Source organism: Methylobacterium sp. JK268, assembly GCF_054052225.1.
The window spans coordinates 55,746-112,877 of the sequence record NZ_JBSVZN010000016.1; the positions used below are offsets into that span (position 1 = coordinate 55,746).

General features: G+C 70.0%; 49 protein-coding genes and 1 tRNA gene (2 of these 50 running past the window's edge). 22 read left to right on the top strand and 28 right to left on the bottom strand.

All coding sequences use genetic code 11. The features are described 5' to 3' along the window. Positions 1–326, bottom strand: partial view of an AraC family transcriptional regulator gene (locus ACW9J6_RS18705; RefSeq protein WP_457118010.1) — the 5' end (the start) only. The gene continues 442 nt to the left of window position 1, outside the view; only the first 326 of its 768 coding nucleotides appear in the window; the start codon lies at positions 324–326; the stop codon falls past the left edge of the window. An 82-nt stretch (positions 327–408) separates the two neighbouring features. Between ACW9J6_RS18705 and ACW9J6_RS18710 the strand changes: the two genes are divergently transcribed. After that, positions 409–1,605: an MFS transporter gene (locus tag ACW9J6_RS18710; protein WP_457118011.1), complete on the top strand. Its 1,197-nt coding sequence runs from the start codon at positions 409–411 to the stop codon at positions 1,603–1,605. Positions 1,606–1,639: 34 nt separating this feature from the next. Here the strand turns inward: ACW9J6_RS18710 and trmFO are convergent, their stop codons facing one another. The 5 genes from trmFO to uvrA all read right to left on the bottom strand — a co-directional run bounded on the left by trmFO (position 1,640) and on the right by uvrA (position 9,116). Beyond that, complete coding sequence (gene trmFO, locus ACW9J6_RS18715; RefSeq protein WP_457118012.1) at positions 1,640–3,061, bottom strand: methylenetetrahydrofolate--tRNA-(uracil(54)-C(5))-methyltransferase (FADH(2)-oxidizing) TrmFO; 1,422 nt, start codon at positions 3,059–3,061, stop codon at positions 1,640–1,642. Between the two features lie 107 nt (positions 3,062–3,168). Then, positions 3,169–3,321 carry a DUF1127 domain-containing protein gene (locus tag ACW9J6_RS18720; RefSeq protein WP_457118013.1) on the bottom strand — a complete coding sequence of 51 codons (153 nt, stop codon included), beginning with the start codon at positions 3,319–3,321 and terminating at the stop codon, positions 3,169–3,171. A 264-nt stretch (positions 3,322–3,585) separates the two neighbouring features. Then, on the bottom strand, positions 3,586–4,557 hold the full coding sequence (locus tag ACW9J6_RS18725) for a S1C family serine protease (protein WP_457118014.1): 972 nt from the start codon (positions 4,555–4,557) through the stop codon (positions 3,586–3,588). Positions 4,558–4,745: 188 nt separating this feature from the next. After that, entirely contained in the window at positions 4,746–5,741 is a 996-nt protein-coding gene (locus tag ACW9J6_RS18730) for a transporter (RefSeq protein ID WP_457118015.1), read from the bottom strand. Between the two features lie 462 nt (positions 5,742–6,203). Next, positions 6,204–9,116: an excinuclease ABC subunit UvrA gene (uvrA, locus tag ACW9J6_RS18735; RefSeq protein ID WP_457118016.1), complete on the bottom strand. Its 2,913-nt coding sequence runs from the start codon at positions 9,114–9,116 to the stop codon at positions 6,204–6,206. A 412-nt stretch (positions 9,117–9,528) separates the two neighbouring features. Between uvrA and ACW9J6_RS18740 the strand changes: the two genes are divergently transcribed. From ACW9J6_RS18740 to lhpI, 5 genes are all read left to right on the top strand, one after another. Then, positions 9,529–11,127: a porin gene (locus ACW9J6_RS18740; protein WP_457118017.1), complete on the top strand. Its 1,599-nt coding sequence runs from the start codon at positions 9,529–9,531 to the stop codon at positions 11,125–11,127. 151 nt (positions 11,128–11,278) lie between these two features. Continuing rightward, positions 11,279–12,244, top strand: coding sequence for a signal peptide peptidase SppA (gene sppA / locus ACW9J6_RS18745; RefSeq protein ID WP_457118018.1), 966 nt, complete (start codon positions 11,279–11,281; stop codon positions 12,242–12,244). 76 nt (positions 12,245–12,320) lie between these two features. Further along, on the top strand, positions 12,321–12,641 hold the full coding sequence (locus ACW9J6_RS18750; protein ID WP_457118019.1) for an integration host factor subunit beta: 321 nt from the start codon (positions 12,321–12,323) through the stop codon (positions 12,639–12,641). A gap of 49 nt (positions 12,642–12,690) precedes the next feature. Next, a complete protein-coding gene (locus ACW9J6_RS18755) occupies positions 12,691–13,023 on the top strand; it encodes a LapA family protein (RefSeq protein ID WP_457118020.1) in 333 nt (110 codons plus the stop codon). A 4-nt stretch (positions 13,024–13,027) separates the two neighbouring features. Continuing rightward, positions 13,028–13,963: a bifunctional Delta(1)-pyrroline-2-carboxylate/Delta(1)-piperideine-2-carboxylate reductase gene (gene lhpI, locus ACW9J6_RS18760; protein ID WP_457118021.1), complete on the top strand. Its 936-nt coding sequence runs from the start codon at positions 13,028–13,030 to the stop codon at positions 13,961–13,963. A 554-nt stretch (positions 13,964–14,517) separates the two neighbouring features. Here lhpI and ACW9J6_RS18765 read toward each other — a convergent pair. Further along, a complete protein-coding gene (locus tag ACW9J6_RS18765; RefSeq protein WP_457118022.1) occupies positions 14,518–14,874 on the bottom strand; it encodes a hypothetical protein in 357 nt (118 codons plus the stop codon). A gap of 256 nt (positions 14,875–15,130) precedes the next feature. Between ACW9J6_RS18765 and ACW9J6_RS18770 the strand changes: the two genes are divergently transcribed. From ACW9J6_RS18770 to ACW9J6_RS18780, 3 genes are all read left to right on the top strand, one after another. Next, positions 15,131–15,808, top strand: a complete 678-nt coding sequence (locus tag ACW9J6_RS18770; protein ID WP_457118023.1) for a phosphoribosylanthranilate isomerase — start codon at positions 15,131–15,133, stop codon at positions 15,806–15,808. A 391-nt stretch (positions 15,809–16,199) separates the two neighbouring features. After that, positions 16,200–17,420 (top strand): tryptophan synthase subunit beta, encoded by a 1,221-nt coding sequence (gene trpB / locus ACW9J6_RS18775; RefSeq protein WP_457118024.1) that lies wholly within the window; start codon positions 16,200–16,202, stop codon positions 17,418–17,420. A gap of 101 nt (positions 17,421–17,521) precedes the next feature. Continuing rightward, positions 17,522–17,598, top strand: a tRNA-Met gene (locus tag ACW9J6_RS18780). A gap of 299 nt (positions 17,599–17,897) precedes the next feature. On the opposite strand, the gene ACW9J6_RS18785 is transcribed toward ACW9J6_RS18780, so the two are convergent. Together ACW9J6_RS18785 and ACW9J6_RS18790 are read right to left on the bottom strand one after the other, a co-directional pair. Then, positions 17,898–19,121 (bottom strand): hypothetical protein, encoded by a 1,224-nt coding sequence (locus ACW9J6_RS18785; protein ID WP_457118025.1) that lies wholly within the window; start codon positions 19,119–19,121, stop codon positions 17,898–17,900. 245 nt (positions 19,122–19,366) lie between these two features. Then, on the bottom strand, positions 19,367–20,623 hold the full coding sequence (locus ACW9J6_RS18790; protein ID WP_457118026.1) for a sulfotransferase family protein: 1,257 nt from the start codon (positions 20,621–20,623) through the stop codon (positions 19,367–19,369). A 1,228-nt stretch (positions 20,624–21,851) separates the two neighbouring features. Here ACW9J6_RS18790 and galE point away from each other — a divergent pair. Then, positions 21,852–22,868 carry a UDP-glucose 4-epimerase GalE gene (gene galE / locus ACW9J6_RS18795; protein WP_457118027.1) on the top strand — a complete coding sequence of 339 codons (1,017 nt, stop codon included), beginning with the start codon at positions 21,852–21,854 and terminating at the stop codon, positions 22,866–22,868. A gap of 398 nt (positions 22,869–23,266) precedes the next feature. On the opposite strand, the gene ACW9J6_RS18800 is transcribed toward galE, so the two are convergent. From ACW9J6_RS18800 to ACW9J6_RS18810, 3 genes are all read right to left on the bottom strand, one after another. Next, complete coding sequence (locus ACW9J6_RS18800) at positions 23,267–27,877, bottom strand: glycosyltransferase (protein ID WP_457118028.1); 4,611 nt, start codon at positions 27,875–27,877, stop codon at positions 23,267–23,269. A 543-nt stretch (positions 27,878–28,420) separates the two neighbouring features. Next, entirely contained in the window at positions 28,421–28,927 is a 507-nt protein-coding gene (locus tag ACW9J6_RS18805; RefSeq protein WP_457118029.1) for a cupin domain-containing protein, read from the bottom strand. Beyond that, the gene (locus tag ACW9J6_RS18810; RefSeq protein WP_457118030.1) at positions 28,920–30,563 is read right to left on the bottom strand and encodes a GMC oxidoreductase; all 1,644 of its coding nucleotides are present in this window, start codon (positions 30,561–30,563) and stop codon (positions 28,920–28,922) included. Before ACW9J6_RS18810 ends, ACW9J6_RS18805 begins: the two co-directional genes overlap by 8 nt. A gap of 143 nt (positions 30,564–30,706) precedes the next feature. On the opposite strand from ACW9J6_RS18810, the gene ACW9J6_RS18815 reads away from it, so the two are divergent. The 5 genes from ACW9J6_RS18815 to ACW9J6_RS18835 all read left to right on the top strand — a co-directional run bounded on the left by ACW9J6_RS18815 (position 30,707) and on the right by ACW9J6_RS18835 (position 35,895). Continuing rightward, the gene (locus ACW9J6_RS18815) at positions 30,707–31,183 is read left to right on the top strand and encodes a DoxX family protein (protein ID WP_457118031.1); all 477 of its coding nucleotides are present in this window, start codon (positions 30,707–30,709) and stop codon (positions 31,181–31,183) included. Then, positions 31,180–32,085: an SMP-30/gluconolactonase/LRE family protein gene (locus tag ACW9J6_RS18820; RefSeq protein WP_457118032.1), complete on the top strand. Its 906-nt coding sequence runs from the start codon at positions 31,180–31,182 to the stop codon at positions 32,083–32,085. Before ACW9J6_RS18815 ends, ACW9J6_RS18820 begins: the two co-directional genes overlap by 4 nt. Further along, positions 32,082–32,990 (top strand): VOC family protein, encoded by a 909-nt coding sequence (locus ACW9J6_RS18825; protein ID WP_457118033.1) that lies wholly within the window; start codon positions 32,082–32,084, stop codon positions 32,988–32,990. Before ACW9J6_RS18820 ends, ACW9J6_RS18825 begins: the two co-directional genes overlap by 4 nt. Further along, the gene (zwf, locus tag ACW9J6_RS18830; RefSeq protein ID WP_457118034.1) at positions 32,987–34,504 is read left to right on the top strand and encodes a glucose-6-phosphate dehydrogenase; all 1,518 of its coding nucleotides are present in this window, start codon (positions 32,987–32,989) and stop codon (positions 34,502–34,504) included. Before ACW9J6_RS18825 ends, zwf begins: the two co-directional genes overlap by 4 nt. A gap of 230 nt (positions 34,505–34,734) precedes the next feature. Then, positions 34,735–35,895 carry an MFS transporter gene (locus ACW9J6_RS18835; protein ID WP_457118035.1) on the top strand — a complete coding sequence of 387 codons (1,161 nt, stop codon included), beginning with the start codon at positions 34,735–34,737 and terminating at the stop codon, positions 35,893–35,895. 38 nt (positions 35,896–35,933) lie between these two features. Here ACW9J6_RS18835 and ACW9J6_RS18840 read toward each other — a convergent pair whose 3' ends face one another. Next, positions 35,934–36,617: an alpha/beta hydrolase gene (locus ACW9J6_RS18840; RefSeq protein WP_457118036.1), complete on the bottom strand. Its 684-nt coding sequence runs from the start codon at positions 36,615–36,617 to the stop codon at positions 35,934–35,936. 152 nt (positions 36,618–36,769) lie between these two features. Between ACW9J6_RS18840 and ACW9J6_RS18845 the strand changes: the two genes are divergently transcribed. Further along, positions 36,770–37,060 (top strand): hypothetical protein, encoded by a 291-nt coding sequence (locus tag ACW9J6_RS18845; RefSeq protein ID WP_457118037.1) that lies wholly within the window; start codon positions 36,770–36,772, stop codon positions 37,058–37,060. Positions 37,061–37,383: 323 nt separating this feature from the next. Here the strand turns inward: ACW9J6_RS18845 and ACW9J6_RS18850 are convergent, their stop codons facing one another. The 6 genes from ACW9J6_RS18850 to ACW9J6_RS18875 all read right to left on the bottom strand — a co-directional run bounded on the left by ACW9J6_RS18850 (position 37,384) and on the right by ACW9J6_RS18875 (position 40,719). Then, positions 37,384–37,785 carry a MucR family transcriptional regulator gene (locus ACW9J6_RS18850; protein ID WP_457118038.1) on the bottom strand — a complete coding sequence of 134 codons (402 nt, stop codon included), beginning with the start codon at positions 37,783–37,785 and terminating at the stop codon, positions 37,384–37,386. 203 nt (positions 37,786–37,988) lie between these two features. Further along, positions 37,989–38,237, bottom strand: coding sequence for a hypothetical protein (locus ACW9J6_RS18855; RefSeq protein WP_457118039.1), 249 nt, complete (start codon positions 38,235–38,237; stop codon positions 37,989–37,991). Between the two features lie 168 nt (positions 38,238–38,405). Continuing rightward, entirely contained in the window at positions 38,406–38,534 is a 129-nt protein-coding gene (locus ACW9J6_RS18860) for a hypothetical protein (protein ID WP_457118040.1), read from the bottom strand. A 129-nt stretch (positions 38,535–38,663) separates the two neighbouring features. After that, a complete protein-coding gene (locus ACW9J6_RS18865) occupies positions 38,664–39,455 on the bottom strand; it encodes an ABC transporter permease (protein WP_457118041.1) in 792 nt (263 codons plus the stop codon). After that, positions 39,452–40,066, bottom strand: coding sequence for an ABC transporter ATP-binding protein (locus ACW9J6_RS18870; protein ID WP_457118042.1), 615 nt, complete (start codon positions 40,064–40,066; stop codon positions 39,452–39,454). Before ACW9J6_RS18870 ends, ACW9J6_RS18865 begins: the two co-directional genes overlap by 4 nt. Before the next feature lie 197 nt (positions 40,067–40,263). Further along, positions 40,264–40,719, bottom strand: coding sequence for a MarR family winged helix-turn-helix transcriptional regulator (locus tag ACW9J6_RS18875; RefSeq protein ID WP_457118043.1), 456 nt, complete (start codon positions 40,717–40,719; stop codon positions 40,264–40,266). A gap of 202 nt (positions 40,720–40,921) precedes the next feature. Between ACW9J6_RS18875 and ACW9J6_RS18880 the strand changes: the two genes are divergently transcribed. Next, a complete protein-coding gene (locus tag ACW9J6_RS18880; RefSeq protein WP_457118044.1) occupies positions 40,922–41,200 on the top strand; it encodes a hypothetical protein in 279 nt (92 codons plus the stop codon). 680 nt (positions 41,201–41,880) lie between these two features. Here the strand turns inward: ACW9J6_RS18880 and ACW9J6_RS18885 are convergent. From ACW9J6_RS18885 to ACW9J6_RS18900, 4 genes are all read right to left on the bottom strand, one after another. Continuing rightward, positions 41,881–43,242 (bottom strand): TadE/TadG family type IV pilus assembly protein, encoded by a 1,362-nt coding sequence (locus tag ACW9J6_RS18885; RefSeq protein ID WP_457118045.1) that lies wholly within the window; start codon positions 43,240–43,242, stop codon positions 41,881–41,883. 40 nt (positions 43,243–43,282) lie between these two features. Further along, positions 43,283–43,996, bottom strand: a complete 714-nt coding sequence (locus ACW9J6_RS18890; protein WP_457118046.1) for a TadE/TadG family type IV pilus assembly protein — start codon at positions 43,994–43,996, stop codon at positions 43,283–43,285. Beyond that, positions 43,983–44,585, bottom strand: a complete 603-nt coding sequence (locus tag ACW9J6_RS18895; protein WP_457118047.1) for a TadE/TadG family type IV pilus assembly protein — start codon at positions 44,583–44,585, stop codon at positions 43,983–43,985. The genes ACW9J6_RS18890 and ACW9J6_RS18895 overlap by 14 nt, the downstream gene beginning before the upstream one ends. A gap of 218 nt (positions 44,586–44,803) precedes the next feature. Next, the gene (locus tag ACW9J6_RS18900; protein ID WP_457118048.1) at positions 44,804–46,117 is read right to left on the bottom strand and encodes an AmpG family muropeptide MFS transporter; all 1,314 of its coding nucleotides are present in this window, start codon (positions 46,115–46,117) and stop codon (positions 44,804–44,806) included. Positions 46,118–46,204: 87 nt separating this feature from the next. Here ACW9J6_RS18900 and ACW9J6_RS18905 point away from each other — a divergent pair, with 87 nt between their 5' ends. Together ACW9J6_RS18905 and ACW9J6_RS18910 are read left to right on the top strand one after the other, a co-directional pair. Then, positions 46,205–46,993: a fumarylacetoacetate hydrolase family protein gene (locus ACW9J6_RS18905; RefSeq protein WP_457118049.1), complete on the top strand. Its 789-nt coding sequence runs from the start codon at positions 46,205–46,207 to the stop codon at positions 46,991–46,993. Continuing rightward, complete coding sequence (locus tag ACW9J6_RS18910) at positions 46,990–48,045, top strand: Ldh family oxidoreductase (RefSeq protein ID WP_457118050.1); 1,056 nt, start codon at positions 46,990–46,992, stop codon at positions 48,043–48,045. The genes ACW9J6_RS18905 and ACW9J6_RS18910 overlap by 4 nt, the downstream gene beginning before the upstream one ends. Before the next feature lie 9 nt (positions 48,046–48,054). Here ACW9J6_RS18910 and ACW9J6_RS18915 read toward each other — a convergent pair whose 3' ends face one another. Both ACW9J6_RS18915 and ACW9J6_RS18920 read right to left on the bottom strand, forming a co-directional pair. Beyond that, positions 48,055–48,843: a substrate-binding domain-containing protein gene (locus tag ACW9J6_RS18915; RefSeq protein ID WP_457118051.1), complete on the bottom strand. Its 789-nt coding sequence runs from the start codon at positions 48,841–48,843 to the stop codon at positions 48,055–48,057. Then, the gene (locus ACW9J6_RS18920; protein ID WP_457118052.1) at positions 48,840–50,117 is read right to left on the bottom strand and encodes a YbfB/YjiJ family MFS transporter; all 1,278 of its coding nucleotides are present in this window, start codon (positions 50,115–50,117) and stop codon (positions 48,840–48,842) included. Before ACW9J6_RS18920 ends, ACW9J6_RS18915 begins: the two co-directional genes overlap by 4 nt. A 131-nt stretch (positions 50,118–50,248) precedes the next feature. On the opposite strand from ACW9J6_RS18920, the gene ACW9J6_RS18925 reads away from it, so the two are divergent. Together ACW9J6_RS18925 and ACW9J6_RS18930 are read left to right on the top strand one after the other, a co-directional pair. After that, positions 50,249–51,127 (top strand): LysR family transcriptional regulator, encoded by an 879-nt coding sequence (locus ACW9J6_RS18925; RefSeq protein WP_457118053.1) that lies wholly within the window; start codon positions 50,249–50,251, stop codon positions 51,125–51,127. Positions 51,128–51,951: 824 nt separating this feature from the next. Beyond that, positions 51,952–53,007 (top strand): SDR family oxidoreductase, encoded by a 1,056-nt coding sequence (locus tag ACW9J6_RS18930; RefSeq protein ID WP_457118054.1) that lies wholly within the window; start codon positions 51,952–51,954, stop codon positions 53,005–53,007. A gap of 132 nt (positions 53,008–53,139) precedes the next feature. Here the strand turns inward: ACW9J6_RS18930 and ACW9J6_RS18935 are convergent, their stop codons facing one another. From ACW9J6_RS18935 to ACW9J6_RS18945, 3 genes are read right to left on the bottom strand one after another with little or no spacing between them, the layout of a single operon-like run. Further along, positions 53,140–54,234, bottom strand: coding sequence for an extracellular solute-binding protein (locus tag ACW9J6_RS18935; protein ID WP_457118055.1), 1,095 nt, complete (start codon positions 54,232–54,234; stop codon positions 53,140–53,142). Next, the gene (locus ACW9J6_RS18940) at positions 54,231–55,619 is read right to left on the bottom strand and encodes a sensor histidine kinase (protein ID WP_457118056.1); all 1,389 of its coding nucleotides are present in this window, start codon (positions 55,617–55,619) and stop codon (positions 54,231–54,233) included. The genes ACW9J6_RS18935 and ACW9J6_RS18940 overlap by 4 nt, the downstream gene beginning before the upstream one ends. Next, positions 55,616–56,293 (bottom strand): response regulator transcription factor, encoded by a 678-nt coding sequence (locus tag ACW9J6_RS18945; protein ID WP_457118057.1) that lies wholly within the window; start codon positions 56,291–56,293, stop codon positions 55,616–55,618. Before ACW9J6_RS18945 ends, ACW9J6_RS18940 begins: the two co-directional genes overlap by 4 nt. A 116-nt stretch (positions 56,294–56,409) precedes the next feature. Here ACW9J6_RS18945 and ACW9J6_RS18950 point away from each other — a divergent pair, with 116 nt between their 5' ends. Continuing rightward, positions 56,410–57,132, top strand: partial view of an ABC transporter ATP-binding protein gene (locus ACW9J6_RS18950; RefSeq protein ID WP_457118058.1) — the 5' portion only. It continues 48 nt past the right edge of the window; 723 of the gene's 771 nt are visible here — the first part of the coding sequence; its start codon is at positions 56,410–56,412; its stop codon lies off the right edge, out of view.

Consider the following 57,132-nt stretch of genomic DNA (forward strand, 5'->3'; position numbering starts at 1 on the left):
GAGACCTTGATGACCCGCGCGCCCGGGGCGACGTCCGCGACCGCCTTCGCGGCGAGGTAGGCGCTGCACATCGCGACCGGGCCGTGCATGGTCACGAGGTGCGGCAGGCCGGGCGGGATCCAGAGCGCGTGAGCGTCCGGGATCACCCACGTCCCGACGTCGGCGGTGGCGGTCATCAGCCCGGTGACGGCGTAGAGCAGTTGCGCCCGGTGATGCGCGTGCCGGCCGGTGGTGCTGCCCGCCGCGAACGCCTTCGGCATCACCGCGACGGCGCGCGGGACGTGCTGGTAATCCTCGGCTTTGGTCGAGCGCGCGGCATCCGTCATTGGCCCGTTCGCATATACCTTTGGCCCCACGGCGTCCAACGGGTCACCTAGAGTGCGGGGCCCGTCCCGGAGAGGCCCGCCCATGGATGCCGACACCCTGTCGCGGCGCACCGTTCGCTTCGTGAACGTCGCCCACGCCCTCGACCACTTCATCCTGCTCATCTACCCGACCGCGGTCATCGCCATCGCGGCGCAGTCGAGCCTGAGCTACGGCGAGCTGATCGGGCTCGCGACCGGCGCGTTCGTGGCGTTCGGCCTGTGCTCGCTGCCGATGGGCTGGCTCGCCGACCGCTTCGGCCGCCGCAACATGCTCGCCGTGTTCTTCCTCGGCTACGGCGGATCGTGCTTCGGCGTCGCGAGCGCCTCGACTCCGACGGCCTTCGCCGCGTGGCTCGCCGTCCTCGGCCTCGCCTCGGCGATCTACCACCCGGTGGGATCGGCCATGCTGGTCACCCACGCCCGCCGCCTCGGGCACGACCTGGGCGTCAACGGAGTCTGGGGGAACCTGGGTGCGGCCAGCGCCTCGGGAGTCACGGCCCTCCTGGCGGCCTGGTTCGGCTGGAGGATCGCCTTCGTCGTCCCGGGCCTCGTCTGCGTCGCGTGCGGGCTGGCGTTCCTGCGGCTCGTTCCGGGCGACGGCGACGGCGCCGGTCGCGGGGCCGGGAAGGCGGCCGTGATTCCGGTCGCCCGGCCCGTGCCCCTGCTGATCGTGTTCGCGTGCTCGGTCGTCGCGGGCGGGCTGACCTTCAACATCGCCACCATCGCGCTCCCGAAGGTCATCGACGAGCGCCTCGGCGCGACGCTGTCGCTCGCCGCGATCGGATCGGTCGCCACCACGGTGTTCGTGTTCGGCGCGCTGACCCAGCTGCTGATGGGCCGCCTGATCGATCGCTTCCCCATCCCGACCCTGTACCTCGCCCTCGCGGCGCTGCAGCCGATCGGCCTCGCGATCGCGGCGCTGTCCTCCGGCGTGCCTCTGCTCCTCGGCCTCGTCCTGACGATGGCCGCCATCTACGGCCAGGTGGTCATCAACGACGCGATGGTGGCGAGGTACGTCCCGCCGGCCTACCGCTCGAAGGCGTTCAGCGTGCGCTACTTCCTCGGCTTCACGGTGAGCGGCTTCGTCGTCCCGATGATCGCGCTGCTCCACGAGAGCGGGGGCTTCGTCCGCGTGCTCGGCGTGGCGGCGATGTTCGGTGCCGTCGTCCTGGCATCGGCCGTCGCGTTCTACGGCCTCACGCACACCGACGCGAGACGCGCGCTCGGTCCGGCCGAATGAGCCCCTCGCGCGGGTCGACGGCGGCCCGCGCGCCTCACTCCGCCGCGGCCGGGAGCCCCGGCTCGCCGAGCCAGGCGGCGAGGTCGGCCCGCGCCCGGTCGGTGAGGGCGCGCTTCTTGGCCTGCGCCTTCTCGGGACCACGCAGCCGCCGCCCATCGGGAGCCTTCGGGGCGTGGTCGAGGGGCGGAAACAGGCCGAAATTGACATTCATCGGCTGGAACGAGCGCGGCGCGCCCGCCTCCTCGACGCCGAGATGGCCGCCGGTGATGTGCGCGATGAGGGCGCCGAGCGCGGTGGTCGGGGGCAGGGGGGCGAGGGCGTGCCCCTGGCGCTCCGCGGCGGCGAAGCGGCCCGCCATCAGCCCGACCGCGGCGCTCTCGACGTAGCCCTCGCAGCCGGTGATCTGGCCGGCGAAGCGCAGGCGCGGCTCCGCCCGCAAACGCAGCGTCGCGTCCAGCAGGCGGGGGGAATCGAGGTAGGTGTTGCGGTGAAGGCCGCCGAGCCGGGCGAACTCGGCCTTCTCCAGGCCCGGGATGGTGCGGAAGACCCGCACCTGCTCGGCGTGGCGCAGCTTCGTCTGGAACCCCACCATGTTGTAGAGCGTGCCCAGGGCATTGTCCTGGCGCAGCTGGACGATGGCGTAGGCCTTCACCGTCGGGTTGTGCGGGTTCGTGAGCCCGAAGGGCTTCATCGGACCGTGCCGCAGGGTCTCGGGACCGCGCTCGGCCATCACCTCGATCGGCAGGCAGCCGTCGAAGTAGGGTGTCGAGGCCTCCCACTCCTTGAAGGAGGTGGTCTCGCCGGCGACGAGCGCCGCCACGAACGCCTCGTACTGCGCCCGGTCCATCGGGCAGTTGATGTAATCCGCCCCCGTCCCGCCCGGCCCCGCCTTGTCGTAGCGCGACTGGAACCACGCGACACCCATGTCGATGGACTCGCGGTGCACGATCGGGGCGATCGCGTCGAAGAAGGCCAGCGCGTCCGCTCCCGTCAGGCCGCGGATGCCCTCGGCGAGGCCGGGCGCGGTGAGCGGGCCGGTGGCCAGGATCACGCTCTCCCAGGAGGCGGGCGGCAGGCCGTCGATCTCCTCGCGCAGGATCGTCACCCGCGGATGCGCCTCCAGGGCGGCGGTGACGGCCCGCGAGAAGCCCTCGCGGTCGACCGCGAGGGCGCCGCCGGCCGGCACCTGGTGGGCGTCGCCGGCCCGCATGATCAGCGAGCCGAGGCGGCGCATCTCCTGGTGGAGCAGGCCGACCGCGTTGAGGGCGGCGTCGTCCGAGCGGAAGGAGTTCGAGCAGACGAGCTCGGCGAGGCCGTCGGTGCGGTGGGCCTCGGTCGCGCGCAGCGGGCGCATCTCGTGCAGCACCACCGGCAGGCCCGCCTCGGCGATCTGCCAGGCGGCTTCGGAACCGGCGAGGCCGCCGCCGACGACGTGGATGGGGGAGGATCCGGACATGCCCCGGAATAGCGGATCGCACCCGCTCGAATCAACGCGGGTGCCGGAGACGCGAACGCCCGCCGGGAGGGCGGGCGCGCAGATTTCGGACCGGTCAGGACCGAAGATCAGGCCGCGTGGACGCGGGCGATGCCCTGGATCTCGGACCGGCTGATGCCGAGATCGTCGAGCTCGCGGTCCGACAGGCGCGACAGCTCGACCACCGTCTCCCGGTAGCGGAGATAGGTGCGGACCTTCGAGAGGAGGAACGACAGGAACATGGAATTGACCCCTTGATGGGCAGACAAAGCCGAAAGTGTCGGCAGCGCTGCCTCATTGTGTTGCAACGCAACATATGGCGTCGCGGCACCGCATGAGGAGTCGAAGGTTCGTAGCCCAGATATGCGCGAACGGCATGGAGTGGGTAGGAATTCGTCAACCCAATGCTCTGCACGCTTGGAAGGCATGGGAATCCGGGCGTTCCCGGCCGATTCCTGCATGCTGCGGACGCGAAGACGGCGCGCCCGCCCGGCGCCCCGGCCCGGTCAGTGCAGCCGGGGCGCCACGAGGAAGCGCTCGCGATCGGCGGATTGCACGGTGACGGCGAGGGTGCGGCCGTCGCGCCGGATCGTCAGCGGCACGGGCACGCCGGCCTCGCCGAGGGCCCAGACCCGCCGGAAGAACTCCCCGAGATCCGCGACGCCCCTTCCCGCCACCTCCACCAGGGCGTCCCCGGCCCGCAGGTCCGCCGCCGCGGCGGGTCCGCGGCTGGCGAGGCCCATCACCACGACCTCCTGGTCGATCTCCGTGGCGTAGAGCCCGAGCCACGGCCGCGGTGGACGCGCCGCCCGTCCCCGCGTGGTCAGGTCGGTCAGGATCGGCGTCAGCAGGTCGATCGGCACGACCATGTTGATCGCGCGGGCCTCGCCGCCGCTCTGCTGGAGCTGCAGCGAGCCGATGCCGAGGAGGTCGCCCCGGGGTCCGATCAGGCCGGCCCCGCCCCAGTGCGGGTGCGAGGGCGCGGTGAAGATCGCGTCGTCGAGCACGTACTCCCAGTAGCCCGCGAAGCTCTGCCGGGCCACCACCCGTGCCGCCACCGCCCGCGTACGACCCCCCGCCCCGGCGACCACGGCCGCGTCGCCGACGCTCAGGTCGCCGGAGCGGCCCAGCGGCAGCACCGGCAGGTCGAGCCGCCCCAGCGCCTGCACGAGCCCGAAGCCCGTGGCAGCGTCGAACCCGACCACGTGGCCCTGGACGCTGCGCCCGTCCTGCGTCGTCAGCCACACTGTCTGCGCCTCGGTGACGAGGTAGCCGATGGTGAGCACCAACCCGTCCGCGCCGATCAGCACGCCGTTGCCGGCCCGCTCGGTCCCGAGGGACTCCGCCGTGAAGGCCTCGTCCGGCACCCGGGCGGAGAGGGACACCACCGCCGAGAGGGTGCGGTCGAGGTCGTAGGCGTAGTCGGCGGGCCGCGGCTGCGCCGCGAGGGGGATCTTCCAGTCGCCCGACGCCGCCATCCCGCCTTCTCCTCCCGCGGGATCCCGCATCCCGCCATCCGCCGGAGATAGGTCGCGCCCGGCTGAGCAACAGCGGGTCAGGGGCGCGCATGCGAAAGCCCGCCTGGCGGAGCCGGGCGGGCTGACGGTGCGGTCCGGCGCCGCGGCGCCGGGGTCGCGGCGCCGAAGTCGCGGCGCCGAAGTCGCGATCAGTACTTGCGGATGATCGGCGCCGGGGCCGGAGCCGGGGCGGCGGCCGCGGTGTAGAGCGGCACCACGATGCGGCCCCACACTTCCGTGTTCTCGCCGCGCGGCACGGCCGTCACGACGTCGCGGGCGACGTAGATCTGCGCCGTGGCGAAGCCGAAATCGTAGCCGATCAGGCCGCCGAGGGCGAACCGGCCGCGGCCGGGACCACCGTTGGCCAGCGCCGCGACGCTGCGGAGGCTCGTGTCGAAGTTGTAGGTGCCGTAGCCGATCGCACCGATCTCGAACTTGCCGAACTTCTTCGTCGCCGTGAGGTCGAGGTTCAGCGAGTCGGAGATCACGAAGGGGCCGCGGGTGTTGCCGAAGCCAACCGTGTTGACGCCCGGGAACTTGGCCGGCGAGTCGTAGATGTTCGCCGTCAGGTTGGCGGTCAGGTTCCAGCCGTCTCCGGTGTAGCTGCCGGCGATTCCGAAGCGGTAGGTGTTCGACGCGAGCTGGGGAAGGACCGGGGCGGCCACGAAGTTACCGGCGTTGTTCACCAGCACGCCGCGGTCGCCGTTGAGCTCGTTCAGGTAGGAACCGCCGAGCAGGCTGACGCCGAAGTTGTTGCCGAGATCGAAGGCCCAGATCGCGCCGACGAAGGTGCCGACGTTGATCGAGAGGTCGCGGATGCCGGCCGGGCCGCCGTTCTTGCCGAACGCGAACACGGTGGGGGGCGCCAGGGCCAGTTCGACGCGGCCGCCGCCGAGGACGACCGGGGTCGACCACACCAGGACCGGAATGTTGACGCCGACATCGACCGGCAGTGCGCCCGGTCCGGCGTCGGGCGTCTGCCGATACAGGAAGGTGTTGATCGCGTAGACGCCTTCCGGCAGCGGCGCGCCGACCGCCAGACCGACCTGCTCACCCGGCACCGTTGTCGTCTGCGCGAACGCGCCGGTCGCCGTGAAGCCCAAAGAGAGAGCAGCCGCCCCCGCGGCGAGCCAATGCTTGACCATTACAGTTTCCTTCCCGTCGCTGCTGACTGAACTCTGGGCCAAGGTGAGCCGAACGGCGGCGCCACCTGCTTTTGATGCAGGGTTCTGCCGTCGCTGCTTCGCCTGACCCGCTTCGGTCGCGACACAGTCTGAACACGGTCAGTTTTCTACAGCCACGCTCGGAAAGCCAGCGAAATGCCCGCCGCGAAGGCACTTGCACGGCAAGCGTTGCGGAAAAGTCGCAATTGCGTCACAGGCCCGCCGGAGTTCGACTATCGAAGGCAGCGGTCGAATGCCGGAAAACGGACGGAAGCCTTCGGAAACAGCGGCGTACTTTGGTACAACCTGTCGGCTTTCGGCGTCGTTTCGCGGCGAACTGAGCCGAACGCCGTGGCGCCGCGGCGGCGATCCCGCGCCGGGGCAACCGGGGATCGGGCCGGGACGCGGGGGCGGCGGCTCGCGCTCAGCCGCGGGCGGGGCGGCTCACTCGGCCGCCAGCTTGCCCGCGCGCAGGGGGCGGCGGGCCAGCACCTCGCGCAGGAAGCGGCCCGTGTGGCTCGCCTTGGCGCGGGCGATCCCCTCCGGCGTGCCCTGGGCCACGATCGTGCCGCCCCCGTCGCCGCCCTCCGGGCCCATGTCGATCACCCAGTCGGCGGTCTTGATGACTTCGAGGTTGTGCTCGATCACCACCACGGTGTTGCCCTGGTCGACGAGTTCGTGGAGCACTTCCATCAGCTTGGCGACGTCGTGGAAGTGCAGCCCCGTGGTCGGCTCGTCGAGGATGTAGAGGGTGCGGCCGGTGGCGCGCTTCGAGAGTTCCTTCGAGAGCTTCACCCGCTGCGCCTCGCCGCCCGACAGGGTGGTCGCCTGCTGGCCCACGCGCACGTAGCCGAGCCCGACCCGCGCCAGGGTCTCGAGCTTGTCGCGGATGGCCGGCACCGCCTTGAACAGGTCCGCCGCCTCCTCGACGGTCATGTCGAGGACGTCCGCGATCGAGCGTTCGCGGTACTTCACCTCCAGGGTCTCGCGGTCGTAGCGCTTGCCCTTGCAGACGTCGCAGGTCACGTAGACGTCGGGCAGGAAGTGCATCTCGATCTTGATGACGCCGTCGCCCGAGCAGGCCTCGCAGCGCCCGCCCTTCACGTTGAAGGAGAAGCGTCCCGGCTGGTAGCCGCGGGCCTTGGCCTCGGGCAGGCCGGCGAACCAGTCGCGGATCGGCGTGAAGGCGCCGATATAGGTGGCCGGGTTCGAGCGCGGCGTGCGGCCGATCGGCGACTGGTCGATGTCGATGACCTTATCGAGGAATTCCAGCCCCTCCAGGCGCTCGAACGGGGAGGGGTGTTCGACGGCGCCGTTGAGCTTGCGGGCCACCGCCTTGTAGAGCGTGTCGATCACGAGCGTCGACTTGCCGCCGCCCGAGACGCCGGTCACGCAGGTGAAGGTGCCGAGCGGGATCTCGGCGGTCACGTCCTTCAGGTTGTTGCCGCGCGCGCCGACCAGCCGCAGCACCTTGTCCTTGCGGATCTTGCGCCGGGAGGCCGGCATGCGCACGGCGAGTTCCCCGGTCAGGTACTTGGCGGTGAGCGAGTTCGGGTTGGCGAGGAGTTGCTCCGGGGTGCCCTGCGCCACGATCTCGCCGCCGTGGATGCCGGCGCCCGGCCCGACATCGACCACGTAATCGGCCTGCAGGATCGCGTCCTCGTCGTGCTCGACGACGATCACCGAGTTGCCGAGGTCGCGCAGCCGCTTCAGGGTGCCGAGCAGCCGCTCGTTGTCGCGCTGGTGCAGGCCGATCGAGGGCTCGTCGAGCACGTAGAGGACACCGGTCAGGCCCGAGCCGATCTGCGAGGCGAGGCGGATGCGCTGGCTCTCGCCGCCCGAGAGCGAGCCCGAGTTGCGCGCCAGCGTGAGGTATTCGAGCCCGACATCGACCAGGAAGGTGAGGCGGTCCCGGATCTCCTTCAGGATCCGCACCGCGATCTCGTTCTGCTTGGCGCTGAGCTGCTCGGGCAGGGCGGTGAACCAGGCATGCGCATCGCGCACCGCGAGACCGGCAACCTCGGCCACGTCGCGCATCGCGACCTTGACCGCGAGCGCCTCCGGCTTGAGCCGCTTGCCGCCGCAGGCCTGGCAGGGCGTCTCGGCCATGAACCGCCCGATCTCCTCACGGGCCTGGTCGCTCTCCGTCTCGCGGTAGCGGCGCTCCAGGTTCGGCACCACCCCCTCGAAGGGCTTGGTCACGTCGTAGGCGCGCAGCCCGTCATTGTAGGAGAAGCGGATCGCGTCCCCGTCGGAGCCGAACAGCACCACCTGGCGCGCCGCCGCCGTCAGCTTGCTCCAGGGCACGTCGGTGCGGAACCGGTAGTGGCGGGCGAGCGCGTCGAGGGTCTGGCCGTAATAGGGCGAGGTCGACTTCGCCCAGGGCGCGATGGCGCCCCGTTCGAGGCTCAGCGCCTCGTCGGCGATGACCAGGGTCGGGTCGATCCGCATCTCGTGCCCGATCCCGCCGCAGGCCGGGCAGGCGCCGAACGGATTGTTGAACGAGAACAGGCGCGGCTCGATCTCCGGGATGGTGAAGCCGGAGACCGGGCAGGCGAAGCGCGACGAGAACACGATGCGCTCGGGCTCGCCGCCCTCCGGCGCGTCCGCGAGTTCGAGCACGGCGATGCCGTCCGCGAGGTCGAGCGCGGTCTCGAAGGAATCGGCCAGCCGCGCCGCCATGTCGGGCCGCACGACGATCCGGTCCACCACCACGTCGATGTCGTGCTTGAGCTTCTTGTCGAGCTTCGGCACGTCGTCGATCGCGTAGTAGGTGCCGTCGATGCGCAGGCGCTGGAAGCCCTTCTGCTGATACTCGGCGATCTCCTTGCGGTACTCGCCCTTGCGCCCGCGCACCACCGGGGCGAGCAGGTAGGCGCGGGTCTTCTCCGGCAGGGCCAGCACCCGGTCGACCATCTGCGAGACGGTCTGGCTCTCGATCGGCAGGCCGGTGGCGGGCGAGTAGGGGATGCCGACCCGCGCCCACAGCAGGCGCATGTAATCGTAGATCTCGGTGACGGTGCCCACCGTCGAGCGCGGGTTCTTCGACGTTGTCTTCTGCTCGATCGAGATGGCCGGCGACAGCCCGTCGATCTGGTCGACGTCGGGCTTCGCCATCATCTCCAGGAACTGCCGTGCGTAAGCCGACAGGGACTCGACGTAGCGGCGCTGGCCTTCGGCGTAGATGGTGTCGAAGGCGAGCGACGACTTGCCCGATCCCGACAGACCGGTGAACACCACCAGCTTGTCGCGCGGGATGACGAGGTCGACGTTCTTGAGGTTGTGCTCGCGCGCGCCGCGCACCGCGATCACGCGGCCCTCCGCCGCACGGTCGAAAAGCGTGTCGAGAGGGGCCATCGGGAGGCTCGCAGGGCAGCCGGGACAGGGGATCGTCGGAGGGTCCCGGCGAATGCGGAACCGGTGCTTCGTCGGCGAAGATGGGAGCGGATGTGCCTCCCGCCAACCCGCGTGCTAGAACAAAATACGTACAACGGCAACCGGGTCCCGCCGCGGCCCGCCGGGCCGGGCGGCGGGACGGTTGGCGCGACGCACCGGGCGAGGAATGTCATCGAACTGTAAAATAAGCCGACCACTCACTGCTTTATACGTGCGGCGGCTCCGCGAATGCTGACATGATCGCCACACCGCGTCGTGAAAGACCTGCTTTCCCTGCGTTGCGCGTCGGTCTCCCTTGCCATGGCCACGCTTTCGGGGTGGGAGATGTCCCGAACGGGCCGTCACCGGCCCCGCGTCAGTCCACGAGGGTGCGATGGTGTCCACGAAATCCCTGCTCCTGGCCTCCGCCGCCGGGCTCGCGACGGTGGCCGCGCAGGCCGCGGACCTGCCGGTCAAGAAGGCCGCACCCGTCGAGTACGTGCGGATCTGCTCGGCCTACGGCGCCGGCTTCTTCTACATCCCGGGCACCGACACCTGCCTGCGCGTCGGCGGCCGCGCTCGCCTCGAGGCCGGCTACGCCCGCAACTACGCGCGCTCGGCCGGCAACGGCGACCTGTCGCAGTTCCGGGGCCTCGGCCGGCTGAACCTCGATGCGCGCAGCCAGACCGGCTACGGCACCCTGCGCGCCTTCGTGCGCTTCGAGATCGCTAGCCGCACCGGCGCCTTCCTCCGCTCGGGCACGCAGGAGCGCATCGCCAACGCCTTCGCGGCGACCGGCATCGACACGGCGGGCCGCGTCCAGCAATACGTGAACGTCGACAAGGCCTTCGTGCAGTTCGCGGGCCTCACCGCGGGTCGCGCCTCGTCCTTCTTCGACTTCTACGCCCACGATTTCGAGATCATCGGCGCCTCGGCCGGGTCGGAACTCGGCTCGACCAACCTCCTCGCCTATACGGGGACGTTCGGGGAGGGCTTCTCCGCCACGATCTCGTTGGAAGACCCGAACTTCCGCAAGACGCCGCTGTTCGGTTCCACCGCCGTCGCGGGCACCAACCTCTCGCCGACCATCGCGGTCGACGCCTTCGGCCGCCCGGTCGGCCTCGCCTTCCAGGACGTGATCCAGCGCTCGCGCCTGCCCGATTTCGTCGGCGTGCTCCGCTACGACGGCTCCTGGGGCTCGGCCCAGCTCGCCGCGGCCGTGCACGAGGTCAATGGCGGCAACATCTCCTCGGCGGCCTTCTTCGACGGGACGACGCCGAATGCGGCCACCGTGAACGCGCCGCGGCCGCAGACCGCCTACGGCTGGGCGGTCCAGGGCGGCGTCAAGGTCAACCTGCCGATGATCGCCAAGGGCGACGCGCTCTACCTCGAAGGTTCCTACGCCGAGGGCGCGCAGAACTACACCGGCTACTCCTTCTACACCGGTTCCTACGCCCCCTCGATCGCCGCCGGCAACATCCAGGGCGCGCCCTTCTCGCAATACTTCGCCGACGCCGTGCTCAACCCGTTCAACGGCCGCTTCGAACTGTCGACCGCCTGGACGGTCATGGGCAGCTACCTGCATTACTGGACGCCGGAGTGGCGCTCCGCCCTGTTCGGCAGCTACGGCGAGATCACCTTCCCGAAGGGGGCGCGCACCAACCTCGCGCTGTTCAACTTCAACGGCCTCGGCAACCCGGTGACCAGCCCGGCCGCCTTCGCGTATAGCGGCGTCCTGCGCGACAACAGCGAGTTCATCATCGGCACCAACATCATCTGGTCGCCGGTGCAGGACCTCGATATCGGCATCGAGGGACTCTACACCCAGGTGAACATCCTCGACGGGCGGGTGGTCGACCTGAACAAGTCCCCGGGCCAGAGCGTCGCCCGCATCGCCAACGGCGTGCCTGTCAACGCGGCCGGCCAACCGGTGGCGACCACCAAGCAGGCCGACGCGTTCCAGGTCCGCATGCGGGTGCAGCGCGACTTCTGAGCCGGGCCGCGGCGCGGCGGCGCGGGCGGGATCGACCGCATCCCGCTCTTGCCGCTGCGCGACGGCCGGGGGTAGAACTGCGCCGCGGGAGCGAGGCGCGCCAAGGACTTGTGCGGCTCCTCCGTGTAGCGACGAAGGATACGGGCGCCGCATGGCCATCGATGCCGAACACCTCCTCGACCGGCGCGCGTTGCGCCGGAAGCTCTCCGTCTGGCGCGTCATCGGGGTCGGCGCGCTGATCGTCGCCGTGGCGGCCCTGGGCTGGAGGGCCTCCGGGGGCAGGGGGGCCTTCGCGGCCATCACGCCGCAGATCGCCCGAATCACGGTCGACGGCTTCATCGCCGGGAGCGACAAGACCCGCGACCTGATGCGGCGCGTGGGCGAATCCTCGGCGGTCGCGGGCGTGATCGTCTCGATCAACTCGCCGGGCGGCACCACCACCGGGTCGGAGGAGATCTTCCGCAACCTGCGCCAGCTCGCCGAGAAGAAGCCGGTCGTGGCCTTCGTGGACGGCACGGCCGCCTCGGGCGCCTACATCACGGCGCTCGCCGCCGACCACATCGTCGCCCGCGAGACCTCGCTGGTCGGCTCGATCGGCGTGCTGTTCCAGTACCCGGATCTCTCGGGCCTCCTCGACAAGGTCGGGGTGCGCGTCGAGGAGGTGAAGTCCTCGCCGCTCAAGGCCGAGCCGAGCGGCTTCCACCCGACCTCGCCCGAGGCCCGGGCCGCCCTGCAGGCGATCGTCGGCGACACCTACGCGTGGTTCAAGACCCTGGTGGCCGACCGCCGCGGGATGTCGCCGGCCGAACTGGCGGCGGTCTCGGACGGGCGCGTGTTCAGCGGTCGCCAGGGCGTCGGTCTCAAGCTCGTGGACGAGACCGGGAACGAGCGCCAGGCCGTGGAATGGCTGGAGCGCGAGCGCCACGTGGCCAAGGACCTGCCCATCCGGGACTGGAAGCCGCGCGACGGCCGCGGCTTCGACCTGTTCGCCGCCGCCTCGCTGTTCGGCCTGGAGGACGTGGCGGCGCGCCTGCGCCAGACCTCGGAGGACGCCGCCGGGCTGGCCCAGGGTGGGCTGCTCGCCCTGTGGCGGCCGGGCACCGCCGCCACGCCGTGACCTTCTGCCCGCCGGGTCCGTGCGCCGTTCGCGGCTGCGCGGGCCACCCCGCTTCCTGCCCGAGGCCGCATCCCCGATGATCAAGTCCGAGCTCGTCCTCCGAATCGCCGAGCAGAACCCGCATCTCTACCAGCGCGACGTCGAGAACATCGTGAACGCCATCCTGGACGCGATCGCGGATGCCCTCGCCCGGGGCGACCGGGTCGAGCTGCGCGGGTTCGGCGCCTTCTCGGTGAAGCGGCGCGAGGCGCGGCGGGGCCGCAACCCGCGCACCGGCGCGACCGTGTCCGTTGCCGAGAAGGCGATTCCGGTCTTCAAGACCGGCAAGGAGATGCGCCTGCGCCTGAACGCCGCCGGCATCGGGGCGGACCAGCGCGAGCCGGCGGAGGTCTCCTGATCCGGCCCGTCCCCGCCACCCGACCTCTCCCGCCATTCCGGAGCGCGCCATGATCCGCTTCCTCAAGGGCCTGATCCTCCTGCCCGTCGCCGTCGTCGTCGTGCTGCTCGCGGTGGCGAACCGGCAGCCGGTGACCCTGTCCTTCGACCCCTTCACCGAGGGGGCGCCGGTCTTCAGCCTGACCGTGCCGCTCTACGCGCTGCTCTTCGCGGCCGTCGCGCTCGGCATCCTGGTGGGCGGCTGCGGGGCCTGGCTCGGCGAGGGGCAGGTGCGCCGAGACCGCCGCGCCAAGGCCCGCGAGGTCGAGCGCCTGCGCGCGGAGAGCGAGCGGCTGCGGGTCGCGGCGAACCGGGCGCTTCCCGCGCCGACCGCCCGCGCCTGACCGCGTGAGGATCGTCTCCGCCGACGAGGTCGACGCCGCGCTGACGCCGGACCGGGTGACGGAGGCGCTGGCCGATGTGTTCCGGGGTCAGGCCACCGCGCCGCCCCGCCACGTGCACACCCTCCCGGACACGTTTGGCGACGCCACCCTGTTCCTGATGCCCGCCTGGGACGCGGAGCACATCGCCGTCAAGGTGCTGACGCTCCATCCCGGAAACGCCGCCCGCGGGCTCGCCACGTCTCAGGGCGGGGTGCTGCTGAGCGAGCGCGCGACGGGCCGGCCCCTCGCGCTGATCGACGCGGCGCGCCTGACGCTGTGGCGGACGGCCGGGGCCTCCGCGCTCGCGGCCCGCTCCCTCGCGCGCCGCGACGCGTCCCGCCTGCTGATGGTCGGGGCCGGCGCGCTCGCGCCCTACCTGATCCGCGCCCACGCGGCGGCTCTGCCGCTGCGCGACGTCGCGGTCTGGAACCGGCGGCCCGAGACGGCGCGCCGCCTCGCCGCCGACCTCGCCGCCGAGGGACTCCCGGTGCGCGCCGTGGACGATCTGGAGGCGGGCGCACGGGCGGCCGACCTCATCTCCTGCGCGACCTTGTCGGAGACGCCCCTGGTGCGCGGCGCGTGGCTCGCGCCCGGCAGCCACCTCGATCTCGTCGGCGCCTTCTCGATGGCGATGCGCGAGGCGGATGACGAGGCGCTGCGGCGCGGCCGGATCTACGTCGACACCCGCGACGCGCTGGTGAAGGGCGGAGATGTGGCGGCGGCGCTCGCCGCCGGGGCGATCCCGCCGGAGGCGGTGCTCGGCGACCTCGCGGATCTCTGCTGCGGCCGCGTGGGCGGACGCGGTTCACCCGAGGAGATCACGGTGTTCAAGTCGGTCGGAGCCGCGGTCGAGGACCTCGCGGCCGCGGCGGCGGTGTGGCGGGCGGTGCGGGAGGCCTGAGCCGAACGCTCTCGCACGGCATCCCCGTTGCTGCGAGATTTGGAGACCACCCGCTTCGGAGGTCATGCTGCGGGGGTCCTCTCTCCCGCTCGGGCTCCCGTGTGCCCACAAGTCCGAAAAATCGATCTCCGTCAGTACGAGAGATGAAGCCGCCGCGAAGTGTCCGAGTCGCGCGTTAGGTCCGATCCGCGAGTGTGCCCGAACGGCCTGATCGACATTGTGAGACAAATTCTCGTACGAATATCTGGAAGACAACGAGACTTAATACGCCAACAAGAACTCAAAATAGAGCACAATACTCGATAAGCGGCAATAAAACCACCTCCTCATGCTGAGGTGCGAGCGGAGCGAGCCTCGAAGCACCCCAGAGCGTTTCGTCCAAGGCACCTTTTCTCTTGGATGAGCGTTCTGGGGTGCTTCGAGGCCGCTGCGCGGCACCTCAGCATGAGGAGTGTCGCGCATCCCGGGCATGGTCATTCGATAAGCCGGCTATCGATAAGTGTGCGCAGGGTAGCACCTCGGGGAGGGGATCGCGCACCAGTCTCGCAGTGTCCTCACCACGGATTGTGTGGTTTTCGCCGCCAGTCCGACCACGCGTTCGTCCGCAAGGACCGGTGAAGCCGGTGACGCACTGAGACCGTCGGCGGCCGCGGGGGCGATCCATGCACCGCACGATCGAGCCGCCGGAGGGTCGAGAGGATCGCGTCGATCCGCATCGGCCCGGCGGTTCCGGGCGGCCAGCGCAGGGCGGGATCGGACTCGACCGCATGCGCGTCCGACGCCCACGCGGCCAGGGTGGCCCGCTTCTCGGCGGGAGAGAGGTGCGTCGCCAACAGGATTGCGGCGGGATCGGCGAGGACCGGCGGCGGACCCGGCGATCCCGGATCGCACGCAACGAGGTTCGACGGCATCGGGCAACCTCCCCGGGAGGGCGGCCGCGATCGCGCGGCCTCACGGCGCAGCGGGCCGGACGACGATCGGAACGGACGGGGTACCGCGTCCGGACGGTCTCTCGCGCGTGAAACGTCCGAGGGCGGGCGCGGTTCCCTCGGGCGGGTGCCCGCGGTCCGAGAGGCGGCGGGATGCGGCTCCCGGTGTTTGGTGTCGGCCGCATCGTCTCCGCCGAACCGGCATCCCCTGCAGCGGGAAATGCTCTATAGGATGCGCATGAGCAGCGAACCCGCTCCGATCCGCGTGAAGATCTGCGGCCTCAGCACGCCCGAGACCCTCGCGGCGGCGCTGACGGCGGGGGCGGACCTGATCGGGCTGGTGCATTTTCCGAGGAGCCCGCGCCACGTCGACCTCGCGGCCGGCGCGGCCCTGTCCGCCCAGGCGAAGGGGAGGGCGGAGCGCGTGGTGCTGCTGGTCGACCCGGACGACGCACTCGTCGACGCGGTGGCGGCGGCGCTCGATCCGGACTGGATCCAGCTCCACGGCCGCGAGGCACCGGAGCGGGTCGCGGCCGTGCGCGCGCGGACCGGGCGCCCGGTCATGAAGGCGCTCGGCATCGCGACCCGGGCCGACCTCGCGGCGATCGGCCCCTATGCGGGCGCCGCCGACGGGATCCTGCTCGACGCCAAGCCCGACCCGAGCGCCACGCGGCCGGGCGGCAACGGCCAAGCCTTCGACTGGGACCTGCTGCGAGGGGTCGCGCTGCCCCCCTTCACGCTCCTGTCGGGGGGCCTCGCGCCCGGCAACGTCGCGGCGGCGTTGCGGCGGACCGGCCTGCGGGGGGTCGACGTCTCCTCGGGCGTCGAGGCCGCCCCGGGGCACAAGGATGCGGCGCTGATCCGGGCTTTCGTGGCGGCGGCGCGCGGGCGCGACACCGCGTCCCCTGCGGCCTGAGCGGCGCGACCGCTGGGGCGAAATTGCCCTTCGCCGGGAATGGTCCTAGAGGCTGTTATGGCCCGTAGGCAGGTGTTGTGCTGTCCAGGGTTGGGCGCCGGGCAGGAGCCGGGTGCAGCCGGTAGCGGGGCTACCGGCAAGGCCGGCGACGCACCCGGCGCCCACGCCCTGCCCACCCACAGGGTCGCGTGAGCGACGCCATCCGCGGCGTCGGTCAGGAGAGGCAAGGCAGCCAGCCTTGCCTCACCTGGCCTCCTGGCGGGCTGGACGTCGCTGACGCGACACAACACCTGTCTACGGGCCATAACAGCCTCTAGAGCAGGCCGCGGGCCTGTTGTTTCCGGCGGCCGCGCGCGCCGCCCCCGCCCGATTCGTCCGAGGACTTTGCGCCGTGACCGCTCCCCCGAACCCGAATTCCTTCCGCACCGGCCCCGACGAGCGCGGCCGCTTCGGCATCTTCGGCGGCCGCTTCGTGGCCGAGACGCTGATGCCCAACATCCTCGACTTGGAACGGGCCTACGCGGAGGCCAAGGCCGACCCGGCCTTCCAGGGCGAGATGGAATCCTACCTGACGCATTACGTCGGCCGGCCGAGCCCGCTCTACTTCGCCGAGCGGCTGACCGCGCATTTCGGCGGCGCGAAGATCTACTTCAAGCGCGAGGAGCTGAACCACACCGGCTCCCACAAGGTCAACAACGTGCTGGGCCAGATCCTGCTCGCGCGGCGGATGGGCAAGGAGCGGATCATCGCCGAGACCGGCGCCGGCCAGCACGGGGTCGCGACCGCGACGCTCTGCGCCCGCTTCGGCCTCAAGTGCATCGTCTACATGGGCGCCGTCGACGTCGAGCGGCAGAAGCCGAACGTCTTCCGCATGAAGATGCTGGGCGCCGAGGTCGTGCCGGTGCAGTCCGGCACCCGCACGCTCAAGGACGCGATGAACGAGGCCCTGCGCGACTGGGTGACCAACGTCGCCGATACCTTCTACTGCATCGGCACGGTGGCGGGCCCGCATCCCTACCCGGCGATGGTCCGGGACTTTCAGTCGGTGATCGGCCGTGAGACCCGCACGCAGATGCTGGAGCAGGAGGGGCGCCTTCCCGATTCCCTCGTGGCCTGCATCGGCGGCGGCTCGAACGCGATGGGTCTGTTCCATCCCTTCCTGGACGACCGGGAGGTCGAGATCTACGGGGTCGAGGCGGCGGGCCACGGCCTCTCTAGCGGCCTGCACGCGGCCTCGCTGACCGGCGGGCGGCCCGGCGTGCTGCACGGCAACCGGACCTATCTCCTGGTGAACGAGGACGGGCAGATCGCCGACGCGCACTCGATCTCGGCCGGCCTCGACTATCCGGGAATCGGCCCCGAGCACGCGTGGCTGCACGAGATGGGACGGGTGACCTACCTGTCGGCGACCGACGGCGAGACGCTGGAGGCCTTCCGCCTGTGCTCGTTGATGGAGGGCATCATCCCGGCCCTGGAGCCGGCCCACGCCCTCGCCAAGGTCGCCGAACTCGCCCCGACCAAGCCGCGGGACCACCTGATGGTCGTCAGCCTCTCGGGCCGGGGCGACAAGGACATCCCGCAGGTGGCCGAGATCCTCGGCGACGCCCTCTGAACGGGGAAGCCGGCGGGTTTCCCGCGACGGTTCCTTGACAGCCGCTCCCGGACCTCCGTATATCGCGCCACCGCAGCGACGGGCAGGCCCGGGGCGGCAGCGGCGGAGTAGCTCAGCTGGTTAGAGCAGAGGAATCATAATCCTTGTGTCGGGGGTTCGAGTCCCTCCTCCGCTACCATCCGATCACGCTTTGCACCGGTGAACCCGGCGCGCTCGACGCAGCGGTTCCGCGCTCACCAAACGATACGATCGGGCACGGCCGTCGCGGTCGGTATGGTCGGGCACCCGATCCACCGTGAACGTCGGACCGACCGCTCGATCCGCTCAAGCCCCGTGTTCACCCGCTCCAGGAGAGCTGGCGATATGGACGCGCACGGCAGATCCCATCTTCATCGCTCGGCTCTGAACCGTCCCGAGCCTCATGACCGCTCGTCCGCTCTTGAATATCCGTCAAGCTTCTGCCGCGGCATCGGAACTTCAAGCAGGGCAAGAGGCCGATGCGTCTGCATTTCGTGCCGTTGCGACGATCTTGGGATTGCTGATCACGATCGTGCAGAATTGATTTTTATGGGGCAAATCGAGCGAAACGGATATCTCGAGGTCGATTTGAGAAATCCCCTCGTCGAGCATGATCTCGATGTATTCGTCCTCTGTCGCAACGACACGACGCCTGCTGATCACCCGAACTGTCTGCGTTTCGCACTCGCTGACGCGCACTTGTAACAGGACCGGCGGACCTTGGATATATTCTCGTCGAACCGAGAACGTCAGTTTGCCTGGCGTGGGAACCGTCAGCGAAGTCACGTGATACGAAAATTGCTCGTCGTCGGAATTGTTCGGACAGAGCTGAAATCCGAAATCCAAGGGGTAACAGAAAGAATTCTCTCGGCAGACAAACAATTTTTCCGTGGGAACGACAGGATAGAATAGTACGATATTGCCATCTTTATCGATTTGCTTGTTGTCCTGCCACAGATCGTAACCGGCGTTGACGGCTTCATTTTCGCAGATTTTCAAGAAGACGTGCTTCTCCTGCTCCGTCCAACCGATCTCCGGGAGCGACGTGCGAAGGGGTGCGGGCGCGGGGCCACCATCGTCCTCGCGGGCTCGCGACGGCACGCGGTTTGCGCACCCCGTCGCGTCCACGAACCGCGCGAGTTCATCCTGCACCCGGCGGTCCCGCTCGAGTTCGTCGACGTCGATCGCGAGGCACCGATCGGGACGCCTGCTGCAGAACGCCGTGGCGCTTCGTTCGCACGCGGCCCAGTCTTGACAGAACCGTGTGAAATGGCCGCGCGGGTCGGCCCGCATCAGGTCGTCGATCGCCGCGATCGGGTTCCTCCGCACGTAGACGAAGAAGGCATCCGGGAAACTGGTCTCGAGGAGGCCGGGTATCTTCGCCGCGCCCCGCCCGGTCACGATCTTCCAGGACGGCGTGCCGCCGAGATCCGATCCGCGCCCCGCACCGATGACGTCTCGCACCCGCTCCGAAATCGTGTCTCGCTCGACCGTGAGGAGCAAGCAGTTCCCGCCCTCGATGAAGTCGGCGACGGTCTCGTAGAAGGAATTCACCACGGCGTGGACATCCCACGCCATCTCCCATTTTTCCGCGTTCCAGTCGACGTCGAAAACGAACCGGGTGGCTGCGACGTCGAGAAACCGCCGAACGGCGGACTCGGAGTAGCCGACGATGAACAACATTGAGTGGGACCTACTCACGCTGAAGTCCAGATGATCGAAAGGACGGTCTCGGCCGAACGCCCTTCCGTCACCCGAGGGGAGGGCGGCGAGCGTGGCACGGGCATTCCCGCGCCGAGACCATCACGCCCGGGCCAGCGCTCCCGCCGTCGTTCCGTGCACCTGAGCCGCCGGGGTCAACGCGAGGAGACGACGAACGGCCACTCGCCGAGATGAACTTCTGCACGGTATCACAGCGCATGCGCTTCTCAACGATTAGCTTGCATCGACAGCACAGGTCGATGAAAATGGATTGTCGCGTAGCTATTTGTGGAAGCGCCCATTAACATGATCGACATCACGATGTCGATTTCGATGGGAAATTCCCTTAGATCAACGATGACATCAATGGGAGTTTTATCGTTGATTGAGATTGCCATAACGAACGTTGTCGTTTGAGAATGACGATCGACAACATTTATATTAATTGCCACATCGGGACCGTTCTCGAATTCTTTGCGTGCCTGCATTATTAGGTAAGGTCTCATAATTTCTTTATTGCATCGAATCATATAAGCGACTGGACCTGCATCAGGCAAATTCGGACAAAGCTGAAATCCGAACGCTGTGCCATAACAATACGAATTTGTGTTCTCTACGCGGATTACATCATTGGGTCCCTGCGGAAAAAACAAAGCTACTTCAGATTTCTTTTGCTTGCGACCGCTATTGCCTGATCCGAGAATAAAGTATGACTGCTTTTCTGCTAGCGAACCGCATATTTGCTCATAAATCAATTTCTCGGAGGCTGTCCACTCTGCTGGAAATTCAACCTCGTCATCGCTAACGTAGTCAATCGATGTCCTCTCAACGTACTTATTTTCGTTGATTTCGTCAACGAAAAGTTCACCGAGCTGAGCGGGAAAACTTAGCGCTTCAGAGAGGGAGGCAGCAACCTTCCGGGGCCGGGTCACGATGTCATGGTGCGCGACCTCGATCCACGATCCAGAGATTTCGCGCTTCACGCTCTCCCAGCCGACCTGACAATCGCGCCAATCACGACAGTGATCGACAAAATCGACATTTCTGAATTTCCGCATCTTGGACGTTATTGTACCGACGGGATGACGATGCGTGAATATAAACATGGCATCTGGATAGATTTTCTTCAACAGAGGAGAACACCGTATCATCGGTGAGCCGGGAGTCTTATCGATAAAATGAGAGTTATCGACATTAAATAAAGATCGAAATGCCTCAATAAGCAACTTCTTTTCGTTTTCAAAATTCATAATCGACCTATTTTCACCACTCTTAGTGACTTGAATGACATTATTGACTTCATAACGATCGATGATATCAAGTAGCGATGATGCCAGCGGCCATAGATGGCCTTCGCCAAAATTGCGATAATTGGTCATTCTTGCGAGCGCGCAAGATAAAACTGTCGTTCCCGATCGCGAAGATCCGAGGACGAATATCGGGCCTTTTCGTATTGCCGCTGGGTCCGACTGATCGCTGGACATCAGGATCTTTCCTCGCCTGTGTTCGGAGAGTCTCGTGGACAGCCCCACCCGGTTCGCCTGCCCGAATGGAGGATCACCTGTTCGGCGAGCACCGACCGGCGCCCGCGCGGCCGGCCCGGGACGATCTGGCCCGCCGCGCTGGTCGCGACGGGGCCATCGCCGATCGCGCGAACGGATCTCACCGGGATCGTCCGGCCAAGACGGCGCCGTGGGAGTGGGTACACCCTGCGAGGAGAGCTTGACGCTGCCGTCGGCGAGGTCGCGGCCAGATCCGTTCCGCTGATCTCGACGGCATGCCCATGCGATAGCAAATCGTTGCACCGCGGAGCAAGTCGGAACGCTGTGCGATGATCAGGTGCTCTCATAACGTCATGAACGCGTTGCAATGATACAGCGGTGGAGTCCGTTTGGTCAACGAAGCTGCCCGAGGACCGGCGTTACGGTTCTCGGACGCTCCGCTCTTGCGATCAACCGACGTCACTCCAGGTCCCTGTCTTCGATCGTGCTCTGCGTTCCGATGACCGGTCGCCGCGCGGATGAGGATCGACCGTCGGGCGGCACGGCGCATGGATCATCCGTATTGGCCACGGCGCGTCCATCGCGCCTCTCGCGGGCGTATCCGCGTTGGAGTTCATCGGGGCCGGGCACAACGCGGCTGTCGCCGTCCGACCCGGCAGACGTCCGGTCCGCCAACGGCCAATGCAGCGAGGGACGGCCGCGGCCCCTCGCGCCGTGGCACCGGCATGAAGGATCGCGGATGACCATGCGCTCCCGCGACTTGAGTAAATACTTCGGTCTCGGCACCAATCCCTCTGAGACCGACCGTCGAAAAGATGCTCAGCGTCCAATTCTTCTCCCCAATCAGAAATTTTTCGTCCAAAAATCTGACCGATCAAGGTGTAGCGTATCCGATTCAGTTCCTCACGTCAGTCTTTGATCGGGAATGGATACTGTCTTGTCCCGAAGCTGGTCAGCAAACGCAAAGCAATCAGACTGGCTTCTCACGGTTGCTTGATGAGCTACACCGCCTCTGACGCCGCCGACAGCCGTCTTCGTCCATCACAGACTCGAGAGTACGGCCTCTCCTACCGTAGCGCTCCGCACGATCTGCCGCGATCCTGATCCCGTACTGATAGAGATTTTGCTGATGAGAGGCCTTTTCACAACAGGAAAACGAGCGTATCTGCAGGGGCATTCCACGCCATGATCGCAAGCGGGATCCTCTGACATGCCTGACGCCACCCGCGTCCTCGTAACCGGCGGGGCCGGATACATCGGGAGTCACACCTGCAAGCAGCTGGCGCTGAACGGCTACGAGTGCATCGCGTACGATAACCTTAGCTCGGGACACAGGCACAACGTCAAGTGGGGTCCGCTGATCGTCGGTGATATCCGCGATAGTGAGCAGCTGGCGGAGACCTTACGGCGCTATGACCCACGGGCGGTGATCCACTTCGCGGCGCTCGCATATGTGGGGGAATCCGTCGTTGAGCCGGCGCGATACTACCGTAACAACGTCACCGGTACGCTGACGCTTCTCTCCGAGATGATGAGGGCCGGGATCGACACGATCGTGTTTTCGAGCACCTGCGCGACCTACGGTGTGCCAGCGACCCTTCCGATCGTCGAGACGACCCCGCAATGCCCGATCAATCCCTACGGCGCCTCGAAGCTCATGGTGGAGCGCGTCCTCGAGGATTTCGGCCGTGCCTACGGCCTGCGCTTCGCCGCCCTACGGTACTTCAACGCCTGCGGAGCGGATCTGGAGGGCGATCTCGCCGAGGAGCACGATCCTGAAACGCACCTGATCCCACGGTGCCTGATGGCCGCGGCCGGTCGGATCCCGGAGGTCGAGATCTTCGGCGACGATTGGCCCACGCCCGACGGCACCTGCGTCCGAGACTACATCCACGTGGCCGATCTCGCGCGGGGCCACGTGGCGGCCCTGGAAGGCCTGAAGTCCCGGCATCGGGCGCTGAAGCTCAACCTCGGGACGGGCCGGGGGACGTCGATCCGCGAGATTCTGGACGGGATCAAGCGGGTGACGAACCGGGACGTGCCCCACGTGGTGCGAGGCCGTCGCGCGGGCGACCCGCCCGCCCTGCTCGCCGATGTGTCCCGGGCACGGGAGGCGATCGGTTTCGCGGCCGAGAACTCCGACCTCGACACGATCCTCAGCAGTGCCTGGCGCCACTTCCAGACGTCGAGCGCGGGCGACAAGCGGCCCGCGCCCCCTGAGGCGTAATTGGCCGGCCGGCGCCAGCGTGGAAGGAAACGGCGCCCGGACGCCCCGCGGGCCTTCAGCATGGCCCGGGATTCGTCCCCGCCGACCCGCGTGCGGAGCTCGGACCGCGTGACGCGGACGGGTCGAACGTGAGAGCCGTCACGGTCCCTCGACGCGTCCCGGCGCGAGCGCCGCGGAACGACGGCCGTCCTCCTCGAGGAGGCGCATGAAGCTTCGCCCTCGGCGTGGAGCGAGGCTCCGCCGCGCGGTCGGTGACACGGCATCCGCCCGGGAACAGGCCGATGAAGGCTCAGCGATCGGCCTCAGCAACGCGGACGTGGGCGGCTGACGCCCTCCTCGCCCATCGCCTCCAGTCGAGACCGTGCGGAGCCTTCGTCCGGCGTCGCCACGGCCCCCAATCACGAGCTCGCCCTGAGGGCTGCCAGTCTCTCGGCCCCCTCCACCGACGCGAAAGCCTCGTCGATCTCGGCGAAGACGCGCGTCAGCAACGCGTCGTACTGCTCGCCCATGGCAGACCGCGTGAGGCCGTAGCGCTGCGGCGTCGCGAGCGCCCCGCGAACCAGCCTGTCGCGGAGGGCGGGATCGGCCACGAAAGCACGCACGCCCGCCACCACGGCACTCAGGTCGCCGCGCGGCAAGATCAGGCCGTTCTCGCGATCGTGGATGATCTCGGAGATCCCGCTCTTGAGATCGTAGGTCACCGGAACGCACCCGTTCTGAAGCGCCTCGATCATGCTGATCGGCAGGCCCTCGAAATCGGACAACATCAGGAAGAGGTGGCTTCTCTGGAGCAGGCTGATCACCTTCGCGTGCTCCAACCGTCCCGGCACCTGGACGCGCCCTGCCGCGATATGGATCGCGAGGCGTTGCCTCACGGCCTCCAACTGAGACCCCGCACCTGCGAGCGTCATGTGGAAGGGGATCGATGCCTCTTCGAGCGCATCGGCCAAGCGGCAGTAATCGAAGATCCGCTTCTGAAAAACCTCGAACCGTCCCGCGTAGACCAGCCTCACCGGGTCGATGCTGGCGATCTTAACCAAGACGGATTTCTCGACGACCGCCGCCGGAGGTGGTTCAATGCCGCAGCGAATGAGCGCCAGCTTCGGGGCGAACGCTGGATTGAGCGTTTCGATTTTCCTCGTGATCTCCGATGAGACGCCCACGATCCGGTTCCAGTAGGGTCCATACTGGTAGGTATGATCGTAGTGCTCGCTGTCATCCGCATGCGTGACTCCGATCACTCCGATGCCGGGCGGGAGATCCTTCGCGAGCGAGGTGATGTCGTAGTCGTATCCGGGGAAGAGGATGCAGGGCGCGTGATCGAGCAGGAAACGACGCAGCGTCTCCCGCTTGGCGGCGGGGCTGGCGTCGCGGGGCTGCAGGACGCGGTAGGGAACGTCGGGTAGCGGCTCGGGCAGGGGTTCGTAGAACGAGGCTCCCGGCGGGCGGTAGTAACCGAAGCGACCGGCCGTCAGCAGCACCTCCGCCTCGTAACCTCTCTGCCTGAGGTCCCTGACGAGGTTCACCGTGAAGGTGTTGACACCACTCACGCCCCAGTCGGAATTGGCGAAGTAGACGCGCCTGCGCGCGTCGTCGGGGGCGCAGCGCCGCCCCAGCGACGCCCTGCCGCCCGAGAGGAGCGGTGCCGCATCGCTGATCAAGGTCTCGACGTAAGTCTCGAAGCGGTAATCCGCGCGCACGCGGCTCTGGAGGGAGCGCCGCATCGCGGCGCGCCGTTCCGGATCCCGCGCGAGGGACAGGATCGCCTCGGCCATCGCCGAGGTGTCCAGGGCCGGGACGACGACCCCACCCTCACCGAAAGCCTCCGGCGCACCCGTCATTCCCTCGAAGCAGACGATCGGCAAACCGATGGCCATCGCCTCGTGAATCACGCAGGGAAATGGATCCGCCCGCGACGACATCAGGAACATGTCGCCGGCGGCGAAGTAGGGTTCCGCGTCCGTGACTTCCGGAATCACGAAGAGCGTCTCATCGAGCCCCGACCGCCGGATGTCCCAACTCGCCCAGTACGGGGCCGTATCGCCGGTTCCCCCATTGTCGAAGCGCCATCCCGCGTGACCGCCGACCCAGACGAACTTGATCGCCGATCCCGCACTCCGACGTACGGCGTGGGCGACCTGGACGAAGAGATCGAAGCCCTTGCGACCGTTCAAGGTCCCGCACCCGAGGACGAGGACGTCGTGATCGGCGACGTGGATGCCGTTGCGGCGCAGCAGGCGCTCGCGGTCTCGAAGCTGGCGTCGACCGAAGGCGTCGCTCAGCAATCCCTGCGGACGCAGCCTCGCGTTGGTCAGCGCCGGCGGATAGGTCCGGGCGATCGAGTCGACGACGAATTGGGACGGCAGGATCAGGAGGTCCACATTCTCCGACAGGGTCCTGAGTTCGTGCGGCGGGTAGAAGTCACCCACTTCGTGCATGAGGAAAACGACGCGCAGGCCGAGGTCCCGGAAGGCGGCGGCATAGAGGCGCACCTCCGCCGAGTTGCAGACGACGAGTTCGGGAGGGGCGTCGGACAACGCGTCGAGGATACCCTTCAGGGAAGCCCGGAACCGGGCCGGATTGCTCCAGGCGAGATGGCGGTCGACCGGCGCGACGAAGGCGTGCGAGACCGTGCGATACTCGTCCAGCAGCGCTCCCCCCTGATCGAGGATCGTGACGCAATCGACGTTGTCGTAGCTGGCGAAGTGGCGAACGATCTGAAGAAGGATCGCGGGCGCACCGCTGCGGGAGGCCTCGTGACCTACGAATAGCACCCGCGTGCGGCAGTTCCGTCGTTGCCGGAGGTATGCTGCGATCGGAGGCTCGAACGCGAACGGGTTCGAGACGTCGGAGTGGTACAGATAGTCCTTGGAAAAAATCGGACTGAATTCTCGCGCCGGCTCCAGGTACCCGAACTGCACGAAATGGCTCGACGGGTCGATATGGTGGCGTGCAATGTCCTCGTGCTGGGAGCGGTAGAAATCAGGATCGAACATCGTGAATGGGCGAGGACGTGGCGTCGGGCTGGTCTCGAAATGCTCCAGGGCCGAGATGCGCGCAGCCTTTTCTGCGCGCGACATCGCAGTCTCTTGGTAGAGTTCGAGGTCGACCACGGGGTGGAACCACGCGTCCCTCCGGGCTCCGACGGCGAGGTAGTGATCGAGGGGGTCCGTGAGGGTCCAGTCGATCTCCGGATTCTGCCGCTCGTAGAACGTCGCCGCAAACATCCTGCAGAGGGCAGGCCGCGCCGAGGGCGGTGCGGCGAGGTATCGGTCGAGCCGGAGATCGGGTGCGCCGGCCGTCGCGGCCGCCACCAAGAGCGGGTGGGGGAGACGTCGCTCCCTCTCATTCTGAGAGAGGAGCGCTGCGAAGACACTCTCGCCAGCCTTGTCCCCGAAGACCTCGCGACAAGAGGAGATTCGAATCAGCGGATGCGGATCGAACCCCGCTGCCTCACCGAAGTTCAGGAAGTGCAGGAGCAGATCGCGATAGTCGATCGCGATGTCGCAATCACGAAGTTGGCTGGCGTAATAATCGGGATCGAAGAACAGCAGAAGCTTGTCGGCGTCATGAGCGAGCCAGGGTCGTTGGGCGAGCAGGGCATCGACCACCGGCCGGCGACGGTTCAGGCGCGTCGTCTGCGCGGCGCGCTCGCGCCACTCCGCCATGGAGCGTGGCCCCCGCCCCATGGCCGTGGCGTGAGGGAGCTCCGCGGATCTGAGAAGCGTCAACAGGGCCGGGTCGGACGAGATCCCACCGCGGGGGTCGAGCGCTCCCGCGTCGATGTCGGGGTGAAAGGCACGCGCGCCGTGTTCCGCTGATACCATGTAATGATGCAGTGGGATCGCGGTCGGCGGAGGCTCGGCCGATCGGCAGTAAGTCACGGCATCGAAAAACGGGTTACAAGGATAGAATTTCTTGACACCCCTGATGATGTAATGGACCGCCACGTCGTCCGGGAGCGGCTCGTGCGGGCCGATGAACGCTTTATAGAATCCATCTTCGAAGAGCAGTGCCCGATCATCCTCGGACAACGACTCGACCCATTCGAGGGCCGCGGCGATCTCACGCGCCTCCCGACACGCCTCATCGCCGATGTCGGGCGGCAGGGCAGCGGCCAAGCGACCCAGAAGCGCCAGATGGTCCGCGTCGATGGGCGTCCTCTCGTCGCGGAGCGCGGCGAGGACGCGTGCGAGGCGGGCCGCGATCGGCTCGCCGCCCATGTCGGCGGCAGGGTCGCCGCCCATGTCGGCGGCAGGGTCGTCCTGCCGACCAGCGGCGCGGCCCGCGACGGCCGGCTCGGCGCCGACGCGGTTCCGCCCGAGCATCGCGGTCAGTTCGACCACGTGGCGCGCGAGCGGCGCGAGATCGCCTTGCCCCGCCGACACGGCCTGTCGCGCGATCTCGAGGGCGTAGTCATAGCGCTCCGCCAGTCGCAGCATCCAGATATACTCGGCTGCTATGCCGATGTCGTCGGGCTTCAAGCGATAAGCTTCGTGCGCAGAGACCAGGGCGCCATCGATCTTGTTCTCAGAACGCAGCAGTTTCGCCCGCTCGATGTGCAGGTAGGGGTCGGCCGAGTGCCGGGCGATGGTGTCGTCGAGGACATCCAGCCGGTGTTTGAGGGTCAAATCCGTGGCGTGCTGGAGGTATCGAATTGCCGTGATCGGCGACGCGCGCTTCGAGCGGGTCAGGATCCCGCACAGCTTGACCGCCAGGGGATCGGACCACGGCAGCGCCGCGATCACCTCTTCGGCGCGCGCGGCATGCCCGACGGCTGCCGATGCGAGTGCGGCCTCATCGATGCCCGCGGCGAGAATGTCGCCTCCATCCTGCGCCGCCCGCAGGACCATCGACAGCAAACCGTCTCCTCGTGACGGGTCGGCCGTCGTGGGAGCCGGGCGATCGCTCGTGTCGGCCATGGAGCCGGATGCGCGCCCAAACGGACCGCTCTCGGTCTCGCGCACATCTCCGTCAGAGCTGCTCAACCGGTTCACGTCCTGATCCACGCGGCTCTTTCGCTCACGATCACGCGTGAAGAACTTTCGCACTGGCACTTGATCTCTCGGCCGGAAGGAGGAAGTGAATTGACCGTCGGCAATGCAACCCTATAGCATAGCTTAGGCTGAGCTTGCGCTGCAAAGCGAAATGTCTACGGACCTCGTTCTCAGTCGGATCTGCATTCGCCGGCAAGCTGAGATTTGCTATCAGGATCGACTTAGACGACACTCACGCATGTAAGCGGACCACCGCCCACTGCTAGAACGCCATGATCACGCGTCTCATCACGAGACGACACAACTTTCCGCAGCGCTGCCCATTCTAGCCTCACACCACGACATTGCTCTGACGCAGGTGTCTAGACGATGTCTGAGGATTTGGCCAGCCCTGTCACGGTGCAGGGCACTGAGATTCCTTCGGTCAGCCGCCATACTTCCGCAAAGCTATCGAGGCGGTGCCGTCGACGGCGCGAAGTGGGCGACCACTCCGGATTGCGAGACGATCCCGCCGATCGTCGGCGCCCGGACGATGCCGCACGCCGGCGCCGCCGATCAATCCCGCCGATCGAACGGACACGCCTCTGCCGGCAGCGGCGAGGTCGCGAACTGGATCATCATCTGCAGGCAAGGCTCCTCGCCGACCTGGCCGGAGCGGTGCCCCCGACCGCCCCGCGTGCCCTGGTCCTGGCCGAAATGGATGTCGCCCGGCCCCATCTCGACGCGGCGCCCGTCCGGCGTCTCCAGGAACCAGCGCCCGGCGAGGGGAACCACCCACTGCACCTTCGGGCTCTCGTGCCACTCGCCGATCCAGCCCACCGGGAGGATGTTGAACTTCACTGCCTCGACCTCGCCGGGGAAGTCGCGCATCCATTGCGGCGCCGCGCCCCCGCCGACGCTCTGGAGCGCGAAGCCGGTCATCACGCAGCGGTCGAGGCGGCTCAGCCCGTCCGGCCCGGTCCAGAGGTGGTAGAGCGGCAGCCCCGGCGGCCGCGCCGGATCACGTCCGTCATTGTCCGGATCGGCGGGCTTGAGGGGATCGAGCGGCGCGGGCTCAGCCATGCAGGGGCTCCCGGGGATCGGTGTGGTCGAAGACCTGGGGCGCGGGCCGCACGTCGTCGGCGCCGATCCGCGCCGCGATCCGGTCGGCCACGCGCAAGGCGTTGGCGATGATGGTCAGGGTCGGGTTCACGGCGCCGATCGACGGGAAGAAGCTCGCATCGGTGACGTAGAGGTTGTCGAGATCGTGCGCCTTGCAGTCGCGGTCGAGGACCGACGTCGCCGGATCCTCGCCGAAGCGCAGCGTTCCGGCCTGGTGGGCCGTCCCGCCGATCGGCACGTTCCTGCCCAGATAGAGCGTGCGGTCGAACAGGTGCGGGTGCAGGTCCATCGCGTCGCAGAGCGATTGCAGCTTGCGCCGCAGCCGCCGATGCGCCTCGCCGCTGGTCTCGGTCAGGTCGAGATGCACCGCGCCGTCCCGGTAGTAGACCCGGTTCTGGGGCAGCGGCAGATCCTCGGAGGTGAGCCAGAAATCGACCGAGTGGCGGGCGAGCCAGTCGAAGGGTTTCTCGGGGAACCATTGCAGGAAGCCCGGCAGGCCCTCCCCGTGGATCTGCGCGCCGTCGGACTTGCCGACCATCTGGATATGGCCGAGCGGAAAGTCCCAGCCGTCGGCGGGATCGGGATCGCCGAAGTAGAAGTCGTTGAGGCCGAGCGTCTTCTGGAACTTGGTCGGGTTGGGCGTGCGCGAGATGGCGAGCACGGTGGAGTTGGTGTGGCGCATGTAGTTGCGCCCGACGAGGCCGGAGCTGTTGGCGAGCCCGGCCGGGTGGCTCTCGCCGCCCGAGCGCAGGAGCAGCAGGGCGGAGGAGAGCGCCCCGCAGGCGACCACCACGATGTCCGCCGAGGCCGCGAAGGGTGCGCCGTCGCGGGTGCCCTCGACCCCGGTGACCGCCCGGCCGGACGCGTCGGTGACGAGACGCTCGACGTAGGTGCGCGTCGAGAGCTGCAGGTTCGGGCAGTCGCGCAGGGCGGGATCGACGCACATCACCTGCGCGTCCGCCTTGCCGTTGGTGGGGCAGGGGAAGCCGTCGAAGGATTCGCACTTCACGCAGGGCGACGTCGGGAGCGGCACGCCGTCCCGCTCCACGAGGCGCACCCCGACCGGCAGGTGGAAGGGATGGTGCCCCTGCCGCCGCAGCCCCTCGGCCAGGGCCGCGATGCGGGGCTCGTGCGCGACCGGCGGGTAGGGGTAGGGCCTGGGGGCGGGCGGCTCGGTCGGATCCTCTCCGCGCGCGCCGTGGACGTGGAACAGCTCCTCGGCCGCCTGGTAGTAGGGCTCGAACTCGTCGTAGCCCACCGGCCAGGCGGGCGAGATCCCGTCGCGGTGGCGGATCTCGCCGAAGTCCCGCTCGCGCAGCCGGAACAGGATGGCCCCGTAGAACTTGCTGTTGCCCCCCACGTAATAGTGGAGCCCCGGATGGAAGCGGCTGCCGTCGGCGCCGAACCACGTCTCTTCGGCCTGGTAGACCCCGTCGACGATCACCGCCTGGCTGTCCCAGTTGCGCGGCTCTCGCCTCAGGTAGTCGCCGCGCTCGATGAGCAGGATGCGCTTGCCGGTGCGGGCGAGGCGCCAGGCCATCGCGCCGCCGCCGGGTCCCGAGCCGACGATGATCACGTCGTAGTGCTCGCCCGCCATCGCCGCCTCGCCGCAACCGTGGATGCGGCGCACCAACGTCAGGGCGCGATGCGCGTTCCGCCGGGGTGACCTGCAGCCGGGGCGGGTGAACCCCGGCCCGGCTCGAGCATTGACGCGACGCCATCCCCCCGGAGAAAGCCGCCATGCAGAGCCTGGCGCTCCTCGTCACGTTCGCCCTGCGTTGTCTGCTGGTGGTGCTGTTCCTGCCGTTCAGCGCCCTCGACAAGGTCCTCAACTTCTCGGGAGCGGTGAAGCAGGCGCACGAGGTCGCGCCGAGTCTCGGCGCCGCGCGCGGCCTGATCCTGCTCGGCCTCTTCGTCGAGGTGGTGATGTCGCTCGGCGTCGTCACGGGCCTCGCCGACCGCCTCGCCGCCTTCGTCCTCGCCGGCTATTGCGGGACGACCGCCCTCCTGTGGAAGCCGTTCTGGAAGCCGGGTGACTTCTTCGCCCGCGGCGAGAGCAAGGCGCGCACCCTGTTCTGGGACTTCCTCAAGAACCTCTCCCTCGCGGCGGGTTTCCTGCTCGTGACCTTCGGGCCGAACGCCGCGGCGGTGAGCGCGTTCGTGGCTCATCCGACCCTGTCCTCCCATCCCTATCGGCTGGAGGCGCCCTCGCCATGACGGCTGCCACGATCATCGATCCGCGCTTCGGCACCTACCTGCTGGCGAATGCCGAGCTGGAGGAACTGGCGAGCGGCTTTCGTTGGCTCGAAGGGCCGGTCTGGATGGGCGACGCGGATTGCCTGCTGGTCCAGGACCTGCCGCGCAACCGCACCATGCGCTGGAGCGAGACCACGGGCCTGTCCGTCTACCGGGCGCCCTCGGACTACGCCAATGGCCAGACGCGCGACCGCCAGGGCCGGCTGATCGCCTGCTCGCATCGCGGGCGCTGCCTTTCCCGCACGGAGCCCGACGGGCGCGTGACGACCCTCGTCACCCACCACGCCGGCCGGCGCCTCAACGCCCCGAACGACGTGGTGGTGCGCTCGGACGGATCGGTCTGGTTCACGGACCCGCTCTACGGCATCAGCAACGACTACGAGGGCGGACGCCAGGAGAGCGAGCAGCCCCCGGCCGTCTACCGCCTCGACCCGGAGACCGGCGACATCCGGGTGGTCGCGGGCGACTTTGCCGGGCCGAACGGCCTCGCCTTCTCGCCCGACGAGACGCGACTCTACGTCGCCGAGACCGGCGACCCGTCGCAGCCCGACCCGGTGCGGCACATCCGCGTCTTCGACGTGGCGCCGGACGGGCGCTCCCTCTCGGGCGGCGCGGTCTTCCACACGGTCACGCCGGGCTATTCGGACGGGTTTCGGGTCGACGAGGACGGGAACCTGTGGTCGAGCGCCGCCGACGGCGTGCATTGCCTCAGCCCGGAGGGCGCGCTGATGGGCATCCTCCACGTGCCCCACCGCGTGTCGAACCTGACCTTCGGCGGCCCGTTCAAGAACCGCCTGTTCATCTGCGGCTCCGGCACGCTCTACGCGATCTTCCTCAACCGGCGGGGCGTGCAATGGCCGTGAGCGCGCGCCTCATCGGCGTGCGGATGATCGCGCGCGACCCCGAGCGCCTCGCCTCCTTCTACGCCGCGGCCTTCGGCTGCGAGCGGCTCCCGCCGCGCGCGGGCGCGCCCGCCCTGGCGGCCCTCCTCGGGGCCGAGCGGGTCGCGGTCCAGCCCCTGCGGCTCGGCCGGCAGGCGATCACGCTCCTCGCTCCGCAGCCTCCGGGGCGGGCCTACCCGGCGGGGGCGGGCAGCGCCGACACGCTGTTCCAGCACATCGCCCTCGTGGTGCCGGAGATGGACCGGGCGGTGGCGCGGCTCGCCGCGGCGGGCGGCGGTGCGCCGATCTCGGCCGGGCCCCAGCGCCTGCCGCCCAATACCGGCGGGGTGAGCGCCTACAAGTTCCGCGATCCCGAGGGGCACCCGCTGGAATTCCTGGCCTTCCCGCCCGGCGGCGCGCCGCCCGCCTGGGCGTCGCGGTCCGACGCCACCTGCCTCGGCATCGACCACGCGGCGATCGTGGTCCGCGACACCGCCGCGAGCCTCGCCGCCTACGGGCAACTCGGCTTCGCGCGGAGCGGCGGCTCGATCAACACGGGCCCGGCGCAGGAGCGGCTCGACGGCGTGCCGGGGGCCCGGGTCGCGGTGACGGCGCTCGCGAGCGCACCCGAGCCGCCCCACGTCGAGTTCCTCGATTACGGCCCCGGCACCGCCCGGGGCGGAGCGGGCGTCGCCGACGCGGATGTCGCCGCCACGCAGCTCGACCTGCTGCTGCCCGACCGGGAGAGCCTGGCGCGGGCGGCGCGGGTGCTCGGCGCGCCGGCGCCGGGCGATCTCGGCGCGGACGGCGCCGGGCTGCTCTGGCGCGACCCGGACGGGCACCGCCTCTTCCTGCACACGGCGCCATCGCCCGGAGAAATCCCATGACCGCCTCTGCCCGCCCGGACCACGATTCCCAGGCCGGGGTCACGCCCGCGCCGCCCTCTACCCTGGTGATCTTTGGGGCGGGCGGCGACCTGACGAAACGGCTGCTGATGCCCTCGCTCTACAACCTCGCGGGCGCCGGGCTCCTCGACCCGCAGATGCAGATCCTCGGCCTCGACCGGCTGGACCTCGACGACGCCGCCTGGGCGCGAGAGCTCGGGGATGCGCTGGAGGGTTTCACCAAGGATCCGACCGCGGAGTTCCACGTGCCGTCGATCGATCCGGCGAGCTGGGACTTCCTGCGCCAGCGAATGCACTACGTGAAGGCCGATATCGCGGACCCGGACAGCTTCGCGCGCCTCGGGCAGCGGGTGAGCGGCAACGCGGTGTTCTACCTCGCGGTGTCGGCGCGGTTCTTCGGGCCGATCGTGACGAAGCTCGGGGCCGCCGGCCTGCTCAAGCAGGCGCCCGGCGCCTTCCGGCGCGTGATCGTCGAGAAGCCCTTCGGATCGGACCTGCCCTCGGCCCAGGCCCTCAACCGCGAGATTCTGGCAGCGGCGGACGAGAGCCAAGTCTATCGCATCGATCATTTCCTGGGAAAGGACACGGTGCAGTCGATCGAGGCGATCCGCTTCGCGAACGCGCTCTACGAACCGGTCTGGAACAGTGCCCACGTCGCCTGCGTGGAGATCACCGCGGCCGAGACGGTGGGTGTCGAGGGGCGCGGCGCCTTCTACGAGGGGACGGGCGCGCTCCGCGACATGGTGCCGAACCACCTGTTCCAACTCCTGTGCATGGTGGCGATGGAGCCCCCGGCGAGCCGCGACGCCGAGGCCGTGCGCGGCGAGAAGGCGAGGCTGCTCGGCGCCCTGCGCCCCGCCTCGCCCGCGCAGGCGGTCCGCGGCCAGTACGCGGCCGGGACCGTGGCGGGCCGTGCGGTCGGGGGCTATCGCGAAGAACCGAACGTCGCGCCCGACAGCCGCACCGAGACCTACGTGGCCCTGCGGCTCGACATCGACACCCCGCGCTGGCGCGGCGTGCCCTTCTACCTGCGCACCGGCAAGCACCTCGCCGCCCGGCGCACCGAGATCGCCCTGACCTTCCGGCCCTCGCCGCTGCCGCTGTTCCGGGATCTCGCGCCGAGCGCCAACGTGGTGCGGCTGGCGATCGACCCCGAGCAGGGGCTGGACACCGCGCTCTGCGTGAAGGTTCCGGGGCCGGCGACGCGTCTCGCCCGCGTGCACACGTGGTTCCGCTACCGCGACGCCTTCCGGCAGGCGCCGAATGTCGGCTACGAGACGCTGCTCTACGATTGCATGCGGGGCGACGCGACGCTGTTCCAGCGGGCCGACGCGATCGAGGCCGCCTGGGCGGCGGTGCAGCCGCTGATCGATGCCTGGCGCGAGGGCCGGCCGGACGTCTACCCGTCCGGCGCCGCCGGGCCGGAGGCGGCGGACGCGCTGCTCGCCCGGGACGGTCATGCCTGGCAACCCCTCGCGGACGAGGGGACGTCCTGAGGGCGACCGAACGCCGGCCCCCAGCGGCCGTTTCCGCTGCCGTCGCCGCCGGGCGTTCGCTGCCCGAATGGGCCGGCGTCACTCGGCAGGGTTGAACGGGCCCGCGGCTCGCCGCGCGGCCACCGCGCCGCCACGTTCCGGCGGCACAAGCCCGGCCGTTCCGCGAATCATCGTCACGACCCCTCCGCCTCCCGCGTCCCCGGTTCCGGGGACCGTCGAAAGCTCCGCGCGTGCCCGCCTCCCGCCAGTTCCGCCTGCTCACCCTGCACTGCGTCGCCACGCAGGCCTCGACCTCCCTCGCGGGGGGCTTCGTCGGCGCCTACCTGCTGACGCTCGGCCTCAGCCTGCCGGCGGCGCTCGCGGTCTATGCCAGCGTGCTCGGGGTGCGCTTCGCCCTGCGCTTCGCGGTCCTGCCGCTCGTGCGGCGCATCGGGCTGCGGCCCGCCCTGATCCTCGGCGTGGTGATCGGTGCCCTGCAATTCTGGCCGCTCGCCTTCGCCCAGTCGGCGCCGGGTTGGCTCGCGGCCTGGATCGCCACCGTGGCCCTGTCGGAGGCGCTGTACTGGCCCGTCCTGCACGCGGCCTCGGCGGTCACCGCCGGCGGCGACACGCGGGGGCGCCAGATTGCCACCCGGCAGTTGGCGACGGCCCTCGTCGCCGTGGCCGCGCCGCTCCTCGGCGGCCTCGTCCTCACGCGCCTGGGCCCGAGCGCCGAGTTCGGCCTCGCCGGTCTCGCGCTCCTCACCTCCGCACTGCCGATCACGCAGCTCGGCCGGATCGCGGCCGGCCCGGTGCCGTCCTGGCGGGACTCCGTTCGCGCCGTGGATCCAGTCGGGCTCCTGGCCTTCGCGGCGGATGGCTGGATCGCCTCCGGCCTCGGCCTCGCGTGGCCGATGATCCTCTTCGCCACCCTGGGTGCGCGCTTCGACGCCTTCGCGTGGTCGGGGTCGCTCGCGGCCTTCGCGGGGGCCATCGCGGGCCTCGTCTGCGGTCGCGCGATCGATGCGGGCCGCCGCGGCACGACGCTCGCCGCGGTCTCGGTCGCGCTGACGGCGGTCGTCGCCGCGCGGGCGGGCGCCTCCGCCTGGCCGGCCGCGGCTCATGTGGCGAATGCCCTCGGCGCCGCCGTGAACGGCCTCTACGTCCCGGTCATCATGAGCGCGGTCTACGAGCGCGCCAAGCAGTCCGGGTCGGCCTACCGCTTCCATCTCGGCGCCGAGAGCGGCTGGGACCTCGGCGCCATCGGCGGCTGCCTCAGCGGCGCGGCGGTGGCCGCGGTCGCGAGCCACCCCTCGCTCGCCGTCCTGCCCGCGGCCCTCGGTATCCTGGCGATGGCCGCCTGCGTCAGCGAGCGGCCGGCCCCCGGCCCCGAGGCGGCGGTCACGGTCTGACCGAAGCGGGCCGGCGCGCCTCCCCGGCCCGTCCGGCGTCAGGCGAGGAAGCGGCGGAATGCCTCCTCCACCAGCCCGGCCGGCACCACGTGGCCGCCGCTGAAGGGGCGGTAGGCGACGTCGTAGGAGGCCCGCGCGAGGATGCCCGCCAAGCGGTCGCCGCATCGAGCGAAGGGCAGGACCGGATCCTCCCGCCCGTGCGAGAGGAAGATCCGCGGCGCCCCTTCGCGCTGCGCCGGGGCGCAGAAGCCGGGCGAGAAGGCGATCAGGTCGCGGAACAGCGCACCGTTCGCGAGCCCGAGCGACAGGGCGTAGGACGCGCCGTCGGAGAAGCCCGCCAGCGCGATCCGGGCCGGATCGATTTCCAGGCGCGCGAACAGGAAGACGAGGGCGTCGTCGAGGAAGGCCGTGTCGGGGCCGAAGCCGCGATCGATCACGTCCCAGCTGACGCGCCGGGAATCCGGGGCAAGCACGACGATGCCCTTCGCCGCTGCGCTGTCGGCCACCAGCGGAAGCACCTCCCGTCCGGAACCGCCGGCCCCGTGCAGCATCACCACCAGGGGAGCCGGATGAGACGCGGGAAGCGACGGCGGGACGAGAACCACGCCGTCGCGTTCGCCGCCGAGACCGAGCGGCGCGATCCCGGCCGGCAGGAGCGGCCCGCTCGGCGCGGACGGACGGGCCGTGAGGATCCCGCGCTCGTGGGCGGACGCGTCGGTCACAGGATCGCCCTCGTCGTCGCGTCGGCGCGCGCACCCTTCGGAAAGCGGCAGGGCGGCGCCCTGTTCCACGCCGACCCCGGGAACGCCCGCGCGGGTCGGCCGGTTGGTCGGGCCGGGCTGGTCGATCCAGCCCTCCGTCAGGAGAGGATGCGATGATGCCGACGAAACCGGAGACGCGGCCGAACCTGAAGAGCTTCGACGCCTACGCGGACCACAACGGCCAGGACTTCGATCAGGACGATCCGCGCGACGTCGCGAATCCTGAGAGCTTGCAGCGCCGCCTGAACGAGGATCCCGACTGGGACGCGGAGGTCGCCCGCATCGCCTCCGACCGGGCCCGGCTCGACGCGGTGTCCGGCGGCAGCATCGGAACGGTCGAGGCGACAGAGAACGAGACGCCGCCCGAGACCCTGAAGAAACTGTCGGACCCCACGCCGCGCTAGAGCATGTTCCGACGAAGTGGATACCGGTTCGTCGCAGAAAATGCGACAAAATCAGAGACTGAGAGCAGGCTTCGGTCAGATTGAAACCTGAAGCCTGCTCTGGGTCGTCGATGGTGCCGCGTTTCCGACGCTGAACCGGCCACCCCTTGAGCGGGACATGCTCTCCCGGATCCGCCGACACAGCGGCGTCCCGGTTCGTCTCGGACGAGGCGGCGAGGTCGAGAGCCCGGGACGGGCGTCAGGTCTCTCCCGGGAACCTGCTCTCGCCGGATGCCCCGGGCGAGGGACGCGCGGGAGGCCCGGACGGGCTCCCGCGCGTTCCGTCAGCGCCGCCGGCCGAGGCCGCTCGCCTTGGCGAGTTCGGAGCGCTGGGCCGCGTAGTTCGAGGCCACCATCGGGTAGTCGGTCGGGAGCCCCCACTTCTCCCGGTACTGGTCGGGCGTGAGGCCGCGGGTGCTCAGGTGGCGCTTGAGGCTCTTGTAGGCTCGGCCGTCCTCCAGGCTGATGATCGCGTCGGGCGTCACCGTCTTCTTGATCGGGATCGGCGGGACCGGCCGCTCCGGCTCGGCCGGAGCCGGCCGCGAGAGCTTGGTCAGCTGCTCGTAGACGCTCTGGAGCAGCATCGGCAGCTCTGTCGTCGGCACGCTGTTGTGGGACACGTAGGCCGCAACGATATCGGCCGCCATCGCAACGGGATTGAACTCGGTTTCGTACTCGTCACTCATGGAACGTACCGCAGGTTGCAAACTCCCGCTATCTGTCGTCGATCTTCCCGCGAGTCAAATGCTAATTCGGTGCTTCAGCCCGACAGATGCTCCCATCTGCATACAGATAGTGGACAATTTGATCGACAAACCGAATGTTGTAGGCTGATGTAGGCCGACTGGAGCCCGATAGCCTTGAGAAGCACGCGGGCGCCCGCTTCCGCTCACGCCGCCGGAGGCGTCCAGGATCCACCGCGCCCGGCGGCGTGCGCGCGGCGGCTGACGGCCGGCCACTCATGCATGCGGTCGATCGGGATGCGGACCTCGAGCAGGAGATCGTCGTCGAGCAGACCCTGGGCGAGGTCGATCTGCGCGTCCGGGAAAGTCTCGAGGATCGCCGCGACCGCGGCCTCGATCTGCGCATCGCGGTCGGGGCCGAACTCGATCAGGACGTGCTTGAGAAGGCGGATCATGCCGTCTCTGTGGCACGGCGAGGGTCGGGCGGCCAACCGCGCGGCCCGCATGCGCGCCGGGAGGCGCCCGGGCCGCACCAACCGCACCGTGCGCCCGCGCCCCAGCCCTCTCGTCGGTCGGGCCCTGGTGCCCGCCGTGCACCGGCCTCCGCTGCCTCGGACCCCCTCCTAGCGGGATCGGTCGAGGAGGGGCCAGGCGACGAGGAGCAGGGCGGAGAGCGGGATGGCCCAGACCGGCGGCGCGAGCAGGAGGAAGGCGAGCGCACCGATCGTGGCGAGGGCGGCGATGCGGCGCATCGGGGACACTCGTTGGTCTCGAAACCGGCCGGCTTCGCGCCGGGACGATCACGGTCGTGGAACGGTGACAACGCGCGGCGGCCGGATCGGTGCGGAGAGCGGATTCTTCCGTCGCGCCGCCGCCGCGCGTCACGCGAGACGATCGAGCCGCAGGCGCTCGCGGGAATCCGTGAGCCGGCGCAGGGCGAGGGCGGTGACCGCCAGGGCGGCGAGCCCGCTCGCCCCGGTCAGCAGGAACAGGAGCAGGATCTGGTACTTCACCGCCTCGACCGGATCCATGCCGGCGAGGATCTGCCCCGTCATGGTGCCGGGCAGCGTGACGAGGCCGGCGGCGGACATCTGGTTGACCACCGGCAGGAGGCCGCGGCGCAGGGCGGTGCGGAAGGGTCCGGCCACGGCCTGCCGGAACGGCGTCCCGAGCGCCAGCTGCGCCTCGACGGCGGCGCGCTCGCGCGCGAGCCCCGCGAGCAGGCTGTCCAGGGCGAGGCTCGCGGCGTTCAGAACGGACCCGAGCACGATGCCGGCGAGGGGCACGGCGTAGCGGGGATCGTACCAGGGCGTCGGGCGAATCGCCGTCGCGAGCGCCAGGCCGGCCGTCGCGAGCGTGGCGAGGAGGACGCCCCCGAGGCTGATCCCGAGCATCGCGAGGCCGCGAAGGCGCCGCTCGGGCCGCGCCGCCACCTCCCGGGCCGCGACCAGCGTCATGACGAGGATGACGAGCGCCGTCGCCGCCGGATGGTCGAGGGAGAACACGGCGCGAAGCAGGTAGCCGACCCCCACGAGCTGCACGACCATCCGGGCGGCCGCGATCAGAAGCTGCCGATGCAGGCCGAGGCGCAGGCCGATGGAGAGCGCCGCGTCCAGCACCACCAGTGAGGCTGCGAGCGCGAGGTCTCCGATGCCGAGGCTGATCGGCGTCACGCCGCCGCCTCCAGCCGCCGATCCGCCATGGTCAGGCGCCGCGCGGCGAGGCGCGCGCCCTGGCCGGCATCGTGCGAGACCATCAGGATCACGGCGCCCTCCGCCGCCCGCTCGCGGAGCAGGGTCTCGACGCAGGCGGTGGCGGCCGGGTCGAGAGGGCCGGTCGGCTCGTCGAGGAGCAGGGCCGGCGGCTCGGTGACCAGGGCGCGGATCAGGGCGAGGCGCTGGCGCTCGCCGGTGGAGAGCCGCCCGACCGGCCCGCCGAACGCTCCGTCCCGGATTCCCAGGCGCGCCGCCAGCCGCTCCGCCGCCGGGCGGTCGGGCGGCGGGAAGTGATCCGCGACCACCTCGCTCCACCAGCCGGACTCGGCAGCGACGTAGGGAATCAGCCGCCGCCAGTCGGGGGCCGCCATGGCATCCCGCCGCCGCCCGTTGAGCCGGACCGCGCCGGCATTCGGATCGAGATCCGCCACCATGCGCAGGAACAGGCTCTTGCCCGAGCCGGAGGCACCCGAGATGCAGACGATGCCCCCCGGCGGCACCGCGAGGTCGAAGGGTCCGGCGAGCGGGCTGCGCAGGCCCTCGATGCGCAACCCGCGCTGCCCGGTCACGATCGCGCCTCTCCGGGCGTCGCCCCTCGCGGGGCGCCCGCCCGGACGGATGCGGTGGTGGGACTGGTCTCGGCGCGGATCATACGGTCCCTCCTGCCATCGCGCCCTCACCCTGCGGACCGGCGCGCGGCGGCCATGCTCCCCACCCCTGGACGATGCCGGGACCCGAGGCAATCCGCGCCGCGGCGTCGGCGCGCTCAGCTCTCGTCCGACAGGCCGGACAAGGCCCCGCGGACGAGGCCGGGATCGATCTCGCGCAGCCGCGCGAGGCTCGCCGCCTGCGCCTCCTCCCAGCGCGGCAGCGCCTCCTCCAGAAGGGCGCGCCCCGCCTCGGTCAGGCGGATGCGACGGGCTCGCCGGTCGGCGGCATCCACCTCGACGGCGAGCAATCCGCGCCGCTCCAGCAGCTTGACGTTGGTCGTGACGGTCGACGCGTCGAGGGCGAGGAACTCGGCGAGGTCGCTGACGGTCGGCGGCGTCGGCCGGGCGAGGTTCATGAGCAGGGAGAACTGCCAGCCCGACAGGCCGAGCGGCCGGAAAGCAGCGTCGTAGAGCCGGCCGAGGCTGCGGGCGGCCCGCTGGACGCTCGTGCCGATGCAGGTCTCGCCGATGGCCTTGGCGAGGGCGGGCGTGAGGGGAGGGTGACGCGACATGATGGATCCGGGATCGGTGCGGGCGGGGCGCCGGCGCCGCGCGGCCGCGGAGGATCGCACGACCCCCCATCCTCAGGCAATTTGATATCAAGCTATGTGCGCCGGCGCACACCCCTGCCGAAATAATCTTGATATCAAGTCTTTCAACGGCGAATGACCGGCGGCCATCGCGGCGTCCGGACCGCCGGAACGGAGACGATCCATGACCACGCGCACGACCGCCCTCGCCCTGGCCCTTCTCGGCGGCGCCACCCTCGCCGCACCCGCCCAGGCCCAGCAGACCTTCAAGGCCTGGAACTTCGAGTTCCTCGTCCCCGGCCAGCCGGTGGCGATTCCCGCGCCGCGCCGGGTCGAGGCTCTGCCGGCGCCGCGCACCTTCACGTCGAGCGACGGCGTTCTGCGAGGAGCGGCGGAACCCGCCCCGGCAGAGCACCGCACTCTGAATGTGTGGGGCGCGCGCATCGACGTCCCGACCCGGTGACGATCCGGACGGGCATTCCGCGGGGAGGGGTGGCCGCCCGCCACTTCCCGCGGGGCGCACCGCTGGCCGGGGAGCGCTTAACGCCCCTCGGAGTAGGCGCTGGTCGCCGACAATTCGTATTTAGACAACCAGCTTCGTCGGCGCAGTCGACGTCGGATCCACCCTTCCGAGTGGACTCATCTGTCCGCACACATCTTACTTAAACAGAGAAGCGTGCTGAGTTAGAAAGTTGCAGTACGATAAATAAAGCCATCGCGAAGCTTCCGACGAGCGCATCAGGGCCGAGCCGAAATTATGCTATAACGGAATTATCGATGCCGTGAGACAAAACATTGGCCGAATATCTGGAAATTCACTAGACTTGATGCGGCAATAACAACACAAGATACAGTTTTAAATTCCATTAATGGCAATAAAATCATCTCCTCATGCTGAGGTGCGAGCGGAGCGAGCCTCGAAGCACCCCAGAGCATTTCGCCCAAGGCACCTTTTCTCTTGGATGAGCCTTCTGGGGTGCTTCGAGGCCGCTGCGCGGCACCTCAGCATGAGGGGTGCTGTGCCTTCCAGATCCGTGTAGTCGATAAGCTGGCTACCGAGATGTGTGCACATATTAGCCGGCACGGGAGAGGGGAGAAGTGCCTCCCATCTCCCGGACTGCCGCGCGCAGGACGCCAAAGGAGCTACTGCGTGATCCGCGCGAGGGCACCGGTCGCCTGAAACATCTGGGTCACCGCCGTGTTGATCTCGGCCGGCGTGTTGGCCGTGTAGGCATTGGCGCTCGACGACGCGCAGGCGCTCATGTTCGACGAGATCGACGACAGCAGGTAGCTCTGGATATAGGTGAAGACGGAATTCAGCGTCGCGTTCGAACTTTGAAGGTTGCTGGGCGGCACGATATAGGTCGTGTTCAGCGTCATCAGCGTGTTACCCTTGTTCTTGATCGACGTGCACGCATTCGGATCGAGCGACTCGACGTAGATCGGTGAGGCGAACTGCGTGAATTTCTTGCAATTCGACTGGTTGCAAGGGTTGAATGGGGTGAAATTCGAATCGTACCCGTCCACCCAGCTGCTGCCGCTGAGGGACTTGGTGTCGGAATCCTGCACGCCATCGGTGATCAGCATCACCGTGCCGAGGGGCGAGGCGGAGGTCAGGCCGGTCCCCGCCGTCGGCAGCGCGCTGCTGAGCTGGGCCAGGCTGTAGGTGGCGTTGGTGCCGCCGTCGTAGTTGGCGTTGCTGATATCGATGCCGTTCACCGCCGCGATCGCGTTCTGCAGGTTGCCCGAGAGCGGGAACACGTTCGTGAACTGGTTGCTGAAGGTGTAGATCGCGACCTTGAACCGGCTGGAATTGCCGGTCGCGATCATCTGGTTGAGCGCGGCGCTGACCGCCTGCTTGGCGATGTCGATGCGCAGGGTCGCACCCGCGTTGCGCGCCGTCGCCGTCGTCCCGGAATAGTGGCAGGCGACCGCGCAGCCGTTGGTGGCATTGTAGACGGTCTGCTGGTCCGCGAGCGTCGCACCGATCCCCATCGAGGATGACGTGTCGATGACGATGTAAATGTTGTTGAAGCCCGGCATCGCCAGCGTCGACGTGCTCGACCCGGACACCGTCGTGGTCGTGGTCCCGAAGATCCGCATCGCGAAGGTCGAGAGCGGGAACGAGTACTGGACCGTCGCGCTCAGGTTGAGCCCGGAGGGGGTCACGACGATGGTCGGCGTCGGCGCGGCGCCCGGGATGCCGGCCGTGTTCGCGTTGAACTGCGCCTGGGCCTGCGCCTTGCCGGCCGCGACCGCGCCGGCGGTGGGGTCGCCGGTGCCCGTGTAGTTCACGATGTAGGATTGCGCTGCCGCGATGGCGGCGATCGAGGCGGCATCGGCGGCGTGGTCGAGCTTGTTCTTGATCGCGACGGCGAGCCCGTAATCCGTCGCGAGCCCGAGCGACCCGAGCAGGGGTACGAGCGCGAAGGCGACGATGATCACCACGTTGCCCCCGCGGTCGGACCGCAGGCGCTTCAGGCAGGACAGGACCGACGACCACATGGCGCAGGGTTCCCTGGTTGATCGGAGTGGGTCGGCCGTCTCAGAAGCCGGGGCATTGCTTGCCGAAGGCATCGTCGCCGGAGATCGCGGTGTAGTTCATCGCCGTCACGTATCGCGGATTGATGTAGGCCGAACTTTTTAGGGTGACGTTGGGGAAGATCCCGTTGAAGATGAGCGGTGACCAAGCGTAGCTGACGTCCGCGACGATCACGAAGGGCGGCGGCAGGGAATTGCCGTTCGGATCGGGGACGGCGGTGAAGAGCGAGGTCGGCAGGGTGGTCGGGGTCGGCGCGGCCGCGTCCGGGGCCGCGGCGGGGTTGGTGCCGCAGCTCCGCGCCGCGTCCCCCCCGGTCCAGACGATGTTGGCCTTGTAGGTGCAGCCCGAGCTGCAGCCCGACACGGTCGGCGTGAAGCTGACCCCGGCCATCGACACCTGGATATCCGCATCCCAGGACAGCCCCCGCTTCGCGGAATCGGCCAGCACCGGCGGGAACGTCAACATCGTCGAGTCGTTGGCATAATGCAGATCGACATACGTCACGTAATTTCGATTGTTCATCGACAGGATCTCGGCGATGTTGTTCGCCGTGTCGGTGAGCTGGCGAGACTGCCGGATGAAATTGGCGTACTCGTAGGTTCCGGCACTGATGGTGAGCAGGATCGGGAGCACGAGCGCGAACTCGACCCCGGCCACGCCGGTGGCGCCGCGTCGGAAGGTCCGGACCAGGCCGGCGGCGCGCTCAGCAGCCCGCATAGGTCACGGCTCCGCCGTAGGGCTCGGACCGGAAGGTCGTGCTCGCCATCAGGACGTGGACGGACTGGCCGTTGTAGGTCGTGCCGCCGACCGCGGCGAAGTGGCCCGACAGGAAGGCCGCCGGGTACTGGATCAGCAGGACGACGTACTGGCCGCCCGCGCCCGGGCAGAAGCTCCCGGACGATGTCAGGGCGGGCTGGCTCAGGCCGCCGCCACCCGGGGCGACGTAGGCGTTGTAGCCCGTGGGCGTCTGCCCGGACGGCACCACGGTCAGGTTCACGAACACGTTCGCGCAGGTGAAGAGCGACGGCAGCTTGGGGCACACGACCTGGTCGCGGAACTGCGTCGCGCTCATGCCGGCGGTGGAGACGGCCCCGGTCATGACGGAGCGGGCGCCGGCGCGCGCCGCGTAGTCCAGGGCCGACATCATGAAGAAGGCGCTGCCCGTCTCGAACACGACCAGCAGCGTCAGCATCAGGGGCAGGATGACGAGGCCGAACTCGATGCTGGTCGTGCCTCGCGCGCAGGTCCAGGCGAGGCGGGCGCCCCGCCCGATCGGCCGCGCCAGCCGCCCGGCGACTTGTTTCACCACGAGGGCACAGCCGAGGTGACACATCGACTAACATCTTCGCACAGTCACGCCCCGCCAACCGCGGAACAGAACAAATCTCCTCATACGAGGGAGTCACTAATCGAGGATTAATGCGATCTTCCGACTTCCGGTGTATTGATGTTTCTGGAGTCAGACGAGTGCGCATCTCGGCCGGCAGCGGCCATGATCGCGTCTCGCGATCATCCAAGCCATGCTCAGGCGGAGATCATCCGACCCGGACGATCCTGTGCGTACCGGACGTAGCCGCAGAGCACGGCGACCGGGATGCCGATCAGCGAGGTGCCGACGAAGAACCACGGGAAGCCCACCCGCTCGACGGCGAAGCCGGACACCCCGGCGAGCAGACTGCCGGGCAGGGCGCAGAGGGAGGTGAGGAGGGCGTACTGGCTCGCCGCGTGCTCGGTCGCAACGATGCCCGACATGTAGGTGATGAGGACGATCGACGCGAAGGCGTAGGCGAAGCTGTCGATGCTCACCGCCACCGCGAAAGTCCAGAAGCCCGGCGGCGCGTCGGCGCCGTGGGCGGCGAGGTAGGCAAGGGCGAGGTGCGAGGCGGAGGCGAAGACGGTTCCGGCGAGAAGGCTCGGCATCAGACCGACGCGCGGCACCGTCACCCCGGCCAGGAAGGTGCCGGCGAGCGCGACCCAGAAGCCGAACAGCTTGGTGACGGTGGCGATCTCGCTGTCCGCGTAGTGCAGGTGCTTGAACAGCGGGATCGCCATCGCGGTCGAGACGTAGCCCGGCATCCGGAACCCGGCCACCAGGAGCAGCACCGGCACCGCCAGGGGGCCGAGGCGCCGCATCAGGTCGCGGATCGGGTCCGCCACCGTGGCGACGAAGCCCTTGCGGTCGGGCCGGCGGTGGCGGTCCGAGTCCGGCTCGGGCGCGAGCAGCGCGGCGACCATGCCGGGCATCATCAGGGCGGCCATGCACAGGTAGGCGCCCCGCCAGCCGATCGCGTCGGCGAGGTAGAGCGTGCCGGCCCCGGCCGCGAAGCTGCCGGCGCGCCAGCCGACCTCGGCCCAGGCCGACATCAGCGACTGCCGCTCGGGCGGAGCGACGGTGATCCGCCAGCCGTCGATGACCACGTCCTGCGTCGCGCCCGCGAAGCCGAGCGCCAGCGAGAAGGCCACCGTCCAGGCGAGCCGCTGGGCCGGGTCGCCGAAGGCGATCCCCGCCAGCGTCAGCATGACGCCGATCTGCGAGACCACGATCCAGGCGCGCCGCCGCCCGAGGAAGCGGGCGAGGACGGGCGGGTCGTACTGGTCGAGGAACGGCGCCCAGACGAACTTGAACTTGTAGGCGATCGTCAGCTCGCTCATCAGCCCGAGGGTGCCGAGAGGCACCTGCGCCTCCGACAGCCACGCGGATTGGGTGGCGTAGACGAGCAGGAACGGGATCCCGGAGCTGAAGCCGAGGCCGAGCATCGCGGCGATGCTGCGGTCGGTCGCGAGGTGGCGCAAGGAGAGGCGCGCCGGCGCGCCCTCGGGTCCGGAAGTCCCGTGCATCCTGCCCCAGCCTCCGGGCGGGCTGCCCGCCGCGTCGGACCGTGGCATAGAAGGCGCCCGCGTTCCAGCGGAGGGAGGCGCCCCGCGATGAGCTTCGATCCCGATCCCGCCGCCGTCCTGCTGGCCGAGGCGGCCCGCGCCGGGCGCCAGCTCGACGCGCTGCCGCCCGCCCTCCGCCCGTCGAGCATGCCGGAGGGCTACGCCGTGCAGGACCGCCTGATCGCGCGCCTGGCCGAGCCGTGCGCCGGCTGGAAGCTCGGGCTCGGCAGCCGGGCGCAGAAGCGCGACCTCGGCATCGGGCGCGCGGTGGCGGGCCGCGTCCTCGCCTCCCGCCGCTTCGGGCCGGACGCGGTCGTGTCCCTGCCGCATGCGGGGCCGGCGACGATCGAGTGCGAGATCGCCTTCGTGCTCGGGTGCGACGTCGCGCCGGACGCGGCCATCCCGGATCCGCGCGACCTCGTGGCCGAGACCCGGGTCACCTTCGAGATCGTCCTCTCGCGCTTCGTCGACCGGCGGGCGGTCGGCTGGCCGAGCTTCGCGGCCGACAATGCCGGGTTCGAGGCGCTGGTGGTCGGCGACGTCCTGGATCCGGCGGCGATCGCGGATTTCGCGGCCGATCTCAGCGTGACGGTCGACGGCGAGTCGAGGGCGGGCGCGCTCACCGGCGACGACGCCACCGATCCCTACGCGGCGCTCGCCGACCTCGCGGCCATCGCCCGGGAGCGGGGGGTGACGCTGCGCGCGGGCGAGATCGTCTCGACCGGCACGGTCTCGCGCCCCTTCACGATCGAGGGGGCTCGGCCCGTCGAGATCCGGGCGACGTCGCTGGGACGGAGCCTCGCCTTCCGCACCCGGCCGCCGGGAGGCGCCGCGTGACCGCGCCCCGGCTCTGCCCCACGGCGCTCGCCGCCTTCGCGACGGCGATCTACCGCGCGGCGGGCCTCGCCGAGCCGGATGCGGCGCTCTGCGCCAACAGCCTCGTCCAGGCGGACCTGTGGGGCCACCAGTCCCACGGCGTGATGCGCCTGTCCTGGTACGCCGCCCGGCTCAAGGCCGGCGTCTGCGACCCCGAGGGCGTGCCGGAGACCGTCGTCGATGCGGGCGGCCTCGCGGTGATCGACGGGCGCGAGGCGATGGGCCAGGTCGTCGCCGCGCGGGCGATGACGGAGGCCGTGACTCGGGCGCGGGCGCACGGAATCGGCGCCGTGGCGGTGCGCCACTCCAACCATTTCGGCACCGCCATGTACTTCACCCTGATGGCGGCCCGGGCCGGCTGCGTCGGATTCCTGTCGACCAATGCCAGCCCGGCCATGGCGCCCTGGGGCGGCCGCGCGAAGGCGCTCGGCAACAATCCCTGGTCCTGGGCGGCGCCGGCCGGCCGCCACCCGCCCCTCGTCCTCGACATCGCCAACACCGCGGTGGCCCGCGGCAAGGTCTACCTCGCGCGCCAGCGCGGCGAGGCGATCCCCCTCGGCTGGGCGATGGACGCGGAGGGACGGCCGACCACCGACCCGCAGGCGGCGATCGACGGCCTGATCCTGCCGATGGCCGGCCACAAGGGCTACGCGATCGCGGCGGTGATGGACGTGCTCTCGGGCGTGCTCACCGGGAGCGCCTTCGCGTCCGGCGTCGCCGGCCCCTACCAGGCGCAGCGCCGCAGCGGCGCCGGCCACCTCGCGCTCGCCATCGACATCGCGCGCATTCAGCCGCTGCCGGAATTCGAGGCCCGCATGGAGCGCTTCATCGCCGAGATGAAGGCGGTGCCGACGGCCGAGGGGGCCGACGCGGTGTATTATCCGGGCGAGATCGAGGCCCTCAACGACGCGCGACACCGCCGCGACGGGCTCGACCTGCCCGCCGACACCCGCGCCGACCTGCGGCGGCTCGCCGAGGATCTCGGGATCGACCCCGGCCTGCCGCTCGGGTGAGGGCCGGGCTCAGCGCCCCGCCCCGCCGAGCGGCTCCATCCCGCTCTCCCGGATGGCCTGCGCGGCCTCCGGGGCGGCGAGGAACGCCAGGAGGGCGGAATCCGCCTCCGGCACCTTGCTTCCGGTGATCCGCCCGGCCGAGAACACCGTGTAGAGCTGCACCTCCGCCGGGAGCAGCCCGACGATGTCGATGCCGGGAATGGGCTTGAGCTCGCTCAGCTGCTGGAAGCCGATCTCCGCCTCGCCCCGCGCCACCACGGTGCCGACCGGCTCGGCCGGGATCATCCGGGCCTTGCCCTTCACCTGATCGGCGATGCCGAGCCGGGCGAACATCTCCTTCTCGATGTAGACGCCGCTCGCGCTGTCCGAGTAGGCGATCGACGTCGCGGCCAGCAGCGCCTTGCGAAGACCGTCGAGGGTGGAGATGTCGGGCTTCGGCGCGCCCTGCCGGACCGCGATGGCGATCCCCGCCCGCGCCAGCGGCGTCCGGGTCGCGGCGTCGGCCTTACCCTGCTTGATCAGGTCGTCGAGGGCGTAGCCGACCATGACGGCGACGTCGATCGGCTCGCCGCGGGCGATCCGGTTTGGCACCGCCTGCGGCGTCGCCCCCATGGACGGACCCCATTCCGTGATGAGGTGGTGCCCGGTGCGCCGCTCGAAATCCGGAGCGAGCACCCGGTAGGCCGCCGCGAACCCGCCCGAACTCACCACCCGGATCTCGTCGGCGGAGGCGCCGGCGCCGGCGAGGAGGGACGCGGCGACGAGCAGCGCGCGGGGCAGGGCGGGGCAACGGATCACGGGCGATTCCTTCGGGCAGCGGGGCGGGTCCCGGCCGCATCGTTCTCCCGGGACGCGGCGGGATGCAACCCGGGGCGCCGCGCGAAGAAGCCGGCGAGGAGATCGACGCCGAGGGCGAGGAGCAGGGCGCCCGCGCCGGCGGCGAAGAGCAGGCCGTACCGTCCCCCGCTCTGCGCGAACAAAAACGAGAACCCGTAGGCGGCGGCTGCCTGGAAGAGCGCGAAGCTCACGGTGGCTCGGCTCCAGGCCGCCTGCCGGGCGGCCAGGTCCTGCGGGAGGAGGTCGTGGATCCGCCCGAGCACCAGGGGGACGATGCCCGGCGTGAAGGCGCCGACGATGAGACTCGACAGGATCAGGCCGCCGGGGCCGGGATCGAGGGCCGGCGCGGCCACGGCACCGACCTGGAGCAGGAGGGCGAGGCGCAGGGCGGCCGCGAAGCCGACCCGGTCCGCGAGCAGCCCGGCGAGCAGCGGCCCGGCCATCGCCCCGACCCCGAACAGCACCCAGTATCCCGACCCAGCCTGCAGGCCCTCGCCGCGCCCGCGCGCGACGTAATCCACCAGGAAGAGCATGTGGGGGACGAGGCCGACGGCGTTGAGGCCGTAGGTCAGAGCCAGGTGTCGAACCCCGGCGGCCGCGGACCGGTCCCGGGACGGTGCCTGCCGCCACGGCGGCGCGTCCGGCGGCCAGCCGTTCCAGGCCCACAGCGTCAGGACGGCCGCGGCGACGCCCAGCGCGATCCAGGTCTGCGCGGGACCGATGCGCAGGAGAGGCGGCACCAGCGTGCCGGCGGCGGCGATCCCGGCGCCGACGCCCATGAAGATCGCGCCCCCGGCGAGCCCCCGCCGTGCCGCCGGCACGTGCGGCAGGACGAGGGGTGCCGCCAGCACCATCAGCGCGCCGCCTGAGAGCCCCGAGAGGAAGCGCCACGCGAAGTACCAGCCGAAGCTGAGCGGCGTCGCGCAGGCGAAGAACGCCACGGTGGCGAGCAGCATCGCCACCCGCAGCACCGCGGCGGTGGAGGCGAACCGCGTCGCCGGGCGGCCGAGGCACGCCCCAGCGAGGTAGCCGGCGAGGTTGGCGGCGCCGAGATAGGCGGCCGAGGTGGGGGCGAACCAGCCCGCCGCCACGAGGGCGGGGAGGAGCGGCGTGTAGGCGAAGCGAGCGAGACCGATGCCGACGAGGCTGGCGCAGAACGCCGCGAGGGTCGCTCGCACCGGGCCGGTCGGGGCGGTTTCCGCGCCCCCTCGGGCGAGCCTGTCGGATCCGGTCACGCGGGCCTCCTCATCGGGTCGGACCAAGCCTTAAGCCCCAATTGCTATCGTGAAAAACGAATGATCGTGATATCTGTTCTCTGATTGAGTGATAGCTCGGCGGCGGCGCCGAGGTCGTGGGATGAGGGCGCATGGACATCGCCGATCTGAAGGTGTTCGAGGCCGTCGCGCGCCTCGGGAGCATGAACCGAGCGGCGCTGGACCTGCACACGGTCCAGTCGAACGTCACCGCGCGGATCCAGGCGCTGGAGGAGGATCTCGGCGTCGCGCTGTTCCGGCGGCACGCCCGAGGCGTGACGCCCACGCGGGCGGGCGAGCGCATGCTGCCCTTCGTCGGCCGCCTGACGATGCTCCTGGCGGAGGCCCGGGCCGCGGCGCGCGATGACGGTGTCCCGGCGGGCCCGCTCCACCTCGGCAGCCTGGAGACGACGGCGGCGATCCGAGTCGCGCCGCTGCTGGAGGGTTTCCTGGCGGCCTGTCCGGAGGTCCAGTTCTCGCTCACGACCGGCACCACGGCGATGCTCCTCGACGAGGTGATCGCCTGCCGGCTCGACGGGGCCTTCGTGGCCGGTCCGGTCCGCCACGCCGAACTCGTGGCGGAGCCGATCCTCCGCGAGGAGCTCGTCCTGGTGACGCCGCCGACGATCGGCGCCCTCGCCGAACTCCCGGCGCTGCCGAACCCGCGGACGATCGTGTTCCGGGTCGGCTGCTCCTACCGGCAGCGCCTGGACGCATTCTTGTCCGACCTGGGGATCGCCGGTGCCAGGGCGCAGGAACTCGGCTCCCTCGACGCGATCATCGCCTGCGTGGCGGCCGGGCTCGGGGTCACGCTGCTGCCGCGGGCGGTGGCCGCGGCCGCGCTGGCGGAGGGCCGGATCGCCATTCACGCGCTGCCGCCCGAGCGGGCGAAGGTCGAGACGCTGTTCGTGCGGCGGCGCGACGCGTCGCCGTCCCGCGCGGTCGAAGCACTCCTCGACCTCGCGCGGCGGAAAGGCTCCGAGGTGCGGTGAGGGCGCGCCTCGGAGCCGTCCCCGTCCGGGGGGAGGCATCTGGGTCCGGCGTCGCCACAACGGTGGCGGCGGACCGCCGGGTCTGCTCGGCGACGTCACGGAGGCGGCGGGTTCCCAAATCTGGAGAGAGGTCGTTCGGGTCGGCGCAGACGCGCAGTTCGCGCGCGCCCGCCGCGGCGGCGAGGATCAGCACGAGCGCCACGGTCCTACGCCAAGCGGAAGACAGAGAGGGAGCCTCCCGGCCGCGATCGAGCCCGACCGACAAGATCGCAGCGCCCTGCAGGTTCTTGAGATTTTCGCGGGTGATCTCGGCGAGACCGCTGAAGCGCGTCGCCGCGGTGTGCTTGGCCGACATGGTCCACTGGCCGTCCTCGGCCTGGGCGGCGACGTGCGGGACGGCCGGTTTCAGGATGTTCGGGTTGCGCGCGCGTTCCTCCTGCGGGGAGGGGTTTGAACGGAGGCACCCTCGGTGCCGGAGCCCTGGCGGGTCGCCTGGGCGAGGGCGGGGCCGTGCATCAGGGCGAGGATCGAGGCGGAGCCGAGGGAACGTCGCATGGCGGTCTTGAATCGGAGGCGCAGAGCGGACGGGCGCTTCGCAGCAACAGGACGGCCTCTCGGGTCCGGCACAGCGGCAGAACGGCCAGCATCGGCGTGGTCATCCATTCACAGAGGCCAGAGAGAACCATAAACCTATTTACCGAGCTTAAGTATAAATCCGAGTTTGGCGATCTGTCGCCGATGCTGCGCGCGACGAATCGGGCGGGACCGCCGGCCGTCCTGCGGCGTTGTCCTGCCGGACCTTTGCGCGGTGCGCAGGAGCGAGCATGGCGGCATCCGAGAGAACGGCCCTGGTGGCGGGCGCGCACGGCATCATCGGGAAGGCGCTGATGGAGGAGATCGCCGGCACGCCGGGCTGGCGCGCCCGCGCGCTGACCCGCCGCCCGCACGGGACGCCGGGCGCGGTGGTGGCCGATCTGACCGACGCGGAAGCGACGCGGACCGCTCTCGCCGGCGCGGCCGACACCACGCACCTGTTCTACGCGGCGCTGTCGCCGCGGCCGGACCTCGCCGCGGAGGCCGAGGTCAACGGGGCGATGCTGCGCCACCTCCTCGACGGTCTCGCGGCCGTGGAGGCGCCGCTGGAGCGGGTGGTGCTCTATCAGGGCGCCAAGGTCTACGGCGTCCATCTCGGCCCCGTTCCCTCACCCTTCTACGAGGACGAGACGCCGCGCCACGTCGGGCCGAACTTCTACTACGCGCAGGAGGACGAACTCGCGCGCCGCGCGGCGGCTGGCGGCCCGTCCTTCGCGATCCTGCGCCCGGACGTGGTGGTGGGCGACGCGATCGGCAACCCGATGAACATCGCGATGGTGATCGGCGCCTTCGCGGCCCTCAGCCGTGCCGACGGGGCCGCCTTCCGCTTCCCCGGTCCGGCCCATGTCTACGAGGGCGTGCTCGCGCAGGTGACGGACGCCCGCGCGCTCGCCCGCGCGAGCCTGTGGGCGGCCACGGCGTCGGCGGCCCGCGACGAGGCCTTCAACTACGTCCACGAACCGTTCCGCTGGCGGCGGATCTGGGAGAAGGTCGGGGCGGCGCTCGACCTCCCGCTCGGGCCGCCGATCCCGCTGACCCTGGCCCGGCACATGGCGGACCAGGGGCCGGTCTGGGCGCGGCTCGCCGCCGAGCAGGGCCTGTCCGGGCAGCCCTACGCGAAGGCCGTGGGCTGGGCCTTCGGCGACTTCGTGTTCCACTCCGACTTCGACCTCGTCTCGGACATGGGCAAGATCCGGCGGGCCGGATTCTGCGAGACGGTGGACAGCGCGCAGGCGGTGATCGACGCCATCCGGCGGCTGCAGGCGGCGAAGGTGCTGCCGCGGTGAGACACTCCGAGCGGCGGAGCGAGATCTTCGACCTCGCACTCCGCTTCTCCGGGCGCATGCAGCGACAGCGGAATGCGACCCGGAAAAGCGGGGGGGGGGGCGGGTGAATACCGTCGAGCCATGCGATCCAGGCTACGGCCCACCCGCCCGCGCCCGGTCGAGCCCGATGGAGTTGCGCCACTCCGCCAGGAAGCGCGCCCGCTTGGCGCGGTCCTGCACGGCGAGCAGGGCGGGCCCGAGGGCGATCGGCCGGAAGACGCCCGCCGCCGCGAGGCTCGGCGGGCCGTCGACGCCCGCCGGCAGCGGGCCGTCGCGGCCGAAGAAGAACGCCTTCTCGCGGCCGACCCGCTGCCCGCGCTCGGAGAGGAGGTAGTCCAGGAAGGCGAAGCCCTCGGCCGCATGGACCGCGCTCACCGGAATCAGGGCGCCGCGGCTCAGGACCAGCGCGTAGTCCCGCGGCACCACGATCCCGAGCTTGGCGCCGCGCCGGATCGCCCCGTACACGTAGGAGCCGAGCAGGTTGTAGCCGAGCGCGAGGCGGCCCGCCTCCAGATCCGCGATGAGGTCGCTCGTGCAGCAGCGCACCTGCAGGTTCGCGCGCCCGAAGGCTTCGATGAGGCGCCCGTAGGTGGCGGCGCTGCGGGCGTCGTAGGCGGCGAAGAGGAAGCCGATCCCCGACAGGGCCACGTCGTAGGAGCCGATCCGCCCGGCGTAGCGATCCGCGTGGTCGCGCAGGAGGTCGATCAGCTCCACCCGGCTGCGGGGCACCTCCCGCGGCGGCACGAGGTCGGGCCGGTAGGCGAACACCGCCGGCTCGGCGCTGAAGCCGAAGACCTCGTCGCGCCACGCGGCGTAGCCCGGGAGCCGCGCGGTCTCGGGCGAGCGGTAGGCCCGGGCGCAGCCCTCGTTGGCGAGCTTCACGAGGTGGTCGACCGAGGAGGAGATCAGGATGTCGGCGGCGAAGCCCGAGGCGCGGCCGCTGCCGCAGGCCGCGGCCGCCTCGGCGTAGAGCTCGGCCGTCTGGTACTCCACGTACACGACCGTGACATCCGGCGTCACCGCCTGAAAGTCGCGGATCAGCGGGTCCATGGCATCACGGTCGGCGGCCGCGCGGATCGTCAGCTCGACCCGCGACCATTCGGGCGCCGGATAGCGGGTGACCTCCGCGGCGGCGGTCGGGCCTGTCCAGGCGAGGAGCGCCAGCGCCAGCGCGCCCCGCCGCCTCACGGGACCGCCTCCGCGGCGGCCGGGAAGACCAGCACGACGGCGAAGCCCTCGTGCGAGCGCGCCTCGAAGCGCATCTCGCCGCCATGCGCCACCGCGACCTCGGCCGCGATGGCGAGCCCGAGACCCGACCCGATCGCACCGCCCGAGGCAGCCTGGAACGGCTCGCGGACGCGCGCCCACTCGGAGACGGGGATACCGGCCCCGTCATCCACCACCTCGGCCCGGACCCGGCCCGCCTCGCCGACGGTGCGCAGGGTCAGGCGGTGCGGGGCGCCGTGCTTGAGGGCGTTGTGGATCAGGTTCGCCAGCGCCTCGCGCAGGGCGATCGGGTCGCCCCGGATCACGAGGCCCTCCGCGGGGCCCTCGTAGCCGATGTCGACGAGCCGGGCCCCCGAGACCGGGATCGCGTCGATGAGGGTCTGGCGGGCGAGCGCCGCGAGATCCACCGGTGCCGGCGGGACCGCGCGCGAGCGATGGATCACCATGGCGTGGTTGAGGAGCTGGTTCGTGAGCCGCCCGAGTTCGGCGGTGCGCGCCTGGACGCGCGCCACCTGCGCGCGCCGCCGCGCCTCGTCGTCCTCGGCCGAGAGCAGGTCGACCTGCGCGGAGAGGGCGGTCAGCGGCGTGCGGATCTGGTGGGCCGCGTCGGCGATGAAGCGCCGCATGATCGCCATGTGGCCCGCGAGGCGGTCCATGAAGTGGTTGATCGAGCCGACGAGGAGGTGGATCTCCCGCGGCACCGCCACCGCCAGGGGATCGAGGTCGTTGGGGCCGCGGCCGGCGAGCAGCCGCTCGATGGCGGCGAGGGGACGCAGCGCCGCGCGCACCGCCACGATCACGGCGCCGAGGGCCAGCGCGCTCATCGCCAGGACGAGAAGGCTCGCCTTGGCGGTCAGGTCGGCCGCGAGCGAGGAGCGCGCCTCTCGCGTCTGCGCCACCACCACCGCGGCGAAGCCCGCACGGCTCGCGTCCGGGACGTAGCGCCCGACCACCGCGACCCGCACCGGCTCGCCCTTGTGGACGGCGTCGAGGAGGATCGGCCCCTCGCCGAGGCGGGCGCGCTCCACCGGGACGGCGAGGTCCGCGTTGCCGGTGAGCAGACCGTCGGACGGATCGAGCACCTTGTAGAAGACGCGGTCCCGCGGGGCGAGGCCGAGCGTCTCGAAGGCCGAGAAGGGCGGGTCGACGCTGACCTCCCGGCCGTCGCTGGCGATCGTCTCTGCGATCTGGAGGGCGGCGCCGACGAGCAGCCGGTCGTAGGCCTGGTCCGCGGCGAGCCGGGCCGAGGCCCAGGCGGCCGCGAGGAGCAGGGCCGCGCCGATCCCGAGCACCAGACCCAGCACCGCCACGAGGCGGAGGAACAGGGAGGGCGTCGGGGCGATCACGCCGGGGGCCACACGACCTGGTAGCCGAGCCCGCGCAGGGTGCGGATCTCCGGCTCGGCGCCCGATTGCGTCAGCTTGCGGCGCAGCCGCGCGACGATCTGCTCGACGGCGTTCTCGCTCGCCTCCTCCTCGAAGCCGGTGACCCGCTCCAGCAATTCGCCCTTTCCGAAGATCCTGCCGGGCCGGCCGGCCAGGATCTCGATCAGCGTCCATTCCCGCCGCGTGAGGTCGAGGGGAAGGCCGCCGACGCTGGCGCTGCGGGCCTCCCGGTCGAGGACGAGGTTGCCGAGCGCGATGGCGTTGTCGGCGTGGCCCGCCTGGCGCCGCAGCAGCGCGCGCACCCGCGCCTCCAACTCGCGGAAGTCGAAGGGCTTCACGAGGTAGTCGTCCGCCCCGAGGTCCAGCGCCCCGACCCGGTCGTCCACCTCCGAGCGTGCGGTCAGCACCAGCACCGGCGTGCGGGCGCGGCGCGCGCGCAGGCGCCGCAGGATCGCGAAGCCGTCGAGGCCCGGCAGGTTCACGTCGAGGAGGACGAGGTCGTAGGCCTGGACCTCCAGGATCGCGTCGGCCTCGGTCCCATCGCGCTCCCAATCCACCGCGTGGCCGAGGCCGCGCAGGCGCGTCGCGATGGCGTCGCCCACGTCCCGGGTGTCCTCCACCACGAGGATCCGCATCGGGCCCCGCCCTCCCTCCCGCCCTGCCTGTCAGGTTGGCGTCAGGTTCGGACCGTACCGCATCGGTCAAGGCCCGGCCAAGCGGGCGCACCAGAGAACCCCAGGGAGGCAACGTGATGAACGCACGCCCGAGCCTTGTCCCGGAGCCGCTGCTCACGGTCAAAGGCGTCACGCTCCAGTACAAGACGAGCGACCATCTGGTCACCGCGACCTACCGGGTCGATTTCGAGGTGCTGCCGGGCGACCGCTACATCCTGCTCGGGCCGTCGGGCTGCGGGAAGTCGACGCTGCTCAAGGCGATCGGCGGCTACCTCACCCCCGTTGAGGGCGAGATCCGGCTGAAGGGCCGGAAGGTCACCGAGCCCGGCCCCGACCGGATGATGGTGTTCCAGGAATTCGACCAGCTCCTGCCCTGGAAGACCGTGAAGCAGAACGTCGCCTTCGCGCTCACCGCGAGCGGCCGCGCCTCCGGCGCCGAGGCGACCGACCGGGCCATGGCCTATATCGAGAAGGTCGGGCTGGCGAAATTCGCCGATTCCTACCCGCACATGCTGTCGGGCGGCATGAAGCAGCGCGTCGCCATCGCCCGCGGCATGGCGATGGAGCCGGACATCCTGCTGATGGACGAGCCCTTCGCGGCGCTCGACGCGCTCACCCGCCGCAAGATGCAGGACGAGCTCCTGCGCCTGTGGGAGGACACGCGCTTCACGGTGCTGTTCGTCACCCACTCGATCGAGGAGGCGATCAAGGTCGGCACGCGCATCCTGCTGCTCTCGCCGCATCCCGGCCAGGTCAAGGCGGAACTCAACAGCCTGAAGCCCGCCGAGCTCGGCACCGCC

Coding starts and splice junctions, on each gene's coding strand:
- ACW9J6_RS18710 (WP_457118011.1), top strand. CDS start 409: ATGGATGCCGACACCCTGTCGCGGCGCACCGTTCGCTTCGTGAACGTC.
- trmFO (WP_457118012.1), bottom strand. CDS start 3,061: ATGTCCGGATCCTCCCCCATCCACGTCGTCGGCGGCGGCCTCGCCGGT.
- ACW9J6_RS18720 (WP_457118013.1), bottom strand. CDS start 3,321: ATGTTCCTGTCGTTCCTCCTCTCGAAGGTCCGCACCTATCTCCGCTAC.
- ACW9J6_RS18725 (WP_457118014.1), bottom strand. CDS start 4,557: ATGGCGGCGTCGGGCGACTGGAAGATCCCCCTCGCGGCGCAGCCGCGG.
- ACW9J6_RS18730 (WP_457118015.1), bottom strand. CDS start 5,741: ATGGTCAAGCATTGGCTCGCCGCGGGGGCGGCTGCTCTCTCTTTGGGC.
- uvrA (WP_457118016.1), bottom strand. CDS start 9,116: ATGGCCCCTCTCGACACGCTTTTCGACCGTGCGGCGGAGGGCCGCGTG.
- ACW9J6_RS18740 (WP_457118017.1), top strand. CDS start 9,529: ATGGTGTCCACGAAATCCCTGCTCCTGGCCTCCGCCGCCGGGCTCGCG.
- sppA (WP_457118018.1), top strand. CDS start 11,279: ATGGCCATCGATGCCGAACACCTCCTCGACCGGCGCGCGTTGCGCCGG.
- ACW9J6_RS18750 (WP_457118019.1), top strand. CDS start 12,321: ATGATCAAGTCCGAGCTCGTCCTCCGAATCGCCGAGCAGAACCCGCAT.
- ACW9J6_RS18755 (WP_457118020.1), top strand. CDS start 12,691: ATGATCCGCTTCCTCAAGGGCCTGATCCTCCTGCCCGTCGCCGTCGTC.
- ACW9J6_RS18765 (WP_457118022.1), bottom strand. CDS start 14,874: ATGCCGTCGAACCTCGTTGCGTGCGATCCGGGATCGCCGGGTCCGCCG.
- ACW9J6_RS18770 (WP_457118023.1), top strand. CDS start 15,131: ATGAGCAGCGAACCCGCTCCGATCCGCGTGAAGATCTGCGGCCTCAGC.
- ACW9J6_RS18785 (WP_457118025.1), bottom strand. CDS start 19,121: ATGTTGTTCATCGTCGGCTACTCCGAGTCCGCCGTTCGGCGGTTTCTC.
- ACW9J6_RS18790 (WP_457118026.1), bottom strand. CDS start 20,623: ATGTCCAGCGATCAGTCGGACCCAGCGGCAATACGAAAAGGCCCGATA.
- galE (WP_457118027.1), top strand. CDS start 21,852: ATGCCTGACGCCACCCGCGTCCTCGTAACCGGCGGGGCCGGATACATC.
- ACW9J6_RS18805 (WP_457118029.1), bottom strand. CDS start 28,927: ATGGCTGAGCCCGCGCCGCTCGATCCCCTCAAGCCCGCCGATCCGGAC.
- ACW9J6_RS18810 (WP_457118030.1), bottom strand. CDS start 30,563: ATGGCGGGCGAGCACTACGACGTGATCATCGTCGGCTCGGGACCCGGC.
- ACW9J6_RS18815 (WP_457118031.1), top strand. CDS start 30,707: ATGCAGAGCCTGGCGCTCCTCGTCACGTTCGCCCTGCGTTGTCTGCTG.
- ACW9J6_RS18820 (WP_457118032.1), top strand. CDS start 31,180: ATGACGGCTGCCACGATCATCGATCCGCGCTTCGGCACCTACCTGCTG.
- zwf (WP_457118034.1), top strand. CDS start 32,987: ATGACCGCCTCTGCCCGCCCGGACCACGATTCCCAGGCCGGGGTCACG.
- ACW9J6_RS18845 (WP_457118037.1), top strand. CDS start 36,770: ATGATGCCGACGAAACCGGAGACGCGGCCGAACCTGAAGAGCTTCGAC.
- ACW9J6_RS18850 (WP_457118038.1), bottom strand. CDS start 37,785: ATGAGTGACGAGTACGAAACCGAGTTCAATCCCGTTGCGATGGCGGCC.
- ACW9J6_RS18855 (WP_457118039.1), bottom strand. CDS start 38,237: ATGATCCGCCTTCTCAAGCACGTCCTGATCGAGTTCGGCCCCGACCGC.
- ACW9J6_RS18860 (WP_457118040.1), bottom strand. CDS start 38,534: ATGCGCCGCATCGCCGCCCTCGCCACGATCGGTGCGCTCGCCTTCCTC.
- ACW9J6_RS18875 (WP_457118043.1), bottom strand. CDS start 40,719: ATGTCGCGTCACCCTCCCCTCACGCCCGCCCTCGCCAAGGCCATCGGC.
- ACW9J6_RS18880 (WP_457118044.1), top strand. CDS start 40,922: ATGACCACGCGCACGACCGCCCTCGCCCTGGCCCTTCTCGGCGGCGCC.
- ACW9J6_RS18885 (WP_457118045.1), bottom strand. CDS start 43,242: ATGTGGTCGTCGGTCCTGTCCTGCCTGAAGCGCCTGCGGTCCGACCGC.
- ACW9J6_RS18890 (WP_457118046.1), bottom strand. CDS start 43,996: ATGCGGGCTGCTGAGCGCGCCGCCGGCCTGGTCCGGACCTTCCGACGC.
- ACW9J6_RS18900 (WP_457118048.1), bottom strand. CDS start 46,117: ATGCACGGGACTTCCGGACCCGAGGGCGCGCCGGCGCGCCTCTCCTTG.
- ACW9J6_RS18905 (WP_457118049.1), top strand. CDS start 46,205: ATGAGCTTCGATCCCGATCCCGCCGCCGTCCTGCTGGCCGAGGCGGCC.
- ACW9J6_RS18925 (WP_457118053.1), top strand. CDS start 50,249: ATGGACATCGCCGATCTGAAGGTGTTCGAGGCCGTCGCGCGCCTCGGG.
- ACW9J6_RS18930 (WP_457118054.1), top strand. CDS start 51,952: ATGGCGGCATCCGAGAGAACGGCCCTGGTGGCGGGCGCGCACGGCATC.
- ACW9J6_RS18945 (WP_457118057.1), bottom strand. CDS start 56,293: ATGCGGATCCTCGTGGTGGAGGACACCCGGGACGTGGGCGACGCCATC.